Source organism: Pectobacterium sp. 1950-15, assembly GCF_037136835.1.
GTDB lineage: Bacteria > Pseudomonadota > Gammaproteobacteria > Enterobacterales > Enterobacteriaceae > Pectobacterium.
Window position 1 is genome coordinate 57,672 of record NZ_JBBBQR010000009.1, and the last position, 57,014, is coordinate 114,685.

Below are 57,014 nucleotides of genomic sequence, written 5' to 3' on the forward strand. Positions count from 1 at the left end.
ATACGAGCAGCCGCTGAACGTCTATGGCTACTCCAAATTCCTGTTCGATCAATACGTGCGTGAAATTCTCCCGGAAGCTGAATCGCAGATCTGCGGCTTCCGCTATTTCAACGTCTACGGACCGCGTGAAGGTCACAAAGGCAGCATGGCGAGCGTCGCATTTCATCTGAACAACCAGATTAATCAGGGTGAAAATCCGAAGCTGTTCTCCGGTAGCGAGAACTTCCAGCGTGACTTCATCTACGTCGGTGATGTCGCGGCCGTCAACCTGTGGTTCTGGCAAAACGGAGTTTCCGGCATCTTCAACTGCGGTACTGGTCGCGCCGAATCCTTCCAGGCTGTCGCCGACGCTACGCTTGCGTTCCACAAGAAAGGCAGCGTGGAATACATCGAGTTCCCCGAGAAGCTGAAAGGCCGCTATCAGGCTTATACACAAGCCGACCTCACCAATTTGCGTGCCGCAGGCTATGACAAGCCGTTCAAAACCGTCGCCGAAGGCGTGGCGGAATATATGGCCTGGCTGAACCGTACCGTTTAATCAAATAAGGATTCATAAGCGGTATGAAAATTTTGGTCATCGGCCCTTCCTGGGTCGGCGATATGATGATGTCGCACAGCCTTTATCGCACGTTGAAGGCTGAACACCCGGAAGCGGTTATTGACGTGATGGCGCCAGCCTGGTGCCGTCCGCTGCTGGCACGTATGCCGGAAGTCAATCAGGCGTTAGCCATGCCGCTCGGCCACGGCGCACTGGAGCTGGGCGAACGTCGCCGTCTTGGCGTATCGCTGCGCGATGCAGGCTACGATCGCGCTTACGTGCTGCCCAACTCCTTTAAATCCGCGCTGGTCCCGTTCTTTTCCAACATTCCGCAGCGTACAGGCTGGCGCGGCGAAATGCGCTACGGGCTGCTGAACGACTTACGCGTGCTGGATAAGGCGGCATTTCCGCTGATGGTTCAGCGTTACGCCGCATTAGCCTACGATCGTAGCCGTATTCGTCGCGCCGAGGATCTGCCGCAGCCGTTACTGTGGCCACAGTTGCAGGTCAATCAGGCCGAAATTGCGGACATGATGCAGGCCTTCGACCTCAGCGATGCACGCCCCATCATCGGCTTTTGCCCCGGAGCCGAATTCGGCCCCGCTAAACGGTGGCCGCATTATCACTATGCGGCGTTGGCACAATCACTGATCGAGCGCGGCTACCAGATCGCGCTGTTCGGTTCAGCCAATGACCGTTCAGCCTGTGACGATATCCTTCAGGGGTTGACGGAAGAGGCACGGCAGCATTGCACCAGTCTGGCAGGGAAAACCTCGCTGGAACAGGCAGTGGTGTTGATCGCCGCCTGCCACGCCATCGTCAGCAACGACTCCGGGCTCATGCACGTTGCGGCGGCACTTCATCGTCCGCTGGTCGCGCTTTATGGCCCAAGCAGCCCCGATTTTACCCCGCCGCTGTCCCATCAGGCCGAGGTGATTCGCCTGATTACCGGCTATCACCGGGTGCGCAAAGGCGATGCCGAACAGGGTTACCACCAGAGTTTGATCGACATTCAGCCCGAACGCGTACTCAGCGCACTGGATAAGTATCTCATTCCGGGAGCAGACGCATGAGAGTGCTGATCGTCAAAACATCGTCGATGGGCGATGTGCTGCATACGCTGCCCGCCTTAACCGATGCAATGCAGGCTATTCCCGGTATCCAGTTCGACTGGGTGGTTGAAGAAGGTTTCGCGCAGATTCCCAACTGGCACCCAGCGGTTTCCCGCGTGATTCCAGTCGCAATACGTCGCTGGCGCAAAAGCTGGTTCAGTGCCCCGGTGCGTCAGGAACGTGCGGAATTTAAACGCCAGCTACGCCAGCACCGCTATGATGCCGTGATTGATGCGCAAGGGCTGATTAAAAGCGCGCTGCTGGTGACGCGACTCGCCAACGGAAAGAAACACGGACTGGATTGCAAGAGCGCGCGTGAGCCGCTGGCAAGCTGGTTTTATAACTATCGCCACCCGATAAGCCGTCAACAGCATGCCGTCGAGCGCGTACGCGAGCTGTTTGCCGCCAGCCTAGGCTACCGGAAACCCGCCGAGCGCGGCGATTATGCGATTGCCTCGCGTTTCCTCTCCCAGCCGCCCGCGGACGCCAACCGCTATCTGGTGTTTCTCCACGCCACAACGCGTGATGAAAAACACTGGCCGGAAGCACACTGGCGTGAACTGATTGCCCTATTGGCACCGAGTGGACTACGCATCAAACTCCCTTGGGGAGCGGAGCATGAGCACCAGCGCGCCTTACGGCTGGCGGAAGGCTTTCCGCATGTCGAAGTCTTACCACGCCTCACGCTGCAACAGGTCGCCGAGGTATTAGCTGGCGCCAAAGTCGTCGTTTCCGTCGATACCGGGCTTAGCCACCTGACGGCAGCGCTGGATCGTCCAAATATCACCTTATATGGGCCAACCGACCCGGGGTTGATTGGCGGCTACGGAATGAATCAGGTGGTGGAAATGTCTGGTGACAATTCCATGGATACAATTTCACCTCAAGCAATCTTTCAACAATTACAATCTCTTATATAACCGACGAGTTTTGGTAATGCATATGCATTCGAAAGAAAAACGGCTAGCCAGAGAACGCATTAAGCGAATTCTCGTTATCAAACTACGGCATTTCGGTGACGTCTTGTTGACCACCCCGTTATTAGGGACGCTGAAACAGCATTACGAGAGTGCCCAGATTGATGTACTGGTTTATAGCGGTACAGAAGTCATGCTATCCGGCAATCCAGATGTTCACACCCGTTTAACCGTTGACAGGAATCTCAAACATGAAGGTATCCGTGCACAATGGCATGGAGAAAGTACGCTTTGGAAAGCGTTGAAAGCACAACAATACGACCTCATCATCAATCTTTCCGATCAATGGCGCGCTGCACTTTACTGTAAATTCCTCACCCCTGCGATTAGCATTGGCTTCCGTTGGCCAAAGAGGGACAACCTCTTATGGAAGTCTTGCCATGATATGTTGGTTGAGACGACGCAACACAACGAGCAACACACTGTTTTAAACAATCTTTCTATCCTCGCCCCCTTGGAATTTCCTGAGACGGATACCTCCGTGAAGATGTCCTGGCGACCGGAAGATGAAAAATATGTCAGCCAATTGCTCGAACAGCACAGCTTATCTGACTATGTCTTGATCCACCCAGGCGCTCGCTGGGCGTTCAAAACCTGGTCCGCGATCTCTTTCGCTGCATTAATTGATCATCTGACAAATCAGGGAAAACGCGTGGTTCTTGCTGGCGGGACATCAGCCGAAGAATTGCAGATAGCGACAAGCATCATCAACAACGTGGCAAACCCGGAGCAGATTGTAAATCTGACCGGACAACTGGAATTGCCTCAGCTCGCGATACTGATTGATAAAGCACAGTTATTTATCGGCGTGGATTCTGCACCGATGCACATGGCGGCAGCACGACAAACGCCGTCTGTTGCGCTATTTGGCCCGAGCAACCTGAAACAGTGGCATCCATGGCAGGCACCACACACATTATTATGGGCTGGCGACTATCGCCCACTCCCCAAGCCCGAGGAAATTGATACCAACACACAGGAGCGTTACCTTGATGCCATTCCGGTCTCTGACGTGATTGCTGCGACCAGCAAGTGGCTTTCCTAAACCCCTTAATATGTAAATAAAGAAGACGCCAACAAGTCGCTTTTTACACCTGTGAGATTGTATGAAACTTGATTTTTTGCCCACATACTTTACGGACGCCGATAAGAGAAATTTCCCCACGATTACCGCCTTCTTGCTTGGGCTTTCTCTGCCACTTTCTAATCAACTGTTGAAAGTCGCGTTGGTCCTGGCGCTCATCTGCGTCTTGAAATTCCGGGATATGAAGTATTGGCGTCAGATGATTATTCATCCGATGGTAATACTCCCCGCGTTGATGATCGGCTTATTAGCGCTATCCCTGCTCACTCATCATCATGAGGCAGGGCCGGAGATGGTCGAAAAATATAAGAAGCTGCTGTACATCCTGCCTCTTGCTTTATTCTTTGTGCTCCAATCAGCACAGAGCAAGGCGTTATTCAGCGGCTTTCTCTTGGGAAATGGTATTGTCCTTGCACTGAGTATCGCTGGTGGTTTGTTTCATCTATTTCCTGGGCATATCGACCCTGCGAACCCGACCGTTTTTAAGCTACAGATTACTCAAAACTTTTTTATGGCCATGGCCGTATTTCTCTGGCTTGAGCGAGCCAGAATCAGCCAGGGATCTGGACGAATCGGTTACCTGCTATTAGCACTAGTCGCTTGCTGCAACATACTGTTTATGGTGCAAGGTAGAATCGGATACATCGCCCTTATTGCAGGTATTGGCGCTTGGGCATTGCTCTCTCTGAAACCGCGTCAGGCCCTGCTCACACTAGGCTCTGGCATTGTCGTCATTGGCCTGTTGTTTACGATTCCTAACCGCGCAGCCGAACGCATTACACTTGGTGTCCACGAAATACAAAACTGTCTACAGCAAAAAACGGGCGATGCTTATTCTGCTTGTGATAGCTCAATGGGGCAACGCACCGCATTTATTTTACAGGCTGCGCAATTAATTGAGCAGGCTCCGCTGTTGGGCAACGGCGCAGGAAGTTTCTGGTATCACAACCCTGAAACAGGCTACAGCGTAAATAACCCACACAACCAGTATTTACTGGAAACGATACAGAATGGTGCCGTCGGCCTTGCCATATTCCTTTTATGGATGGCCAGTTTTGCTATCGCCGCATGGAACCAGCCACCTCGAGAGAAAAGCATTTTTGTTACGCTTCTGGTCATTTATTTAACTGGTAATCTCTTTAACTCATTCCTGTTGGACTCAACCGAAGGCCACCTGTTTGCGATTCTGACCGCACTCCTGCTGGCAAAGCATATTCCACTGCTGAAGCGCAATAAAAACGCAGCGCCACAGCACGGCGCAGCTTCATAATTACGTCAGAATAGCGTTACGTTAGCATCATGCTGCTCACTCAATGGCACTTAAAAACACCGGTGCCATTGGGTTTAACGCTTAGGCGGCAAGAGAACGCCTTTCTCTGCCTGTTCCATCATTTCCAGCATCATAGGGCATATAGTGAACACGCATAAACGTTTATCCGTTGTCATGATTACCAAAAATGAAACAGAGCTGATCGCCGATTGCCTCCAGTCTGTCTCGTGGGCAGATGAAATTATTGTTGTCGATTCAGGCAGCACAGATGACACAGTAGAAATAGCACATCAATACGGTGCCAAAGTCTATCAACACGACGACTGGCCTGGGTATGGCAAGCAGCGGCAGCGTGCGCAGAGTTATGCCAGCGGTGATTATATTTTCATGATTGACGCGGATGAACGAGTGACGCCTGAATTACGGCAATCAATCGAAGTCGTGCTTGCTGCCCCAGACGCTGGTGATAATACGGTTTACCACTGCTCACGACGCAATTTTTTCCTTGGTCGTTTTATGAAGCATAGCGGATGGTATCCCGATAACGTTATCCGCCTCTATGCGAATCAGCGCTACCGCTATAACGACAACAGCGTGCACGAATCTCTTGATTATGGCTCAGCCACATTGACGCATTTATCAGGTGATTTATTACATTTAACCTGCCGAGACTTCGCCGTTTTTCAACAAAAACAGCTACGCTATGCTTCAGCATGGGCGGAAGAACGACACCGTCAGGGGAAAAAATGCCGCTACCTGAGTATCCTTACGCACACGGCTTCAGCATTCTTAAAAACCTGGATATTACGTGCTGGTTTTTTGGATGGAAAACACGGTTTTCTACTCGCGATTATTAATGCGCAGTACACATTCAATAAATACGCTGGGTTATGGTCTCGTAATAATATAAAGTTGTAAGGAATGGGTGATACCACCAAACATAGCCTTATCCTCACTAACCCGATAAAATCACCCCAGCGATAACCGATAACAGTAAACCTTATGCTACAAACTCTCTACACCATTATCCTGTACCTCATCCAACCGTTGATTTGGCTTCGCCTGTGGCTTCGTGGTCGCAAAGCGCCCGCCTACCGTCGGCGATGGGGTGAACGCTACGGTTTTTGTGCAGAGAAGGTTAAGCCAGACGGTATCATGCTGCATTCAGTGTCAGTAGGTGAAACGCTCGCTGCCATTCCCCTAGTGAGAGCGCTGCGCCATCGTTACCCCAATCTACCGATCACAGTCACAACCATGACGCCAACCGGTTCCGAGCGTGTGCGCTCGGCTTTTGGTGACACGGTCTACCACGTTTACCTGCCTTATGATTTACCCTGTGCCCTGAAGCGCTTTTTTGACCAGGTTCGTCCGAAAATCGTCATTATTATGGAAACCGAGCTGTGGCCAAATCTGATCGCGGAACTGCACAAACGCGACATTCCGTTGGTTATTGCCAATGCCCGACTGTCCGAGCGCTCTGCTGCGGGTTATAAAAAGATCGGGACGCTAATGCGCCATATCTTGCGGCGCATTACCCTCGTCGCTGCGCAGAATCAGGAAGACGGGAATCGATTTATCGATCTTGGTCTGAAGCGCTCCAGCCTGAAAGTGACCGGCAGCCTCAAATTTGATATTTCCGTGACGCCGGAACTGGCGGCACGAGCCATTACATTACGCCGACAATGGGCGCCACACCGTCCAGTATGGATAGCCACCAGTACGCACGAAGGTGAAGAAGCGATCGTTCTGGCCGCTCACCGACAGCTGCTTGCCACCTACCCTGACTTACTCCTCATTCTTGTTCCTCGTCATCCGGAACGTTTCTCTACCACGCAGGCACTGACAGAAAATTTGGGATTCACCTACACGCTGCGCAGCAGTGGTGAACAGCCTTCTGCCAACACGCAGGTAGTCATTGGGGACACCATGGGCGAACTGATGCTGTTGTACGGCATCGCCGATCTGGCTTTTGTTGGTGGAAGTTTGGTTGAACGGGGCGGGCATAATCCGCTAGAAGCGGCAGCCCACGCTATTCCGGTCTTGATGGGGCCATACACGTTCAATTTCAAAGATATCTGCAATAAGCTAGATCAGGCTGACGGATTGATTACCGTGACCGATGCTGACTCACTTGGAAAAGAAGTAGGGAAACTGCTCGCTGACGAAGACTATCGCCTCTACTACGGTCGACACGCCGTGGAAGTGTTACACCAAAACCAGGGGGCACTACAGATGCTGCTTACGCTTCTGGAGCCTTATTTGCCCCAGCGCACACAGTGACTGAAACAGTGAATGAAGGGCTGACGTGATGACAACCAAAGCGATTTATCCTGGAACGTTCGATCCATTAACCAATGGTCATTTGGATCTACTGACGCGAGCATCACGGCTGTTCGACCATGTGGTGCTGGCCATCGCCGCCAGCCCGAGCAAGCATACACTTTTCACTCTGGATGAGCGCGTGGCGCTGGCAAAAGGCGCGACAGAGCATTTATCGAATGTCGACGTCATCGGCTTCAGCGATCTTATGGCGCACTTCGCACAGCAGCAAAACGCCAATATTCTCGTACGCGGTTTGCGAGCTGTTGCCGATTTCGAATATGAACTCCAGCTCGCAAAAATGAATCACCACCTGATGCCTACGCTCGAAAGCGTTTTTCTGATGCCGTCGGAAGAGTGGTCGTTTATTTCATCTTCTCTGGTCAAAGAAGTCGCTCGTCACGGCGGTGACGTATCACATTTCTTGCCCGATGCCATCGTGAGTGCCTTACAGGACAAACTATCAAAGAAGATGTAGGGGAATTATTTTTTCTTTGAATATAAATAAACCGTAAAATAAAAACGTAGGGAATACCAAAAATCATTAAATGTCCTCATTCCCTTGAATAAATTCCCGCCAATACCCGTAGCGATAAATTTTTTAGCTAGCTGTTGCCGGATAGCAGGCGATGATATCTTTTTACGCAAAAGCCCAAATAAATGGCGACTCTCTCGATTGGCATGACGAATTAACGCTTTATTTAAAGCAACGTTATCTTTGTTCTGAGCTGCGAGAGAAATCAGCCCCTGCATGATATCAATATAGCTGTTTGCTCTGCGGGCTATTTTCTCAATTGATGATGACTTTGTGATCGAATGCGTATTACCAACGCGATAGCCATAGCTCATTTTTTCACAGAAACCGACTCGCTTGGCTACCAGCGCTAAATTCGCCGTCCACAGAATATCTTCATGCATCATATCTTGAATAAAGCTTAAATTATTCAATGAGATAATATCGCGACGTATGAGCTGCAACCAGGCAAAGTGGCACCATTCTTTATGTTTTACACCCCGAATAATCCATTCATCGCCACTGATTACCTCACCCCATGGCTGCTGCGTCTGAATAGGTTTTTTTACTTCTTGCTCCGGATTTTCATTAAATTTGAAGCCATTACCTATCAAAAGATCGAGGCGTTGTTCCTTAGCTTTTTCGAGCCATGCTGATAGCGTATCTTTTTCCAACCAGTCATCACCATCAACAAATGCAATCCACTCTCCATTCGCGTGCCGAATCCCTGTATTTCTCGCTTCCGACAATCCTTTATTTTCCTGGCTTACAACAATCAAATTCGTAGCCGATTTGCCTATCTCATTCAATTGCACAAGGCTGCCATCGGTGGAACCATCATTGACTGCAATAATTTCAAAAGAGACATTATCCTGAGCAAGCAACGATGAAAAAAGAGGCTGAATAAACTCTTCGCAGTTATATATCGGAACAATGACGCTGATATCCACACGACTCATAATGCCCTCTGAAAATTTTTATATTTAGGCTATAACATTGAAAACAAAAAGTAAGATCACTTCTGGCAGCGGCGGCAGAAAAAGGTACTGCGCTGACCATGTTTCGCGGTTTCGATCGGTGTTCCACATGTCCGGCAAGGTTCACCATTGCGGCCATAGACTCGCAGTTCCTGCGCGAAATAGCCGGGTTTACCGTCTGATTGCAAAAAGTCGCGCAGCGTCGTACCGCCCTGCTCAATCGAAAGCTGTAGCACCTGTTTAATCACGCCAACCAATACGGCTGCGTCGTTTTCATTTAACGAGCCGGCCGCTCTGTCAGGGTGGATGCCAGCAGCAAACAGCGATTCACTCGCGTAGATATTGCCTACGCCAACGACCACTTTGTTATCCATAATCCACTGTTTGATTGCCGTCTTTTTACCGCGTGAGGCCTGATAGAGATAATCTGCAGAGAACTCTGCCTCTAACGGCTCCGGCCCCAAATGCGCCAAGACCGAGCAGGTTTCTGGATTATCTGTCCACAGCCACGCACCAAAGCGCCGGGGATCGGTGTAACGCAGCACCTTACCGCTGTCCATCACCAAATCAACATGATCGTGTTTCTCTGGCTCGCTATATTCCGGCAACACCCGCAGGCTACCAGACATGCCAAGATGCACAATAATCCAGCCGCGGGTGAGCTCAATCAGCAGGTATTTTGCCCGCCGACGCACACTGAGCACCGGCTCATCGCTCAGCGAGAGAATCTCAGCCGATACCGGCCAGCGCAGGCGTGAGTTCCTCACCTCAGCATACAGAATGGTGTGATCGACGAGATACGGTGAAATCCCCCGACGACTGGTTTCAACCTCAGGTAATTCAGGCATGTGCGTCTCCTGATAAAGGTGGCTACATAAGCAACAGGATACCCTCTGTGACAATCCGCAAGACAGGGGATACGACGGGAAACGGAGTCACTGCTGGCGTATTTTAATTTTACCCGCAGTATTTACCACATAACAGTTAAACCAAATCGACACGCTGGCTGGAATATGACGAAAAAAAACCCGACCAAGGCCGGGTTTTATCAAGAAGCAGAAATTACTTAATTTTAGCTTCTTTGTAGACAACGTGCTGACGGACAACTGGATCGAATTTCTTCAGTTCCAATTTTTCCGGTTTAGTACGTTTGTTCTTCGTAGTGGTATAGAAGTGACCAGTACCAGCAGAAGAAACCAGCTTGATCTTCTCGCGAACACCCTTAGCCATGATTCAGTTCCTTAATACTTTTCACCACGGGCACGCAGATCGGCCAGAACCGTCTCAATACCCTTCTTATCAATAACACGCATACCTTTAGCAGATACACGCAGTGTTACAAAGCGCTTCTCGCCTTCAACCCAGAAACGGTGTGAATGCAGGTTCGGCAGAAAACGGCGTTTGGTCGCATTCAGTGCGTGGGAACGGTTGTTCCCGGCCACCGGACGCTTGCCAGTAACTTGGCAGACTCGGGACATGTCTATTCTCCAAAAATCAAATCAGCTCGAGCTTCGTATAGGGTTTGGCCGCCTCGTCAGGCTTTAGAGCCCATCTCAGCAACTTCACTGAAAAGACTCTGTCATCAGGATAAACCTGCTGAGATAGGCTCTTAACGCCACACCCAAGATTCTCAAAGGTGGCGTAGTATACGCTCTGAAGCGTAAGTGCTCAAGTCCCGAACAGCTAAAGATCCCATTGGATCGCGGAAATATCTGTTAAATCCAGCCGCGTTCAGCAAAAGAAACGTATTCGCCATGCCCAATGACCAAATGATCGAGCACGCGGATCTCCATTAACAGACAGGCTTTAACAATCTGTTCGGTTATCGCACGGTCAGCCTGACTCGGCTCCGCTTTTCCCGACGGATGATTATGCGCCAGAATCAGCGCGGCGGCATTGGCCTTTAGCGCTTCACGCACAATTTCACGCGGGTGTACTTCCACGCTGTTAATCGTACCAACAAACATCTCCTGATGGCGAATAACGTGATGCTGATTGTCCAAAAACAGGACTAAAAACACCTCACGCTCACGTCGGGACAGCAATAATTGCAGATATTGACCTGTTGCCTGGGGATTCAGCATCGCATCCTCTTTCGCCAGACGAGAGAAAAATAGCCGACGCGACAGCTCCGCGATCGCCTTGATTTGCGTATATTTTGATATTCCCACTCCTTTGGCGGTACGAAATGCGGACTGATCGGCCGTCATCAGTTGGTATAACGATCCGAACTGCACCAGCAAATCCTCTGCCAGCTGCATCACATGTACGCCCGGCAGCCCAGTGCGTAAAAAAATCGCCAGCAATTCGACATCCGTCAGCGATTCAGCCCCTAAACGCACCAGCTTTTCACGCGGTGCCAATCCCTTTTCCCAGCCCATCGCACTCTCCCTACACGGCTTGATGGCATCATGTCACGCTCGTAAAAACAGGACGATAGCGGAGCTAAAAGGCTGCGAAGCGCTTCGCAATCTTCTTAGGGAAACCGCAGCGACAACCTTAAGATTCCTATCTGGCTGCAAGGTTATGGTAAAATGGCGCATCTTCTGACTTTCAATCGGACCATGATGATGACGGAATTTTCCAGCCTGAATGCCCTCTCCGGCAAACGAATCGTGCTAGGTATCAGCGGCGGCATCGCCGCGTACAAGTGCCCAGAAGTGGTGCGGCGCCTGCGCGACGCTGGAGCGGATGTACGGGTTGTCATGACATCTGCCGCTAAAGCTTTCATCACGCCGCTCACGCTGCAAGCCGTCTCCGGCTACCCGGTCTCAGACGACCTGCTTGACCCTGCGGCGGAAGCCTCAATGGGTCACATCGAGCTGGGGAAATGGGCTGATTTAGTCATTCTCGCCCCGGCTACCGCCGATTTGATCGCCCGCGTCGCTGCGGGCATGGCAAACGACCTGCTGACCACGATTTGTCTGGCGACATCCGCCCCTATCGCGGTTGTCCCTGCGATGAATCAACAGATGTATCGCGCGGAGCCCACGCAGGACAATCTGCGCACGCTGGCTGCTCGCGGTTTACCGATCTGGGGGCCGGATAGCGGCAGCCAGGCATGTGGCGACGTTGGACCGGGCCGCATGATCGACCCGTTGGAGATTGTCGGGTTCGCGCAGCGTCATTTTTCTGCCATCAACGATCTGCAACATCTGAACATTCTGGTCACCGCCGGGCCAACGAGAGAAGCGCTGGATCCGGTTCGCTTTATCTCCAATCATAGCTCCGGAAAAATGGGCTTTGCTATCGCGCAGGCCGCGGCTGCCCGTGGCGCGAATGTCACTCTGGTAAGCGGCCCGGTTTCGCTCGCCACGCCGCAGGGCGTCACACGTATTGACGTCGGTAGCGCGTTGGAGATGGAGCACGCGGTCATGGCACATGCGGCACAGCAGCACATTGTGATCGGCTGCGCTGCGGTTGCCGACTATCGCGCCAAACATATCGCCGATGAGAAGATCAAAAAACAGAGTCAGCAGGGCGATGAAATGACTCTCACTCTGGTCAAAAATCCAGATATTATCGCCGGTGTCGCTGCCATGACGAAAAATCGTCCTTATGTTGTCGGGTTTGCTGCCGAAACCCAGAATGTGGAAGAATACGCCCGGCAAAAACTGGCGCGTAAAAAGCTGGATCTGATTTGCGCGAACAACGTCTCTCTTTCCGGGCATGGTTTTAACAGTGAAACCAATGCGTTACACCTTTTTTGGCACGATGGAGACATACCGTTGCCGCAGTGCGACAAACGTCTTCTTGGCCAAAAATTAATCGACGAGATTATCAGCCGTTATGATGAAAAAAATCGACGTTAAGATTGTTGACCCACGTGTTGGGCAGCAATTCCCGTTACCAACCTATGCTACACCGGGTTCTGCCGGGCTCGATCTACGTGCCTGTCTGGATCAGGCGATTGAACTCAAAGCAGGGGAAACCACGCTTATCCCAACCGGGCTGGCGATTCACATTGCCGATACCGGGCTGGCGGCGGTCATCCTTCCTCGTTCCGGCTTAGGCCACAAGCACGGCGTAGTGCTGGGGAATCTGGTTGGGCTGATTGATTCGGACTATCAGGGGCAACTGATGGTTTCCGTCTGGAACCGTGGTCAACAAACGTTTACGGTTGAGCCGGGTGAGCGTATCGCACAGATGGTCTTTGTGCCCGTCGTTCAGGCCGAATTTAATCTGGTCGAAGATTTCGTCGGCAGCGAACGTGGAGAAGGCGGCTTCGGCCACTCCGGCCGTAGCTAACGCGCTCCAGCCACCCCATAGTGTAAAAAATTCATATAAGCCACAGCGTGCTATTGCGACTGTGGCGCTACCGGGTGCTTGTCAGTCAAATATTTAGCAAGGGTCTTTTCAGACATGGCAGAAAAAGAAAGTACGAAAAGGAATCGCCGCGAGGAAATTTTGCAGGCGCTGGCACAGATGCTGGAATCCAGCGACGGCAGCCAACGCATCACCACGGCAAAACTGGCGGCGAACGTTGGCGTGTCCGAAGCGGCGCTCTACCGGCATTTCCCCAGTAAAACGCGGATGTTTGATAGCCTGATTGAATTTATTGAGGATAGCCTGACCACCCGCATTAACCTGATTCTGCAAGACGAAAAAGAAACGTTTAATCGTCTGCGTCTGATTTTGCTGCTGATTTTAGGGTTTGCGGAACGCAATCCTGGTCTGACTCGCATCATGACCGGCCACGCGCTGATGTTTGAACAGGATCGCTTACAGGATCGCATCAACCAGCTGTTTGAGCGTATTGAATCACAGCTGCGTCAGGTGCTACGCGAGCATAAGCTACGCGATGGTAAAGGCTTCCAGCATGACGAAACGCTGCTGGCTAGCCAGCTGTTAGCGTTTTGCGAAGGGATGCTATCGCGCTTCATTCGTTCTGAATTCCGCTATCGTCCAACGCAAGAATTCGACACCCGCTGGCCGCTGTTGGCCGCACAGTTGAACTAAGTACCGCGATTAAAGCCCGCCAGACATCTCTGGCGGGCTCCTGACTCACAACGTTAAACCCCGAACTGCTCACGATAGGCTTTCACCGCATCCAGATGCGCCGCCATTTCTGGTTTTTCCGCCAGGTAGGCAATCAGCTCCTTCAGCGTAATAATCGAAATCACCTTGCACTGATAGTCGCGCTCCACTTCCTGAATAGCAGACAAATCAGCGCGACCGCGTTCCTGACGATCCAGCGCAATCATGACCCCCGCCAGCGTTGCCCCATGTGCGCTGATGATCGCCATCGATTCGCGAATCGCCGTCCCCGCCGTAATCACGTCGTCCACCAGCATCACGCGACCCTGTAATGGGCTGCCGACCAGACTGCCGCCCTCGCCGTGATCTTTGGCTTCTTTGCGGTTAAAGCAGTATGGCAGGTCGCGATCGTGGTGTTCTGCCAACGCTACCGCCGCAGTGGTAGCAATCGGAATGCCTTTGTAAGCTGGTCCGAACAGCAGGTCGAACTCTACACCGGAATCAACCAGCGCTTCCGCATAAAAACGCCCCAGTAAGGCCAGATCGCGCCCGGTATTAAACAGCCCGGCATTGAAGAAATAGGGGCTGATGCGCCCGGATTTCAGGGTAAATTCGCCGAACTTCAATACCTGCTTGCTGAGTGCAAACTCAATAAACTGGCGCTGGTAGGCTTTCATTACTGCATCTCCTCGTCTTACGGGTTAATCATGTTGTTGGTCAGAATTAAAAATTAATCAGACATAAAAAATTTCCAAGAGAAATTTTCAACGTCACTTGCGGCGGCCCGCAAGGGTGGCGGCCTGGGATTGCACGCCATAAAAAAAGCGACCAATTGGTCGCTTATAAAATCAATCGATTAAGGCGGCTTTCTGCGCCTGAACGATGGTATCGATTCCCCCTCGGGCTAACGCCAGCAGGGAGAGTAATTCTTCATGGCTGAACGGCTCGCCTTCGGCGGTTCCCTGCACTTCAATCATGCGGCCATCTTCGGTCATCACCACATTCATGTCGGTCTCAGCGGCGGAATCTTCCACATATTCCAGATCGCACAGCGCTTCGCCGTTCACGATGCCGACGGAAACCGCGGCGACCATGCCTTTCATCGGGTTCTTCTTCAGCTTGCCGTTGGCAACCATCTGGTTCAGCGCATCGGCCAGCGCCACGCAGGCACCGGTGATGGACGCCGTACGCGTACCGCCGTCCGCCTGCAATACATCGCAGTCGAGCGTAATGGTGTATTCGCCGAGCACTTTCAGGTCGATAGCCGCACGCAGAGAGCGCGCTATCAGGCGCTGAATCTCCAGCGTCCGTCCGCCCTGCTTGCCTTTGGCGGCTTCACGGGCGTTACGGCTGTGTGTCGCACGCGGCAACATGCCGTATTCGGCGGTGACCCATCCTTGCCCCTGGCCTTTCAGAAAGCGCGGAACACCCTCTTCTACCGTGGCATTGCATAACACTTTGGTGTCGCCAAATTCGACTAAAACGGAACCTTCGGCGTGTTTCGTGTAATGACGGGTCAATTTAAGGGGGCGTACTTGCTGTGCACTTCGGCCTGTTGGGCGCATGGCTCATCTCCGGCGGGTCAATGAAAACTGGCGCGCATTATACACTAAATAATTCGAGTTGCAGGAAGATGGCAACCGCACGAGTCCCCAGGAGCTTACAAAAGTAAGTGACTGGGGTGAGTAAGGGAAGCCAACGCACATGCAGCTTGAAGTATGACGGGTATATACGGTTTTCGCCGCGCGCTGCCTAATCTTACCCTGCGCCAGCCGCGATAAATTTGCAACAGAAGCGATTAATTCGTCACCAGCCATACCTTATTCTTATGCCATAACTTCAGGTTATACCCTACTCATAAACAAGTATTCGTCAGTGATGATGCATCATGAAATAGTCCGTTCATCCCCTGAGCGTTGATGAGAACAAATCATGATGCGGCATATGCAAATTGAAACCGTCAATCTGCCACTAGCCCGTCCTATGGCGGCTGAAAACGGTACGCGTCGCGCGGTTACCGTTATCCGCGTCGCGTTGGAAGAAAAAGGATTTATTGGGCAAGGCGAATGTACGCCGCTCGCCCATTATGGCGAGTCCGCCGACAGCGTATGTCACCAGCTCTCTGCGATCCGTGAGGCAATCGAACACGGCCTGACCATCGAACAACTCCAGAAAGACTTAGCGCCGGGCGCAGCCAGAAATGCATTGGACTGCGCGCTGTGGCGGCTCAATACCGCATTGGAAAAACAGACGCTGTGGCAGCGCCTCGACATTCATCCCCCCACGTCCGTGGTCTGTGCGCAAACGTTGGCGCTCGACAGCGTGGAGAAAATGGCCGCCGCCGCATCCAATGCTGTTTCCCACGGCGCGCTGCTGCTGAAAATTAAACTGGATCGCGAACTGATTCTGGAGAAAGTCGCCGCCATTCGTGCCGCCGCGCCCAATGCCAGATTGATTATCGACGCGAGAGCGAGCTGGAGCGGGCTGGATTTACATAGCCTGTCCACGGCGCTGCTGCCCTATCAGGTCGCCATGATTGAGCAACCACTGCCTGTCGGTAAAGACGAGGATTTACAGCGTTTTGCCCACCCGATTCCTATCTGCGCGGATGAAAGCTGCCGCCACAGCGCTGACATCGTCGGGCTGCGCCGTCGTTACGACATGATCAACATCAAGCTGGACAAGTGTGGCGGGCTGACCGAAGCGCTGGCGATGGTGCGTGAGGCTCACTTTAACGGCCTGCGCATTATGGTCGGCTGTACGCTGGGCTCATCGATGGCGATGGAAGCCGCCCTACCCGTCGCTGCCGATGCCGAGCATGTCGATCTCGATGGCCCAATCTGGCTGGCCGCCGACAGCTCGCCTTATCTGACCTATAACCTTGGCCGAATCTGGCTATGACGTCATCAACCGCAGTAACCCTACAACCCTCAACCGGAGTGACCATGACGGATATCATGCACGCGGGTGCCGCCACAGCACCCGGTAACGCCCCCAGACCTGTTCTGGAAATCGACGACCTGAGCGTCAGCTTTAGCGGCCGTTCCGGCACGCATCAGGCGCTAAAAGGCATTTCCTTTACCGTCAATAAAGGGGAAGTGGTCGCCGTGGTCGGCGAAAGCGGTTCAGGCAAGTCCGTGACGTCACTCACCGTGATGGGGCTGCTGGCGGACTCTGCCAACATCGAACGCGGCGCGCTCCGTTTTACCGCACGCGACGGTCAGCAGCATGACCTGTTGAGCATGAAAGCGGAAGCACGCCGCAAGCTGCGTGGTCGCGATCTCGCCATGATTTTCCAGGAGCCGATGACCTCGCTCAATCCGGTGCTGAAAGTCGGCGACCAGCTCACCGAAGCGCTGCTTGACCATAAGATCTGCGATGCCGCCAGCGCGGACAAAAAAGCCCGTGAACTGCTGCACAAGGTGCGTATTGCAGACGTCGATCGCGTGATGAAAAGCTACCCGCACTCGCTGTCCGGCGGAATGCGTCAGCGCGTGATGATCGCACAGGCGCTGGCCTGCGACCCACAACTGCTGATTGCCGATGAACCGACCACTGCGCTGGACGTCACCGTGCAGGCGCGCATTCTGCAAATCCTGCGCGACCTGCAACAGCAGAGCGACATGGCGGTGCTGTTTATTACGCACGATATGGGCGTGGTAGCGGAAATCGCCGATCGCGTGGTGGTGATGTACCGCGGCGAAATCGTGGAGCAAGGCACCGTCGAACAGATTTTTGCCGCACCACAGCACCCGTATACCCAGTCGCTGCTGGCAGCCGTACCGAAACTGGGCGACATGCGCGACAGCCTCTGGCCGAAACGTTTCCCACTGCTAGGGCAGGCTGCCGACCCGGAGAATAGTGAACAGGTCACCGCACGCTATGACGCCGAGCCGCTGTTAGATATTCGCGGGCTGCGGGTTTATTACCCGATGCGTAGCGGGATTTTGTCCACCGTAACCCACCACGTTCACGCGGTAGAACAGATCGATTTTAACGTCTGGCCGGGAGAAACGCTGGCTATCGTTGGGGAAAGCGGCTGTGGCAAATCCACCACCGGACGCGCCCTGCTGCGTCTGGTACAGAGCGAAGCCGAGAGCATCCATTTTCAGGGCAACGAAATTTCCCAGATGAAAGAGCGTGATTTCCAGCCGCTGCGTCGGGAAATGCAGATGGTGTTTCAAGACCCGTATGCCTCACTCAACCCGCGCCTGACGGTCGGCTTTACTATCGCCGAACCGCTGCTGCTCCACGGATTGGTGAAATCACTGGAAGAAGCGACACCGCAGGTGCAAGCGCTGCTGAAAAGCGTCGGCCTGCTGCCTGAACACGCGCGCCGTTATCCGCACGAATTTTCCGGCGGGCAGCGTCAGCGTATCGCGATTGCCCGTGCGATGGCGCTACAGCCGCAGGTCATTATTGCTGACGAAGCCGTTTCGGCGCTCGATGTGTCGATTCAGGCGCAGGTTGTCAACCTGATGATGGATCTCCAGAAGAAAACCGGCGTGTCGTGGATTTTCATCTCGCACGATATGGCCGTCGTCGAGCGCATCGCCAACCGCGTCGCGGTGATGTACCTCGGCCAGATTGTGGAAATCGGCCCGCGCCAGTCGGTGTTTAACGATCCACAGCATCCGTATACCCGCCACCTGTTGGCTTCGGTTCCGATTGCCGATCCAACGCGTCGCGGTACACGCCAGTTTGACGACAGTGAAATCCCCTCTCCTTTGCGTAAAGCAGGCGAGGCCGTCGCCAAAACGCGCTACCGAGAAGTCGCGCCGCAGCACTGGGTTGCCGACAACGAATCGGCCGCCTGAAACACGATGTCATGACAAGAAAATAGCCACAAAACACAACATATTTATAAAACACAACACACGTTCAATGCTGACCAGGAGAGAAACCATGAAGCCATTCGTTCGCCGCTCTGCCGTTGCCCTCGGGCTCTCACTGTGTCTGGCGGCTGTTGCCCAGGCGCAAGACCTTCGCATTTCCATCTATGCCGATATCACCGGGCTCGACCCGCACGATACCTCGGACACGCTGAGCTACTCTATTCAGAGCGGCATCTTCGAGCGCCTGTTCCAGTTCGATAATAAAATGAAGCTGGTGCCACGTCTGGCGACGGGCTATACCAGTAATGACACCGCCACCGAGTTCGTCGTGACGCTGCGTGAAGGCATCACCTTCCAGGACGGCGCACCGTTCAACGCCGACGCCGTTAAAGCCAACCTTGACCGTCTGGCCGATCAAAGCAAAGGCCTGAAGCGCAACAGCTTGTTTAACATGGTGCAAAGCGTCACCGTGCTGTCGCCGACGCAGGTCAAAATCGAGCTGAACAAATCCTTCGGTGCCTTTGTGAACACGCTGGCGCACCCGTCTGCCGTCATGCACAGCCCGGAAGCCCTGAAGAAATACCCGGATGAAGCACAGTTGCGCGTACATCCGGTCGGTACCGGTCCATTCAAGTTCACCGAATGGCAGCAGGGTAAAGACGTGAAGCTGGTGAAATTCGACAACTATTGGCAGAAAGGCTGGCCGAAAGTCGACAGCGTGACCTTCTACCCGACGCCGGAAGACTCCACCCGCGTGGCGTCACTGAAATCCGGTCAGGTTGATGCCGTGTATCCGCTGCCTTCCGATCTGATCGCCACCGTACAAAGCGACAGCAAGCTGGCGATTCAACGCGACCCGAGCATCTATCAATTCTGGCTGGCGATGAATAACCTGCGTCCGCCGCTGAACGATATCCGCGTGCGTCAGGCGCTCAACTACGCCATCAACCGCGACATCTGGCTGAAGGTCGGCTTTGCCGGCATGGGTGTTCCTGCTTCCTCTGCAATGGCGCCGGATGTGCAGTTCTTCGCACGCCAAAGCTCGCCGAACTACACCTATAACCCGGAGAAAGCCAAGGCACTGCTGAAAGAAGCGGGCTACGCCAATGGCCTGAGCCTGAAACTGTGGACGACGAACCGCACCGACTACATCCGCAGCGCGCAGTTCTTCAAACAACAGTTAGAGCAGGTTGGCGTCAAAGTTACCGTCACACCGATGGATTCCGGGATGCGTAATGCCAAACTGTTTGGCGTGAAAGATCCGAAAGATGCCGAATTTGACCTGTTCTACAACGGCTGGTCTCCATCCACCGGTGATGCCGACTGGGCGCTGCGTCCGCTGTTCGCCACCGAATCTTGGGTGCCGGTCGCGTACAACGTCTCCTACTACAGCAACCCGGTAGCGGATAAAGCGATTACGGCCGGTCTGGCCACCGCCGATGCTGACAAACGTGCCGCCGCTTACGCTGACGCACAGCGCCAGATTTGGCAGGACGCGCCTGTAGTCTTCCTGGGTACGCCGGACAACATTGTCGGTAAAACCAAGAATCTCGACGGCGTGTACATGCTGGCAGACGGCTCGCTGATCTTCGATCAGGCTGAATTTAAGTAATCGGTCAGGGAGAACGCCATGTTTGCTTATATCGTCCGACGTTTGCTGGAAATGATCCCGGTTCTGCTGGTGGTCTCCCTGTTAGTGTTCGGTTTTATCAAGCTGTTGCCGGGTGATCCGGCACGTATTTACGCGGGTGCTGATGCGACGATTGAGGCGGTGGAAGCCGCTCGTCAGCAGTTAGGCTTGAATGACCCACTGCCGCAGCAGTATGTCCACTGGCTCGGCGGCCTGTTCAGCGGCGATCTGGGTGTGACGTACCGCACCCAGCAGCCGGTCATCGACGTCATCAGTAAGAGCTTTATGCCTACCATGTGGCTGGCGCTGGCGGGCTTCGTCTGGTCGGTGCTGCTCGGCCTGCTGATTGGCGTGGTGTCCGCGCTCAAGCGGGGAAAATGGCAGGACTGGACGCTGATGAGCTTCGCGGTTGGCGGAATTTCCATGCCACCGTTCTGGCTCGGCCTGCTGCTGATTCAGTTTGTGGCCATGCCGTTCGGCGTCTTTTCCGTCAGCGGTTTTAATCAGCCCAGCGACATCATTCTGCCCGCGCTAACGCTCGGAGCCTCGGTAGCCGCCGTCATGGCACGCTTTACCCGCTCCGCGTTTCTGGAAGTCGCACAGGAAGACTACGTGCGCACCGCGCGATCCAAAGGGCTGCGCAATCGGCTGGTCACCTGGAAGCACGTGATGCGTAACGCGCTGATTCCGGTCATCACCATGCTGGGGCTGCAATTCGGTTTCCTGCTCGGTGGCTCCATCGTGGTCGAAAGCGTATTTAGCTGGCCAGGATTGGGCTGGCTGCTGATTGAATCGATCAAGACGCAGGATCAGCCGGTCATTCAGGCGCTGGTCATGCTGTTCGTGTTTGAATTTATTGTCATTAACCTGTTGGTGGACCTGCTGTACGCGGTGGTCAATCCGGCGATTCGCCTACGTTAGGAGACACGATGAACCTGCCTTCCGAACCCGTCGTGGCCGCAGCCACGCTTGATGAAGAGACGATACGTTCGCCGTGGCGCGATTTCGTTCAGGTCTTTATCCGTAACCCGATGGCGCTGGTGTCCAGCGGCTTTGTCCTGCTGCTGGTACTGGTTGCGATTTTCGCGCCCTGGCTGGCACCGTGGAACCCGATGGAACCTGACTGGACGGCGCTGGCTTCACCGCCTTCAGCGGCGCACTGGATGGGCACCGACGATCTTGGACGCGATGTGATGAGCCGCATCATCTACGGCGCACGCATCTCGTTATATATCGGTATCTTTTCCGTCACGCTGGGCATGCTGGTCGGCATCGTGCTCGGCCTGCTAGCAGGCTACTACGGCCGCTGGGTGGATACGCTGATCATGCGCGGTTCCGACGTGCTGTTCGCCTTCCCCGGCATGCTGCTGGCGATTGCGGTCGTCGCCATCCTTGGACCTGGCCTGAATAACGTAATTATCGCTGTCGCCGTCTTCAGCGTACCGGTCTTCGCGCGAATCGTGCGAGCCTCTACGCTGTCGCTGAAACAGGCAGCCTATGTAGAAGCAGTACGCTGCGCTGGTGCACCGGATCGCATCATACTGATGCGCCACATCCTGCCCGGCACGCTGCCTAACGTGATCGTCTATTTCACCATGCGTATCGGCACCAGCATCCTGACGGCGGCAGGGCTGAGCTTCATCGGCCTTGGCCCAGAGCCGGACGTACCGGAATGGGGCAATATTCTGGCGATGAGCCGCAGCCTGATGATGGCGGGCGCCTGGCACGTCAGCGTGTTCCCCGGTCTGGCGATTTTCTTTACCGTGCTGGCGTTTAACCTGCTCGGGGATGCGCTGCGTGATACGCTCGATCCCAAACTGAAAAGCTGAGGAAGGCGATGCACGGCGATCACCAGATAAACGACTATCACCAGCAACAGCAGGCGCTGTTGCTACAACGCTGGAAAACGACGCGGCAGTTGGGTACGCCGCGCTCGGCTAGCGGACCACAGAACAGTATCAGTGATGTGGCAGGCGTGCGCGTCGGCCACTGCACGCTGGCGGCTGGGGAAGTGCAAACCGGCGTCACGGCGATTGTGCCGCCCGGCGAGAACCTGTTCACCCAGCCTCTGTCCTGCGGCGCGGCAGTGCTGAACGGCTTCGCCAAGCCCGTCGGACTGGTACAGATTGAGGAACTGGGACAGTTGCAAACGCCCATCCTGCTCAGCAACACGCTGGCAACCGGCACGCTGTTTACCACGCTGGTGCGCGACGCCATTGCCCGTAATCCTGAACTGGGTCGCACGCTGCCGACGGTGAACCCGCTGGCGTTGGAGTGCAACGACGGCTGGCTGAACGACATTCAGGCGCTGGCGGTGACAGAGCACATGGCACGACAGGCGCTGGACAGTGCAGCAGAGAGTTTCGCACGCGGCAGCGTCGGTGCAGGACGCGGAATGAGCTGCTTTAGCCTGAAAGGCGGCATCGGCACCACATCACGCCTGATCCCCGAATTGAACGCCACGCTCGGCGTACTGGTGCTGGCAAACTTCGGTACGCTTTCCTCACTGACGCTGGACGGCGTGCAGATGGGAAGCGCTATCGCGCCCATCCTGCCGGAGCTTGCGCCACAGCAGGATGCCGGATCGATCATCATTATCATGGCGACGGATGCCCCGCTCGATGCCCGTCAGCTCAAGCGCATCGCCAAACGCGCTGGCGCAGGGCTTGGTCGACTCGGCAGTTACTGGGGACACGGTTCCGGTGATATCGCCGTCGCGTTCTCTACCTGCCCACAGCCACAGCCGCCGGAGGATGCGCAGCTTGAACCGCTGTTAAGCGCCGCCGCCGACGCCACCGAACACGCGGTACTCGACGCCATGCTTCAGGCTGACGCCGTGACCGGTTTTCGCGGCCATCATCGCCCGACGCTGCCACAGGCGTTGGATCGGCTGGCCGCAGCGCTTTATCCATAAGCCCATTCTTCCGTAGGAAACTGATTATGAAAGTGTTTATTTCTGCTGATATCGAAGGGATCGCGGGCGTCATGCGCCCTGAGCAGTGCAGCCCCGGCACCGCGGAATACCAGCTGGCACGCGGCCTGATGGAGCAGGAAGTGAATGCCGCGATTGACGGCGCGTTCGCGGGTGGCGCAACAGAGGTGGTGGTCGCCGACAGCCATGCGGCAATGGTCAATCTGCGCGCGGAGAACATCGACGCTCGCGCCCGACTGGTACAGGGCAAACCGCGCGGCTATTCGATGGTAGAAGGGCTGGAGCAGCAGCAGTTCGATGGCCTGATGTTCATCGGCTACCACAGCGCGGCAGGCGAGTTTGGCGTGCTGTCGCATACCATCAACGGTCGTGCGTTCTACCGCGTGCGCATCAACGGTGAAATCATGGGCGAGAGCGACATCTACGCTGCCGCCGGCGTGGAACAGAAGACGCCGCTCTGGCTGGTCAGCGGTGACGACACGCTCCAGAACTGGATCGCCCGCTACTACCCCGCCACCGACTACGCCTGCGTCAAACGCGCCATCTCGCAGCACGCGGCTGAATCCCTCAGCACCGAACAGGCGCGTCAGGTGATTCGTGACGCGGCAAAAGCAGCGGTAGAAAAAGCCCACCAGACGCTGAATTCGCGGATTCAGGCACCTTACCGCCTCGAACTGATGGTGGCAAAACCGGTACTGGCCGATCTATTCTGTCTGCTGCCGAGCGTTGAACGTTTGGATGCCATAACCGTAGGTTATACGGCGCAGAGCATGCGGGAAATCACCAGTCTGCTGGGTGCATTTTCCTATCTGGCGACAACGCAAAACTGATTCCGGTCTATCCGCCTCTTTTAGAGAGGCGTAAACCGACTGAAAAGAGAATTTATCGCATGACGAAACCCGTGATTGTGATCCACGGTGGCGCTGGTGCGCTGACCCGCTCGGCCATGAGCCCTGAAAAAGAACAGCGCTATCTGGCCGCGCTGTCCGAGATTGTCGCCAGCGGACAACGCATTCTGGCCGAAAACGGCAGTGCGCTGGATGCCGTGACAGAGGCCGTCCGTCTGCTGGAAGAGTGCCCGCTGTTCAACGCCGGACACGGCTCAGTCTTCACCCACGCGGAAACCCACGAACTGGACGCCAGCATCATGGACGGACGTTCGCTGGATGCTGGTGCGGTAAGCTGCGTCAGCCATATCCGTAACCCGATTCTGGCAGCCCGCACCGTTCTCGAAGCGAGTCCGCACGTGATGTTTACCGCTGACGGCGCGGAAGCCTTTGCAGAACAGCACGGTCTGGAAAAGGTTGACCCTGCATTTTTCTCCACCGACGAACGCCGTCAACAGTTGCATAACGCGCAAGCAGGCACAGGCCGCGTCATTCTCGACCATGACGGCCAGAGCGACCCTATCGATCCCGACCGTAAATTCGGTACCGTCGGCGCGGTCGCGCTCGACAGCGCAGGTAACCTTGCGGCAGCCACCTCAACGGGCGGCATGACCAACAAACAGGCCGGACGCGTGGGCGACAGCCCGATTATCGGTGCAGGCTGTTACGCCAATAACCAAACAGTGGCCGTTTCCTGCACCGGCACCGGCGAAGTCTTTATGCGTGCTGTCGCCGCTTATGATGTTTCGGCGCTGATGGAATACGCCGGACTCACGCTACAGCAGGCCAGCGATCGCGTCGTGATGGAGAAACTGGTGCGGATGGACGGCAGCGGTGGGCTAATTGCCGTCGATAAAGCGGGCAACATCGCCCTGCCATTTAACAGTGAAGGCATGTACCGCGGCTACGGTTACGTGGGAGAAGCCCCCGTCGCCGATATCTATCGTTAAGCTGTCAGCAGCTGAAACAGAACCAAATCGCCCAACAATGGTGCGACCGCACCATTGTTGGGCATCAAAATAGTGCACAAAGCGCTCTCATCGTCTATCTATCGACCATTCATCGCGGCCTTATACCCTAAATAATTCGAGTTTCAGGAAGGCGGCAAGAGAAGGAATCCCGATGAGCTTACTCAGGTAAGTGATTCGGGTGACTGAACGTAGCCAACGCACATGCAACTTGAAGTATGACGGGTATATAATCTGGCGTAATAATTGCAGAACTTTTGGTTATTACTCATACGATGCTCATCAGAAAGCGTCAGCCGGAGCCTGCAACCATGCGATTACGCCATATTGAAATCTTCCAGGCCATTGTTCAGGCAGGCACCATCAGCGGCGCCGCCCGTTTGCTCAACGTTTCACAGCCCAACGTCAGTCGGGTATTGAATCACGCGGAACAGCAGCTCGGTTTTTCCCTGTTTGAACGTCGAACCCAGGGGATGGTCGCCACCGAAGAAGGGCTGCGCCTCATCCCGAAAGTGCAGGAGCTTTTCAGCCATCTGCAAAGCATCAGTTCCCTTACCGAACAAATCAAAACCAGCAAGGCACACTCCGTACGGCTGGGTGCAGCACACGCGTTCGGGCAGATGATCGTGGCACCCACGCTGGTGGAATTTCATAAGCAGGCAGCCTCGGTTAACGTCGAACTCGTCACCGAACACTTCAGCACGCTGTGCCAGAACATCCTGCAAAACCAGCTCGATTTCGCACTGATCTTTGGTCAGCAGGTGCCGTCCGAGTTACTGGCTGAGCCACTGTTCCAATCCACGATGGTTGCCCTGCTGCCGAAAAACAGCCCGATAAACGGCCCGGTATCGCTGGAATGGCTGTGCAACAACAACCTGCTGATGATGCAGCATCAGGACCCGCTCGGTCAGGTGGTACACCGTGCGCTGCGCGACAAAGCACTACAGCCGGCGGCATCGCTCTATATCAAAACCTACTCGGTGATCGCCGACATGGTGCTGGCGGGCGGCGGTGCAGGCATCGTCGATCTCTTTACCGCCTGCCGCTATGCCGACCAGCTCAAAATCGTCCCTATCGACCAGCCGCTGCCTTTTGAAGTCACGCTGATCAGCCGTCGTGATAACCCGCAATCACAGGCGACGCTGCAACTGAAACAGATGATGAAAAACCGCTGTCGCGACATCGCCAGACAAAACGAAGCCCTGCTTAACGCTGCCTGATTCACGACAGACACCACGGACGGTTTTTTCTATCCCCTGCGGGAGCCCAACGCTATAATCCCCTCATCATTTGCTTAACAGGTATGCACCAATGATTCGCAGCATGACCGCTTACGCCCGCCGAGAAATCAAGGGCAACTGGGGAAGCGCAGCCTGGGAACTGCGTTCCGTTAACCAGCGCTATCTGGAAACCTATCTTCGTTTACCGGAACAATTCCGCAGCCTCGAACCTGTCGCGCGTGAGCGCATCCGCGCCCGTTTAACCCGTGGCAAAATTGAATGCAACCTGCGTTTTGAACTCGACCCGAGTGCGCAAAGTGCGCTGATCCTGAACGAAAAATTGGCGAAACAGCTGGTTAATGCCGCCAACTGGGTCAAAATGCAGAGCGACGAAGGGGAAATCAACCCGGTTGATATTCTGCGCTGGCCCGGCGTGATGTCGGCGGAAGAGCAGGATCTGGACGCCATCAGCGCCGAACTGCTGACCGCGCTGGAAGGCGCGCTGGATGACTTCATCGCCGCGCGTGAAAGCGAAGGCAACGCGCTGAAAGCGCTGATCGAACAGCGTCTGGCGGGTGTCAGCGCCGAAGTCGTCAAAGTCCGTGCCCAGATGCCAAACATCCTGCTCTGGCAACGCGAACGCCTGCAAAGCAAGCTGGAAGATGCACAGGTACAGCTGGAAAATAACCGTCTGGAACAGGAACTGGTGCTGATGGCGCAGCGCGTTGATGTCGCCGAAGAACTCGACCGCCTCGACGCTCACGTCAAAGAAACCTACAAAATCCTGAAAAAAGAAGAAGCCGTCGGCCGCCGCCTCGACTTCATGATGCAGGAATTCAACCGCGAATCGAACACGCTGGCCTCGAAATCCATCAACGCCGACGTCACCGCATCAGCCATCGAGTTGAAAGTGCTAATCGAGCAAATGCGGGAACAGATTCAGAATATTGAATAACGATTCACAAAGAATCACCTGCTATCAAAAACCTAAGAAGCCTGCGATATCGCGGGCTTTTCTGTTATAATCCATAAAAAAATCAAATGATTACAGTATACATCTTGATGTACCTTCAAGACGAATAAGAACCTGAGAAGGTTGCCTTTTAATTATATAGAATTAAACTCTATAAGATTGAGATTCATCTGGTCCTTGCCACAAGTATCTAAATGATATTAAAGGGGATATAATGGAAGAGAACGTTAAGGATTATACTGTTACTTATGAAGATAGGTTCCTCTTTAAAGAAATAGGTTCAATTGCAACAAAACCAGATATTGCAATTACTGAAATTATTGCAAACTCACATGATGCTGGTGCAACGACTGTAAACATCACTATACCAGAGGGCGCTCAGCGACAACTTATCGTTGAGGATAACGGGATTGGTTTAACGAAAGAGCAATTCGAGTCCCGCTGGCTTAAACTTCGCTATGATAGAAATAAACACCAAGGCCCCTATGTAGAATGTCCTCTAAAAAATAATACAACAACAAAGAGGCTAGCATTTGGTCGTAACGGCGTAGGAAGACATGCAGGTTTATGCTTTGATGATATATATGAGGTATCTACATGGCGAGATTCTATTTTAAATACTTATAAAATAAAAGCCTCATCAGGACAATCACCAATAAAAATTGTCAGTCATGAAGTTAGTAAAAAAAACGGTCACGGGACAATAATAAAAGCAAATATATCTAGAAACAGTATTTCAGTAGACGAAATAAAAGATGTGATTTCTGCTCGTTTTTTATTTAATCCTGAATTTAAGGTTTTCATAAATGGCAAGCAAATAACATTATCTCAACACCCAGGAATAGTTAGAGAAAAAATCATAAATCCCGTAGGTAATATTGAAATAAAATTAACCTTAGTTGACTCATCATCCACAGCAAGGAACTCCAATCAACACGGCGTTGCTTTCTGGCTAGGAGGCCGCTTACTAGGGCAACCCTCTTGGTCTATTGGGAAACACCAAATCATTGATGGGAGAAAAGTATTTGCCAAAAGATATACATTGATTGCCGAATCAAGTAATTTATTTAATTTTGTCGAGCCTGATTGGTCAGGTTTTAAATCTGATTTTTCAGCATTAGATGCTATAGCGGAAGATATATCAAAAGTATTGCGTGGTTGGTATATAGAACTAGCCAATAAAGACGTACAGCAAACGAAACTACAGGTTATTGATACAAATAGAAATGACATTCAATCATTGCCAGCTTTAGCAAGAAAAGAACTGAATGAATTTCTTGATCAAATACTAAATGAAAACCCTGATATAAAAATAGAAATGCTTGAATTAGCATTCAGAGCTGCTATTAATTTAGAGAAGTCTCGATCTGGGTTCTCCTTATTAAAGAAACTATCTGATATATCCTCTGATGATGTGGACTCTTTAAATTCATTCCTGCAAGAATGGAATGTTACTGATGCGATGACAATACTTGCTGAAATCGATTCCAGAATAAAATTAATAGAAGCGATTGAGAGGTTAAGCAAAGACCATTCAGTCGATGAACTGCATACGTTACATCCACTCATAGAAAAGGCTAGATGGATATTTGGTCCTGAATTTGACACACCAGAATACTCTAGTAATCGAGGGTTAATAAAAACCATGGAGAGTGTTTTCAAGAAGAAATATAAAAAAGAAAACTTCATCAATGCATCCAAACGACCAGACATAGTTGTAGGTGAAAATTCATCTATAAGTATCTTAGGATTAGATGAGTTTGAAAATGATATAAAGAAAACAAAAAAAGTCTTATTAATAGAGTTAAAAAAAGGTGGTTTCGGTATCGGCAGGACCGAAATGGACCAAGCTAAATACTATGTGGAGGATATCTGGCATGCTGGTATTGGCTCTTCACATCCTTTTATAAAAGCTTTTGTTGTTGGTGACTTTATAGAGAAATTTACAGGTACGTATCAGGCTATTGGTGAGAATGAAACAAACCAATATGGTGAAATTAAAGCAATTACATATGGTGAAATGGTAAGAACCGCAGAAGCTAGGCTCTTTGCTTTAAGAGATAAAATTTCCACGCGATATGATGGGCTAGAAGACGACGTTTTACTTACCGAACTCTTATCTAAGCCAGAACAAAAGACTATAAAATATTAATGACATAAAAATCCATATTAGGGAAAATACAGCATAGCTAATTAGATAGTGTCCATATAAGATGGCATCACAAAATAAAAAACCATATTAATTACCTCAAAAAATTCAGAATATCGAGTGATTTCCACCCTATTTCACTGACTTCCACAACGCCCTGTTTTCAGGGCGTTTTTAATTCAATGACTACCAAATTAATAGCTACGAAACTCGTAGTATCTGAACTCATAAAAAGCATCGACAATTGGTGACACTGATTTTCAAGGAGGATCGCCAATGACCACGATAAACGCTGCCGTTACCGAAAGTTCCATCACTATTTTCCGAGACCTCATCGCTTCGCTACCCGTTGAGCACCTTAGTCGTGCTCAACATGACGATCTCAGTGCAATCGCCACAGAGTCAGTTGAAGGGTTGTGCCACGGTTTACAGTATGTAAGCGAATCGCTGGTTGAAGAAACTACCACGGAGCAGTTGCAACACCTCAGCGCCTATTTCAGCGCCTGTGCGCACCTGATCCCTGCAATGATGACAATCAGCGGAAAACCCATGCCATACGCAAGCCGTCGACAATCCACCCACAACGTTCTCGTTGAGTAATGCACAGCTAAAGCGTACATTTAAAATGTACACATCAGGAGAAACACGATGCGAACCTACACTTCTACTCAAGCCAGAGCCAACATTTCAGAAGTATTAGATGCTGCAACCCACGGTGAACCGGTCGAAATTACTCGTCGAGATGGGAGTTCCGCGGTGGTAATCAGCAAAGCGGAATTCGAGGCATACCAAAATGCCAAGTTGGACGCCGAGTTTGATCTCATTATGCAGCGCCACGGCCACACTATCGAAGCGCTGACTGACCGATGAACTGGGTTAGCGCACAAGAAGTGATCGCCTTTCATGATCGGATATTGCGACGTTTACCCGGCGTAGCGGGAATGCCCGATCCGGGGCGAGCAGAAGCGATAATCTACCGAGTGCAGAACCGCACGCATTATGAAGGGATCACGGACATCTTCGAGCTGGCCGCCACTTACTGGGTGGCTGTTGCACGTGGCCATATTTTTAATGATGGTAATAAGCGAACAGCATTCTTCGTCACGATGACGTTTTTATACCGTAACGGCGTGCTGGTTCGCGATAACGACAATACGTTGGAAAATCTGACGGTAGAGGCCGCAACGGGTGCAAAAAACGTTGACGAACTGGCACAGCAATTGAGAACACGGGTGCAACCTTTAGGCTGATTCCTGTAAACAGCACAGCTACAACAAAATAGGACTGTATTCCTACAATCCCATCAAAAATGGGAATATAGTCCCATCATCGCAGCGCAAATCGCTCCACCAAATCACCAGTACCATCTCAGGAACATCTCCACCCGCAACAAAACAGGGAAAAACAACCGCCATGCGTTGCCTCGTCCTCCCCGTCATTCTTCTTGCGTTAACCGGCTGTCAGGCGCTCACCACCTTCGATAAATACGCCACAATGCGCCTTTATGAAGTCTATGAAGCCGAGAATCTTTCTGCCTGTGATTACAAACCGCAGTTTCGTGACTGCACAGTGGATAAGCGCTCTTTTAACGTCAGGATTACTGACGATAAGAGCAAAATTGCGTTAGTGGTAGGGAAGCGTTATGCCTATTTCGGCTTCACGCGTGATGATTTTTCGCGCCAGACGCGGCCGCTGCGTGATTTCCTGATTTGGGCAGAAGATCCGAACGCGCAAGATAAACAGATCAAGCAATTACGCAAAGCCGGAAACGTTGGCGGAAGTCTGTTTTACAACACGGAGGTGGAATATCAGTTCGATTACCTGCACACGCGTGCCGATGTTCCGCTGCTCGTCGTTAAACCGCATGAAAACGCGGATTCTTACGGTCTGACCGTCGAAGAAGTGAAAAATCTGCTGTCGGTGATGGATGCCTGGTATGCCGGCACGTTTTCTGGGAAACAGCTCACCTAAACATAGTGAAGGCGGCCAGACAGATCGCGTCTGGCCGAGTAGCAGCATTAAAACTTATGCACTCTGGAATCAAATCCACCGCAGTTTTTCAGCATCAAATCTTTGACGGGGCGGCGGTCGTAGTAGCCTTTTTCCGTCTTGAACACTTCGTAGACTTCAATGCAGCGTGGCGAATAAGCATCAACAAATTTACCAGTAACATAATAGTAATTCCCCACCACGGGCTTAAAGGTCACGGTACTAAATCCGCCATTCGCAGCAATCATTCTGACTGCAATATTGTGTTGTGCGCTGACCCAAAATTCACGAATCATCGTTGGTGTTTCTGGAATAGCTGGGAAGCCGAGTTCTTTATTATTGAGTTTAGTTTGGAACCCAAATGCATTATTGGTATAGCCATTTTCTGGTGCATCAATATTAATACATCTGTCAGTCGTCGGATAAACGCGAATATAGTCGAGATTGCGATTATCGAACGTGATACCCACACGATCAGCACCCTGATAATCTTCCAGCTTATGGCTATAGGTTGCGACCGAACATCCGCTAAGTAATACCGCGCCCATTCCTATCAGCAGCATTTTCCCCAACATAACCATCCCTTACCTTTATAAAATCAGAACTTCCTGATTATTTTACGTCGTTTTTTATTCGAAAATTTATTCTGTATTACCTCACCTTAAACACTATTAATAAACGAGGCAACATGGCAATTTCGCTCTATTACACCGCGCGACGCAAAAAATCCCTGAGCCCACAAGAGATCTCTGTCGTGAAGGAGATTGTCCGACGCCATTCCGTTGACGAAAAAATTGAGAAATACCTGACGACCGGCGAGGGCTTGAATTGGGCATCCTTTGATTTCGCCCTCAACGTGAAAACCGGTAACGTATTCAGAAAAGGGATCGTGTTTTCTGGCTCAACCACACTTCCCGATAACGACGAGGAAGCCACCTGGGTTGGTGTTCAGCATTGGTGTCAGTGTTTATCCGAAATACGCGCCGCTCTGACGCACTGTGAATGGTACGTCGCGGTCGACGACCACAGCATACCGTGGGATGTCGAGGCAAAGGCGTATGACCCCACTCGTTGAAGTCTTAGCCTCTGACACTTGCTGAAGAGAGAACGAAAGACAAATTTGGCCTGTGGTTCTTGGTTAAAACCCCCGCAGGCGTGGTGTGGACACGCCCGAGGGGCAAGAGATTTGGACTTAGCGCAGGCGGCTTATTCAGCCTTCTTATTCTCCACGCTCTGAGGTTCTACAGCCCGCTCATCTGCCGTCTTGATCTCCGACGTTTGGTTCACCACGGCATCGGTCTCTTCGGGAGCGATCGTACTCGCGTACAGGCGGCCTTCCTCGATGAAATCTTCGTCGATACCTTCAATATTTTCCTGATTATCACGCCCGGACAGGATGTTCCAGCAGGCGATGAACAGCGCAGCAATCAGCGGGCCAATCACAAAACCGTTGATCCCGTAGATATCCATACCGCCCAGCGTGGCGATCAGAATCAGGTAATCCGGCATTTTGGTGTCTTTCCCCACCAGCAGCGGGCGCAAAATGTTATCCACCAGCCCAATCACCAGCACGAAGAACGCGACAATGAAGATCGCCTGCCAGAGCATATCCGTGGCGAACAGGAAGACGGCGGCAGGCACCCAGATAATCGCCGAGCCCACGGCAGGGATCAGCGACAGGAACGCCATCAGCGAGCCCCACAGCAGGCTACCTTCTATCCCTGCGATGGAGAACGCAATGCCGCCCAGCGTCCCCTGCACAATCGCCACAACGGCAGTCCCTTTTACCGTCGCCCGGGATACCGCGGCAAACTTCACCAGCAGGTGGTGCTTAACATGGGTGGAAAGCGGCAGCGACTCCAGAATCAGGTTTACCAGATAGGAACCGTCTTTCAGGAGGAAGAACAGCAGGTAGAGCATCACCCCGAAACCAACGAAGAAGGTGAAGGTGCCTTTACCGATCAACAACACGCTGCCCGCCAGATATTGCCCACCTTTCAGCGCAACCTGAGACAACTCTTGCTGTATTTTGGCGGCGTTATCCAGATTGTGCTCCGCCAGGAAATGCCGCGCCCACTTCGGCAGATGCTGAAGCAGCTCCGCCAGCACCACCGGGAATTGCGTATTGCTGTCCTGTAATCGGGTGTAAACCCCGTTAATCTCAACCACCAGCGAGGAAACAATGACCCCCAATGGAATGAAGACAATCAGGAAGATGATCAGGACAGTCAGCAGCGAGGCAACACCGTTGCGATCGTTCAATTTTTGCCGAATTTTGCTTTTCAGCGGATGGAAGATGACAGCCAACACCGCCGCCCACAAGATGGCGGAATAATAGGGCGCCAGGATGTCAAAAAACGCCAGCGTGACGACAAATAAGATAAGGATGAAGAATCCCTTCGTAAGCCCTTTAATGTTCACAACGATTTCCCCTTCGTTCAATCTACCCCCGAAATATAGAACGAAGTAGGGCGTTTGCAATATAGGAAAAAGCCGTCGTCCGGTGAAATACCATCAGAAAGCGCGGCGAGGAGACGGTAGTAAATGCCTCTCGCCGCATCATCCGTGCTTAAAGGCTGTCCTATCGCCGCTGAGTCGCCTGCACCAGCGAATCGGTGGTGATATCAGCAATCGACTTAGCACCCGTGAGCGTCATCGCCACGCGCATCTCTTTTTCGATCAGGTTCAGCAGGTTAACCACGCCCGCTTCGCCCGCCGCCGCTAACGCGTAGACAAACGCGCGCCCGAGCATGACGCTGTCCGCACCCAGCGCAATCATCCGTACTACGTCCAGACCGGTACGAATACCGGAATCTGCCAGAATGGTGATATCGCCTTTCACCGCATCGGCGATGGCTGGCAACGCGTGTGCCGTCGATAGCACGCCGTCCAGTTGACGACCGCCGTGGTTGGAAACCACGATGCCGTCCGCGCCGAACCTGACCGCTTCTTTGGCATCTTCTGGGTCGAGGATACCTTTGATGATCATCGGCCCTTTCCACATCTCGCGAATCCACGCCAAATCCTGCCACGAAATAGAGGAATCGAAATTCTCCGCCAGCCAGCCGATATAGTTTTCCAGCGTCGTCGGCGTGCCGCGATAGGCAGAAACGTTGCCTAGGTCGTGCGGTTTACCGTTCAGGCCAACATCCCATGCCCATTGTGGATGCACCATCGCCTGCAACACACGGCGTATCGCCGCATTCGGGCCGCTCATGCCGGAATGGGCATCGCGATAGCGCGCGCCCGGCGTCGGCATATCCACGGTAAATACCAACGTCTTGACCCCGGCGGCCTGCGCGCGTTCCAGCACATTGCGCATAAAGCCGCGATCTTTTAACACATAGAGCTGGAACCACAGCGGCCGATTAATGGCAGGAGCCACCTCCTCAATCGGGCAGACAGAGACGGTAGACAGCGTAAAGGGAATGCCCTTCTGCGCCGCCGCACGGGCAGCCTGCACCTCGCCGCGTCGGGCGTACATACCGGTCAGACCAACAGGTGCCAGCACCACCGGCATCGCCAGTTTTTCGCCAAACAGCTGTGTTTCCAGGCTAAGGTCGGAGACATTTTTCAGGATGCGCTGGCGCAGCGCGATATCAGCCAGATCGGCGGTATTACGTCTGAGCGTGTGCTCGCCATACGCACCGCCATCGGCGTAGTGAAAAAGAAACGGTGGCAGCTTACGCTGCGCCGCCGCCCGGTAGTCCGTTGAAGCAGAGATGATCATCGTCCTTTCCCATCCTTCTTCTTGTTGGTGTCATTCTTGCGGTCAGTAATGACCGTTACTGGAGCTACTTTTAGTGAAATTTATGCTGTTCACGTAAGCCCGTTTTTAGGGGAAACACAGGGGGAGGTTCCCGCGGGGACACCTCACCCCAACGGTCGCCCCGTGTATCTCGATGCTTAAACGATCGGCATTACCTTTGGTGAAATTGTCTGTTAGTGAAACTGCTTTTAGTGAAATTGAAGGTACGCGACATGCGTTTGCAGATATTCCTGCAAGCCGTGTTTGCCATCCGCCCCACCCACACCGGATTTACGCCAGCCCGCATGGAAGCCCTGCATCGCCTCGAAGTTCTCACGGTTGATGTAGGTTTCACCAAACTTCAGCCCTTTCAGCGCCTTCATCGCGGTGTTGATATTTTGAGTATAGATCGATGACGTCAGGCCATATTCGCTGTCGTTCGCCATCGTAATCGCCTCTTCCAGCGTGTCGAAGGTCGCGACGGGCAGCACCGGACCAAACACCTCTTCGTGCATGATCGGCATCTCCTGTTTCACGTCCACCAGCAGCGTGGGCGGGTAGAAATAGCCCGTACCACTTTCGCGCTTACCGCCGAGCAGCACTTTCGCACCCTGCGATACCGCTTTCGCGACTTTATCTTCCACACGCTGTAACGCCGCCGCGCTGATCAGTGGCCCCATATCCAGCGCTTTTTTCTCCGCCGTGTTGCCAAAGGTCACCTGCTCCATCGCGGCTTTAATACGGGAGATAAACTCGTCGTAAATGCCTTTCTGCACATAAACGCGCTCGGCGCAGTTACACACCTGCCCGCTGTTGATGACGCGGGAACTGACAATCGCTTTCACGGCCAGATCGAGATCGGCATCGTCCATCACGATAGCTGGGGCTTTGCCGCCCAGTTCCAGCGACACTTTGGTGACGTTCTGCGCCGCTGCCGTCATGGTCGCAATCCCCGCCGCCACGCTGCCAGTCAGGCTAACCATGCCGACTTTCGGGTTAGCGGCCAACTCTTGCCCGACCGTCGGGCCGTAGCCGGTCACGAAATTGATGACGCCTTTCGGCAAACCAATCTTGTGAATGATTTCGGCGAAAATCACCGCATTATTCGGTGTGATTTCGCTCGGTTTGATGACGATGGTATTACCGGTGATCAGCGCAGGCGCCGCTTTACGCGCAATCAGGAAGAAGGGGAAGTTCCACGGCAGAATACCGGTCGTGACGCCTATCGCTTTGCGGAAAACGAAGATGTTTTCGTTCGGTCGGTCGCTCTGAATAATTTCGCCTTCATAACGGCGCGCCCACTCCGCCATGTAGTCGAGGTAGTCAGCGGTGAACAGCACTTCCGTCTGCGCCAGACCGTGCGTTTTACCGCCTTCCGCAATGATGGTATCGGTCAGTTCGGCTTCGCGCTCGCGGATACCGTCGGCAATCTTGTGCAGCCAGACGCCGCGCTCAACCGCAGGCAGTGCTTCCCAGCCCGGCTGCGCGGATTCTGCCGCGTCTATCGCTCTCTTCGCATCATCAGCGGAGCCTTCCGGGATCTGCGAAATGACCTGCTCTGTGGCCGGATTCACCACATCAATCCACTTCCCGCTGCTGTTTTCAACAAACTCACCGTTGATGTACATACGTTTCTGGGTGGTACTCATGTCAGGCGCCTCCAAAATAGGGTAAGGGAATACAACGCATAAACGAGTTGTTAAAAAAACACGTTTTTTTTGTGAAGTTTTGCCATGCTGCGCGATTTGCGCGGCATTTACCTTTTCATGGCTGCCATCTCAGTCTAGCAAGTGGCAAAAAAGCCATGCTGAGCACGCCTGACGTAACACTTTTGCAAAGAATAGGGGATGAGGGCACCAAGTTTGCCAACGCTATTGGCAGGGCGCAGTTGAGGCGTGGGTAAGTCAGTTCAGAGAGCGGAAATAATGAAGGATTAATGAAAGATAAAATACCGAAAGCGGCAGGAGGAAAACTCCTGCCGCACACGACTTACCCTTTATTCATGCTAGTAATGTAGCGATTTCTGGCTTGATTTCGGTTGTTATACTCATCAACCAATCTGTTGAAACTATTGATCATATTATTATAATTTCTTTCGAGATCGGCGTTCTTCCCTTTCCCCAAATCGCGACGTAATGCTTTCACATTCGCCAGCAACGCAGAAGCGTTGGGTTCCAGATAAAACCAGAAGGGATCCGCTGCTGTTTTACCTTCAGACTTCGCCCGATTAGCTTCACCATAGGCTTTCGCTGTCTCTAACGCCTGTTGGTATGCCGTTTCAAGTGGCTGCAAATTCTCCACCGTCAAACGATCTTGCGTATTCAGTGCATCGATAGCATCGATGACACCACGGGCTTCCAACATGACATTTTCGGTATGCCACCAGATATCTTTCCCATTACGCTGTTCCATCGCAGTCAGGGCTTGTTTCTCTATTGCCAGATTACGCGAGGCGACAAGACTATGGATGCGGTCAGATTTTGCAAAAAACGTCTTGAACAGCGGCGCAATTTGAGCCTGAAGAGCCTTGCCCTTAGCCATTCCATCGTCTTTGTAATCGCCTTGGGAATAGTAGGTATCGACGCTCTGAACCAGAGGAATCAATTGTTGCAGCGCTTGCGCATATTCGGTACCGAGCGCGTCAAGTTCTGGGTCGCTTTGCCCATTCTTCACGCCCGCGTTCAATCCCTCAATACAACTCTTGGCAATGGCATACTGATCACCATGCTGGGCTAAGGTGAAACGAGTCTGCAAATTCCAGAAAGCGTTCCCTTTCGTGATCTGGTTTTCATACGCAGTCTGATAACGCGCATAAGCGCCTCGCCAGGCGCCATCGACACCATTAATACACGTCACAAACGGGGCCAGTTTCGCTACCATTGCTTCACTTTCTTTCGACAGCAAGGTCTCAACATTCTCTTCCGCTTTACCCCCGTTGCTGTCCATTAATGCGTTTAATGCCCCTGTTTTATAAAGAAACGCACCGCCAATTACGGCCACTGTGGCTAAAACACTGACTACCTTCTTCACCAAAACTCTCCTGTTAATAATAAAGAAATCTTCTCGCCTCAGGCTCCAATGCCCATAACTGCGAGTCAAAAAATAATAACATAAGTTATAATTTATGGAGTCATTACTTATCGTCGGTTTTCACGATCTCTTCCTTCTCCTTCCACTTGCCGCCTACCAGCTCGCGAGTGGTGGCCACCATCGCCTGTTTCTCTTCGGAGTAGGCTTCCGTGGTTTCGGCAATCAGGACGGGGTTATTGTTAGCGATCTGGTAGGTTGACCATTGGTGCCAACAGCAGCCGCTTTTGGTAAACGTGGTGATCGTCTTACTTTTTTCATCGATCTCAAACAGGCCGAGGTTGTAGCTGGCTAATTCGGTCAGCGGCGCATTCTGGGTGAACTGCTGCTTTTCCACATCGAACAGGAACACATCGTAAGATGGCCCGCCGTAAGCGCCGTTATTACCATTGCGCAGCATAATATCCGCGTGGTGATCGAAGTTAGCGTCATCAATCACCAGCCCACTGTTGTTATCACCATAAACCTCGACCAGATTCGCCGTCACTTCGCCTTTATTGTTCAGTTCGATGAACATATTTTCCATCGTGATACGCTGGAACAGGTCGCCGCGTCCTTTCTTAAAGATATCCAGCGTGCCGGGGCCTTCACAGGTTGAATAAGAAGTGTCGAGATCGCACGTCGCCACACTGAGCACAAAGTCCCACTGGTCTGATGCCTGCGTAATCAGGGAGATATTTTCACTGCCGGACAGCGCCTGAATACGGGAAACCATCTCATTCCCCAGACAAACGTCATCCTGACAGCGGTCACGTTCGGCCAACCAGGCGCGCTGCTCCTGACGCGCCTGCGCGTTGTCCGTTTGTTTCACGTAACCCTGATAGGCCTTGTTCAATACCGCATCAAGCTGCTGTAGGCGGCTGCTGGCGCAAATCATTTTCTCGCTGTCTGTACTGGCCTTGTTGCAATCCATCGCCCAGACGGACGAGGTGAAAAGACACAGCAGGGATGAAACGGCCAGAGATAAATAACGCATAACGTATCGCTCCTTGAAAAATAAAAAACCTAACTAGCTGATAAGATGGGTAATGGTTATTTTTCGCTGCCCTTTCCCATCTTTTTAAGAAAACGCTGCTGCTCAACCAAAATCGCCTTCAACGTAATGCATTGATAATCAATGCCGTAACGCGGGGCAACGTCCGCAATAATTTTGGATAGCGCGGGATAGTGCCGATGATTCCAGTTGGGGAAAATATGGTGGGTCAGGTGCATATTGAGCTGCCCTAACCAATAGCCAAGCCAGGTGGGACGGGTAGACCAATCCACCGTGGTAGAAAAGGTGTGCTGATAGCGACCATGCCGGAATAACCCATCTTCCGGTGCCTGATAGAACGTGCCTTTTGCCCAGTGCGACCCCAGAATCAGGACAACAAAAATCAGCGACGACAGCATCTGGCTCAGCAGATACACCAGCAGCAGCGAGCCGACGCTAATGATAGTCGGCGACAACAGCCAGTAAGGGATCGCCAGCGCCAGCAGGGCATGCAGTGCTTTTGAAAGCAGGAAAATGCCCCAGCCCTTCACGCCCTGAAGCGTCATATTGCGCGTTACCTGCGTTTTCCCCGCGCGATCGATCCAGTCAAAAAACCAGATGATGCAGGGGAAGGTCAGCGATGCTACCAGCGGCCAGTAATAGCGCTGGGCGCGCATAAAAAAGCGAAACCGATGGTAGGGCGATTGCCGCAAGACACCGTTCTCTTCGATATCGAGATCGTAGTGCTGCACATTCACGTGTGCATGATGGAAAATCACATGCCTCACTCGCCAGCAGTCGGAATCCATACCGAGCGGAATACTCACCACGATATTGAGCAGGCGATTCGCCCACGGCTGCCGGAAAAAGACGTTATGCGAGGCGTCATGCACCACGTTCACCGCCAGAAACATGGCGGTAAAAATAAAGCCAAAGTAGCAACCCGCAAAACCCCACAGCGTCGTCTGCCGGAGGCTGAAGCCATAAAACGTCAGACACAGCGCCACCAGAAACAGCATCTTGCCGATAAATCCGGCGTTGGCAAAACGGTGATCGCCCGTTTCTGCCAGATAGTCATTCGCCGCCTTCATCAGCGCCCGATGCAACGCCAGATCGCGACCTTGTTCATAGCGGAGCGGCTTTAGCGATGCGAGCGTCATTCTTCCTCCCTTCCCTCTTCCACGGCACGTTGCGCTGTGCGTTGATCGCGACCTTCCCCCATCGATTTTAAAAACCGACGCTGGCTTGCCAATAGCTCGCGGTAGGTAATGCAGCGATAGTCCATACCATGCTCGGCGGCAAGGCGCCGTAAAATAGCAGCGAGTGCAGGGTAATGACGATGGTGCCACCCCGGAAAAAGATGATGCGTCAGGTGTAAGTGCAGCCCTCCCGTCCAGTGCGCAAGCCAGCGCGGCGTCGGCAGCCAGTCGCAGGCGGTGGCAAAGTTGTGCTGATACCAACCCAGGGGCATGGCCTCCGTATCGGTCACGGCATAAAATTCCGTTTCCGCCCAGTGTGACCCCAGCAGTAAAAAGACCACCAGCAACGAGGCCAACATCTGGCCCAGCAAATAACTTAACAGTACGATGCTTGGGCTAATGCCCTGTGCAGCCCCCACCACGAGGGGAATCACCAATAGCAGCACGATATGACCGACTTTACTGCCGATAAACATCATCCACCCACGGTAGCCTGACTGCATGGAACGGGCGTTAACGGGGGTTTTGCCCAACCGATCGGCCCAGTCAAAAACCCAGGCGATATAGGGGAGCGACAGGGAGGCCACCAGCGGCCAGTAAAGGTGCTGATAGCGCATGTAGGCACGGTGGCGCTGGAAAGGCGTTTGACGAAAAATCCCATTCTCTTCCGTATCCAGATCGTAATGCTCCACATTCGGGTAAATATGGTGGAAGTCCACATGACGCAACCGCCAGTAGTCAGGATCGATGCCTAACGGCAGCGTCACGATCCGCCCGACGATGCGGTTGAGCGTTCGATTACGGAAAAACGTATTATGGGAAGCGTCATGATTCACGATGATATTCAATACCATCGACATCATGATGAAAGAAAAATAGCTCAGGAAGAATGCCCATGCCGTCTGCTGTATCAAGCTCAGGGAATAACAGGCGATGCAGCCTAAAAAGAGTAATCCGGCCTTCACGAACTGACCGCTATCGGCAAAGCGATGATCGTGATTAGCGCGCAGGTAGGCCGACGTTTCGCGCTGTAACGCCCGATGAAAAGCCTGTTCACCCTGTGCGGGATACGGCCTGGCGGGAAGCACATTAGCCATTTTCATGCTCTCCAGTCAGGGGATGTCGACCCCAGCCGAACGCCATCGCCAGCCCGTGCAGCGCCAGCATCAGCATCGCGATCTTCCAGTAAAGCGCTTCCCAGCCCAGATAGACAAGAAACACCGCAGGGAAGAGCAACACGACGAATAACCAAACGTAAATGCCCCAGCGCCGCCCTTCGGAAATCCCACCCAACGCAACCGCCCCGCTCACCAGCAGCAGGAAAAGTGCCACCTGCGGCAGATTAGCGGACTCATAACCGTAGCCATACAGGTAGACATAACCGACGACCAGCGCAAACAGCAGCATCGCACCGGTAAGCAACGCCATTGGCGTACAGTGAAACGTTGCACGACGCGTACGGCGCACCGACAGCTTCAGGTACTGCATAAAAGGCAGGTTACTGGCCCAAAACGGATTGTTCGATGGCCTGTCTTTGCCTGCGCCGTAGCGAAAAGGCGTGTCGGGCAACTGTGGGCAAAAGCTGCCGAACAGTTTGTCCCAAAAAATAAAGGTGCCGCCGAAGTTCTTGTCGGCATAAGCGCGATCGTTCACGTGGTGGACGCGATGGTGTGCTGGCGTCACCAGCACCTTTTCCAGCCAGCCCAGTTTGGGCGTCATGGCGTTATGGTTGAAGAGCTGAACGCTGTAATGCAGGATGGAGACGGTGATAAACACGTACAGCGGCACACCAAGCAGCGCCAGAATCAGGAAGAACGGAATCGAGGTCAGCGAGGAATACCAGGAATTACGCACGCCCAGCGACAGATTGAAATGTTCGCCCTGGTGGTGCACCACATGTACCGCCCACAGCACGCCAAAGGTATGGTGCAGGCGATGTAGCCAATAAAAGCCGAAATCCCAGGCGAGTAGCGCGAACAGCCACATCAGCACCGGCGGCCAGGTTTCCACCCAGCCCAAACTGAAATGCGCCGCGACATAGCCATAGCAAAAAATCTCCACGCTGCGAAAGAGCCACAGCATGATGTGCCCGGAATTCAGGTTGAACACCACGTCATGCCAGTTCACTTTCTCACGCTGCATCCACTGTAGAACCAGCGCTTCACCCATCACCACCACCAGCATGAAGACGATAGGTAATGCTAAATCAATCATGATTTCATTCCTGATGGCGCTTATCGTTAGGCAACGGCGCTCGCGGGGAAACCGCCGTCACCGCCTCCCGGCTACGCAGAAAAACCCATCCGGTCATGCCCGCCAGCATCGCCCCGGTCACCAGATCGATGAACAGATGCCGACGTAATTGCAGGATGGAAAAGGCAATCGCCATCCCCCACAGCAGATACAAACCGGTTTTCACCTTCTGCTGGCCATCGCTCATCGCCCATACCGCCAGCACCGTTAGCGCAATATGCAGCGACGGCAAACAATTCTGCGGTGAGTCGATACGCTGCAAAAGCTGTAGCAAACGAGTGGAAAAATCGTCCCCGACAGCCTGAGGATAAACCATCGTGGTCGGGAAAATCAGGTACACCGCGCCCGCGATTAACGCAGTGAGCTGCGTTGCCCGGCGTAACCCCGCCAGACGTGCTATCGGGCAGGATAAATAAGACAGCGGCACGATGATGAAAAAGGAGAGATACAGCCAGATAGCCGAGGGGCTAAAGGGAATCCATTCATCAATGAATGACGTCGGCAGCACCGTTCCCTGCCCCTGAAACTGTGCGCTCAGTTGATACACCACGCCGACCGATCCCCAGCCGAAGAGCAGCGCTTTCAGCCGTAATCGCAGCGTGCTTTGAGGAAGTCGCATTATACGTCCTCCTTCAGGCGCGTAATCCGTCTGCGCTTTTGCGTCAATGCTGGCGCAATCTCACCGGCGATTAACTGCCACCGCAGCCGCGACGTCTCAATGCCCTGCAACGCAAACTGCTGCACCAGACTGTCCCGACAGGCCTCCAGCTCCGGCAGGCTGCACGCGGCGGACAAACGCAGCGTCGTTTCCCCCTGCTGCACCAGCCGATAGTCGGCATGCAGCGGCAGCGCATTGGCAATAATCCGGCTACAGAGATCCGCAAACACGGTCTGAGGCTCACCGTGACTATCCGGCAGTCGCAGGCAGTCATCGCTGCGCCCTTCGATGCGGGCAATCGCCATCGTCACCCGGCCACACGCACAGGGTGTTTTTTGCTTCACCAATACATCGTCCAGCCGATAGCGCACAATCGGCTGCGTGCTGCGGGTGAAATCGGTAATGATGGGCGTAAAGCGTTCGTCATCCAGCCACTGCGGCTCAATGTGCACAAATTCCTCGTTGAGATGCAGCGTACCGTGTTCACAGGTCGATGCCAGAAAGCCTTCCGTCGCCTGATACACTTCCCCCACCTGCCCGAAAACCTGCCGGAGCAATTGTTTATCCTGCGGTTCCAGCACCTCGGCCACGGAAATCACCTTTTTGACAGACAGGCACAGTTCACCGCGCTGCACCGCCAGCGCCAACTCGCGCAGCACCTGTGCAGGAGCAACGATAATCGACGGCGACCACGCTTCCAGCCGCGAAACATGTTCGGAAAACGGCGCAAACAGATCGTAAAACGACAGGCTGAGCCAGCGGTTATCCACACTGTGGTACAGATTGTTATCCGCCCGCAGGAACAGCGCTACCCGCTCACCAGCACGTAAGCCGTCCGGCAGCATTTTCGCCAACATGCCCCCCGCCCACACCTGCTGTTCGCGTGGGCTAACGACAAACAGCCCACGCTGCCCAGAGGTGCCGGACGACAGCCCGACGCTGAACCCGTTCACATTCGGCGTGAAATCACGATCCTCCTCACTGCGGCGCGCGCAGGCGAGCAGTTCATCCCGCTTAAGCCCCGCGGTGTTCATCCGATCGAATTCGGCCATCATCACGGCTTTATCCATCATCGGCCAGGAGGTAATCGGAAGCTGGCAGTACGGACGGAAATAGGGACTACGCGCCAGCACCCGCCGTGCAAAGCGAGCAAGCTGGCACTGTTGATGGTGTTCAAGCCCCTGACGAGTAGCAAAGGTGAGGCGTCTGGCACGGAAATAGTGCCAGAGGGTCATCAGCGGAATCATAGGTCGCCCTCATGGCACAGCCGAATCTCAACCTGTCCGTTCAGGTGCAACTGATGTAGCTGATCCAGCGTGTGGTAATAGGCTTGTGGATCGTCCATCACCAGATTCGCCAAACGCGACGGCCTGCGACCTTCGCGATAGCTGTGCGGCGACCAGGCGGCATCGCTTGCCAGCAGCACCCAGCCGTTTTCAGTCAGCACAAACGCACCGAGGTGTCCGGCGGCATGACCGGGCAGCGGCACCAGCACGATCTCTTTATCGCTACCCGGCAGCGCATAGCCTTGTGTAAACGGTGCCAGCTCGGCTGGCAGATCGGTAAGCGGGAAGTTTTCGACAAACTGAAGTTCTTGCTCGAAATGCTCAGGGATCAAGGCAGGCACAAACGCCCGTTTCAGAGCGGCGAAACCGCGCAGATTCCGCGTCTGCTGCCATCCCAGCCCCGAGCAGATAAACGGCACGTCGGGGAAATCCCGCAGCCCTGCAATATGGTCGCCATGAAAATGGGAAATAATCAGGCCGTCGATGTCCGCAGGCTGAATCCCCTGCCCATGTAGCTGGTGAATCAGTGCGTCTTTCGTCTCAAAATGCACTGGCGTCATCCTGCGGTACAGCTGGAACAGGCCGGATCGCGTGGCATCGGTAAAATGCTGGGCATAGCCGGTGTCCCACAGCCAGCGCTTGCCCTGACTCTCCAGCATCCAGACGCGTGCCGGAAAACGACACACTTTCCATCCTGCGCCACGCAGCGCCATACAACCCGGATGCAGGCAGTACCCGACTTCAAACGTTGAAATCTTAGCCATGTCGGTCCGTGCTCCGCTGTGCAAGATGCGCCCTGAACCAGTCGCCGGTCAGCTCAATGCCCTGCTGAAGGGAGAAACGTGGCTGATACCCCAGTTCTTGTTTGGTTTTCTCCGCGCTGAGCGTCATATCAAAATTCACCGCTCCCGCACTGTAGCGCGTTAGCAGCGGCTCCTTCCGGCTAAACCACGAGAACAGCTCCATACCACCTGCCACCGTGTGCAACAGCGGATACGGCACCGCGTTGACGCGATAATGCATCCCCAATTGCCCTGCCAACAGTTGCTCCAGCATATCGACAAGGCGTGCGGGCTCATGATTGGTGATGTTGTACACCGAACCAGACACTAACCCCGCTCGCTCGCTGGCAAGCGCCATCGCTTCCACAACGTTGCCGACAAACGTGAGATCCAGCAGCGCCTCACCACCGCGCGGGAGCCGCAGCACGCCGCCACCCACCGCGATCTGCTCCAGCACTCGCGGCAGAATCACGCGGTCATGCGGGCCAAACAGACCGCGCGGGCGCAGAATCACGTAGGTGGTTTGCGGGTAGCGCGACGTCAGCGCCTGAAGTCGCTCTTCCGCCAGAAATTTGGTCTGCGCATAGTGATTGGCAAAACGCGCCGCGCGGTAGCTTTCATCAATATTCAGGTGGTGCTGGTAATCGAAGTAAATCGCGGGCGTGGAGATGTGCACAAAACGCGGGATACCCAACTGCCCAGCGGCGTCGGCCAGGCGTGCCGTCACCTCGGTATTATTCTGATAAAAATCGCGATATTGCCCCCACGGTGATGATTTCGCAGCACAGTGCCAGACCACGTCACAGCCCGCCATCAGCGATCGAAACAGGTCTACCGAGGTTTCCACCAAATCGATACCGATGAACTGTGCGCCCTGAGCTTCAAGCTGTTGGCCTACCGTGCGATCGCGCCCGCACGCCAGCACCTGATGCCCAGCACGAAGCAGCCAGTCCACCGCGTTACGCCCCAGTCCGCTGGTTGCACCCGTGACGAAGACTCTCATGGGATCAGAACCATCCCGCCCAGCGTCAACCCGGCGGCCGTACCGACCAGCATCGCGGGTTCACCCTCAGGCAGGCGTTGCGTCACGATGGCATGATGCAGCGCCGTTGGAATTGAGGCTGCCACCTGATTACCGTGATAGCGGTAAATATCAATCAGTCTTTCCGTCGGGATCGCCAGCCGCTTACGCATGTGTTCCAGTGACAGGTGGCTGGCCTGATGCGGAACCACCGCCGCCATCTGCTCAAGCGTGAAACCACTCGCCTCCAGCAGCCGTTGCAGATAGCCCTCAATCAGCGCAGAAGCCTGCCTGAACAGCCGTTTTCCCTGCATATGGAACAGAAAATCATGCAGTTCCATCCCTGCACGCGGGTTACGCAAGGTGCCGCCTGCGCGGATCTGACACAGTTCATTGCCCTTCGGATACGTTTCCAGCAAACACGCCGCAATACCGCTGCGACCATCACCGCGTTCGACAATCGCGCACGCCGCGCCATCACCAAAAATCAGCGACGATTCTTCGTCATCCCAATCAATACCGCGCGACGCGAGTTCGGTAGACACAATGGCAATGCGTCGATAAGCGCCGGTATTTAACAGACCAGCCGCCACCTGAAGCGCGGAAATAAAGCTGACGCAGCTGCTGTTAATATCAAAACAGGCTGTCCCTTTCGGCAAAGACGACGCTTTTAATACATGGCTGGCGCTATAAGGCAGCGCCTGAATGGGAATCGCAGAAGCAAACAGCAGCAGGTCAATGGAAGCCGGAGAAATAACGCCACGCGTCAGCGCATCATTTAATGCCGCGACACCGAGCTCGGCCTGGCTGGCATGATTGTCCGCATGGTGGCGATAGAGAATACCGGAACGATTTTCGACATAACCAGCAGGTTTATTGAGCCGCACATCTAATTCAGCCGAGGTCACCCGCTGCGCAGGAAGCGCACTGCCGGTAGAAATAATCTTTAGCGGAACCAATCCCTTAGTGAATGCGTGGCGTTGCATCTTCAATATCAATCCTTTCCAGATTTATTATCGTTTTACCTGCGTACGATAAGGCTATCGTGCGTAGTATTTATTCATTCTGCTGCTAAGAATAACGAAATCACCGCGAATTGAAATCTTAAGCTGTGCGGTAGTACTGTTCCATCCCGATACTTTTTCGCTATTCTCTGTGCATTCACGATGCTTAATTAAGCCAGAAGTTATACTTATGTCATTGTTTATCAAATCGGTTATTGGCGCGTTGATCGTATTGCTCATCAGCGTACTGGCGAAAAGTCGAAACTATTATATTGCCGGGTTGGTGCCGCTATTTCCCACATTCGCGCTGATTGCCCATTATATCGTTGGCACCGAGCGCGGGCTGGAGGCGCTACGCGCCACCATCCTGTTTGGCATCTGGTCCGTTATTCCTTATCTGGTTTATCTCATCTCACTTTATTACTTTACCGCGTGGATGAAATTGCCACAGGCGCTGCTCGCGGCAGTCGTGTGTTGGAGTGTATCAGCGGCACTGCTGGTCAAAATCTGGACGTGGTATCAGGGGAATTAAGTGTAACAACAGCGAGCAGGCAAAGAAGGGCCGGCATCAGGCGATAAGCGAAAACAGCCTGATGGCCGGACAGCTATATGAAACGGCTTCCTGTGGTAGCTGAGTGGTTCCTGAACTGAGCAGCTCAAGACTCCAGGTCTGTATCTTGCCTATCGGCTGACTGTCGTAGTGTCACAATGCAGACTACGGCAGTCAGGATCGAGAGTACGGCCAGCACGCCAAAGATGCTTTGGAAAGCTGATGTGTAGGCGCGATGAGCCAGTTCAATGACAGCCCCGTCCATCGCGCCGCCGCTACCGATAGAAGTACCGTGCCCGCCGCTGGCTCCGATCTGGCTGGCGATCGCGGTAGCACCTTCCGGCAGCGACATCGCCCCTACCTCTGCTGCCGTACGCAAATTCTCCGCCGTTAAACCAACCAATACGGCACCGATGGCCGCAATGGCGATGGCTTCTCCTGCTACGCGCATAGTGGTGAAGATGCCGGCGGCCATCCCTGCGCGCGCCTTGGGAACCACGCTCACCGATAAAGCATCCATTAACCCCCACGGCAGGCCATTGCCGATGCCGACCAGCAGCATGGGAATCGCCATTGACCACAGGCTTCCATCAGGCGACAAGCGCATCAACAGCCAAGCACCGAGCGCGGAGAGAAGGAAGCCGATCCCCGACAGTAGGCCGGGCGAGACGCGTTGGGCCATCCGTCCAGCCAGCAACGGCACCACCAGCATCGGCGCGGTTAGCGGTAGGATCGCCAGGCCAGCCGTGAACGCATCACGCCCCTGGATGGCGATGAACCAGATCGGCACATAAACGATCAGGGCGATGAAGCTGAAACCCGTTGCCACTGGCAGCAGTTGCACCCCAATGAAGCGCGGATAGCGGAAAAGGGACAGGTCCAGCATGGGATGCGGACGCCGCAGTTCCACGGTGACGAAGACACCCAGCAGCAGGACAGCACTACCCAGCAGCAACAACACGCGCAGGCTCACCCAGCCATCTTGCGGCCCCCGCACGATGCCAAACGTCAACGACACCAGCGCGGCCGTGAACAGTACGGTGCCCAGCCAGTCAATACCTTGCGCCTCCGGGTCACGGGACTCCCTGATCCGCCGTGTACCCAAAAGCAGGATCAAGACCGCAATCAACGCGATGGCGAAGTAGAGCGAACGCCAGCCCAAATGCTCGATCAGGAATCCCGAGGCCATTGGCCCGAACGCAAGACCGACGCCAAATGCGGTGCCAAGAAAGCTGAAAGCCTGCGTACGTTCTGCGCCCTCGAACTCCTGTGCCAGCAACGAGGTGGCCGAAGTCAGCACCAGAGCACCGCCGACGCCTTCGGCGGCGCGCAGCAGGTTGAGCAGCAGCAAGTTAGGGGTCAGGCCGATCAGTAACGACGTGATGACGAAGATCCAGAGTCCCACGACGAAGCATCGCTTGCGGCCGATCTGGTCGCCGATGGCACCCGCTGCCATGACGCAACCGCCGAATGCGATAGCGTAGGCGTTGACGATCCAGCTCAAGGTGGACTGGTCGCCACCCAGATCGCGCCCGACCGCTGGCGTAGAAATCGCCGGGCCAGTGAAGACCAAAGGGATGATGATCGCGGAGACGCAGATCGCCGCAAGTACCTTGTATCGGTCGTCAACCGCGACCGCCGAACGTGTCTTCTCCATAACAACTCCGATGCGCCCTCCGTCCGCGCCGGATGCGCATAAAGCCGAGGGCTTGACGATTGTTCTATAGGTTAATTAATTCACTAAGAATTAATAATATGGCTTTATCGAAAATGAATGATGCAAATAATGCAGAGATGAACGGCACCGAATTCGAACAGATCACGGCTTTCCTGGCCGCCGTCGAACATGGCGGATTCACCGCCGCGGGTCAGGCGTTAGGACGCGATGGATCCATTCTCTCACGGCGCGTCACGGCACTGGAAAAGCGTCTGGGAGTACGACTCATGGAGCGCACCACGCGGCGGCTGGCATTGACGGAAGCGGGTGAAGCCTTCCACCAGCGCATGCGTGGCGCCCTGCATGTTTTGCAGGAGATCGAGCAGGACACCACCGCTGCAGCGACCAGCGTGCGCGGCACGCTGCGCATCGCCTTGCCTGCAACTTTCGGCCGAATGTGGATCGCACCGATTCTTCCGGCGTTTCTGGCGGCCTATCCTAATCTGGTCGTGGAAACCGCTTTCGAGGATCGCTATGTCGACTTGGTGGCAGAGCATTTCGATGTGGCCATCCGCATCGGAACCTTGGCCGACAGCAGGCTGGTAGCACGTCGGCTCGCACCATCTCGGCGTCTGCTCTGCGCATCGCCCGCGTATTTGCAAGCACGCGGCATGCCTTCCCGGCCAGCCGATCTTGGCCAGCACGCTTGCCTGGGATTCTCTCGTCTGGCTTCGCATCCTCTTTGGCACCTGCGCGATGGTGACAAAACGGCAGCGATTCGGATCACGGGCCCGCTGGTCACGGACGATGCGCAAAGCCTCGTACAAGCCGCCGTTTCCGGTGTCGGCATTGCGATGGTGTCCGACTGGCTGGCTGGCCCGGAACTGTGCAGCGGTCGGCTGGTGCCAGTGCTGCCCGACCATCCCGTGGAGAACAGCGAGACGATCTATCTGGTGCATCCATCCGCACGATTAGTTCCTGCTAAGACACGGGCGTTTGGCGATTGGATTGCATCGGAGCTTAACGCAACGCCATGGCTGAACCACAAATCAGCTGACTGAGGCTATCTGGCCCCCCAAACACACCACCCGCACGCAGCGGCAAGGCGGCCCGATTTGTCCAGTTCCAGCTATTCAGCCTGCTACCGGGCTGGAGTCACACTGAAGCAAAAAATTTCCGATATGCGCTATCACTCGCGCAATAAAGAAAGAACCCGGCGCATCCGGGTTCAATGTGCTGACATTGTTATCGTCTCAGGCCCATCGCGCTCAAAATTAGCGGCATACTTGCGCCATATCGATAGTGTAGTTACAGCCCGGATTGGCTTTTTCCTGCCAGTGGTGCTTATCCATTTTTGCGGTACATCCTGCATCTTCTAATAATGCCTGACGACCATCTGCGCTACACACCAATATCAGTGAGTGCCCTTCTACAGACTTTGCCTTCATTTTATAGTCCTTAAAAGGAGCCAGAAGCGCAGGATCATGAGCCGTTGCAGCAACCAGAAGTGTGTTGTCCGTCGCGGAATCAGGATTGCCATAGCGTGTTTCTGCTTCAACGGATGCGCTTAATTTTGTTAGGGCAGATGACAGCGGATACATCGTTTCTTGTTGATTCGCCGAGCTAAAAGAGCAGCATCCAGCTAGAAATAAGGCGCTCATCAATGCGATATATTTCATGCAACCTCCTTCCAATAAATCAATTTACCCGTGTTCACATCTCGCCCCGTATCAAGGTTCCAATGGCCAAAGAATGACAATGCGTCTACATCAGACTTTTCAACTGATGCAGCAACTAAACGCCATGCTTCGACGACATGCGTTACCGCGAGATCAAAAACATCATCATAGTTTTTCGCGCCCTCCGGTGTGGCAATATTTACCAGGAACCGTTGATCCAATTTCGCGACAGCGGGATAGGTTAAACCAAGACCCACCGCAACATGACGCGCCAATGGCATCAATTTATTGCCTTCTTCAGCGATATTGTCGACCACAAACAAGAACTGATCGTTCCATTTATCAATATCAGGCTTATTTTTAGAAAACTCCTGAGCGTAAGTTTGCTGCAAAGCGGATTCCCATAGCCCCTTTATCGCTGCGTCGAGATGCCCATCCTGCGAACACCCTCGAATCCCAGAATTAAGATGTTCAGAAAGCCCCACTTCACCCAAATTCAGTCGGGGAAAAATATAAGCATCCTGATTCATCTCACAGACACGATGTGCACGTTTATTCTGGGCATAAGGACCAACAATCTTTTCCACAATGGGATGAATCGTCATGTCAGTCACCACATGGGCGACATAGCCCAACAGCCACGCTAGCACCTTTTGTTTCTCCGCCCCCTGTAGCCCCATAACACCTTTAGCAAGAGACTGAACCACATCTCCCGTCTTTTCATAGTGCATATTATCGGCCCATTTTGCGGCACCAGAATCGGTTATAGCCAAATAAGGGTAATCGGGACTAACGGAACCTAATTCACAGAAACGAAGATATTTTTTTACTGCGAGGATACCGCTCTGAGGTACTTTCTCTTCTTCCAACCGCCCTATTTCACTCGCAATATTAACAACGGCGAGATGTGCATATGCTCCAGCCATGAAGTTCACCTTTAGCGTAGTAATAACAGTATTATTAATAAGTCACTTACGAAAACATGAAGGAAATAAGCGTTGTGCCGTTGAACACAGTCGGCCTGACAAGTGATTCATGCAGGCTCAATAAAAAGCATGATAACAATTTGATAGATAATATTATTTCAAGACGTAGATCGCGTAACCATACTACCAGTAGAAATAAGTGCTTCTATTCTGTTTGGCGAAATCTGTGAACGATGCCAGATATAAAAATGGCACCGATAACATCAACATTACAGCATCAAACCTATCTGGTGACTTCTCTGGACGCGGCATCAGGGGGATGAGGTGTTGGCAGAAGGAATGCCCCCTTCTGCCATAGGCAGGGGATATCAGGCGAAGGCAAAGCCCTCATCTTCCCATCCCGTGATTCCCCCTATCATAATTTTTACCGGGCGACCGAGTTGTGCCAGCTTTAATGCCGCCTGATCTGCGCCATTGCAGTGTGGTCCTGCGCAATAGACGACAAACCGCGTGTCAGCGGGCCACTTAGCCATACGCTCAGGTGTAATTTCACGGTGCGGCAGATGAATCGCTCCCGGTATATGGCGCGCGCTAAAGTGCTTCGTCGACCCCACCACATGCAATAACACAAAGTCCTGCTGAGTGTCAGAGAGCGAGCCCGCCACATCCGCACAGTCTGTTTCAACGGACAGACGCCGTGAAAAATGGGATAGGGCGATATCAGAAGCAGCAAAGGGATAGTCAGTCACGTAACTCATCGATTTTTCTCACTGATTGGAATGAGACTCGACTATAAAACGGATACATAAAGGCTGGCAGATGGCATTATTGCCATATATCGTCAATATCATGACAAGTTATTGAGGTGAGGAAATCAATGTTCAATCCGCTTGTTGTCGTACTCGCTTATGATGGCTTGTGTACCTTCGAATTTGGTATCGCTGTTGAAGTCTTCGGCCTGCCTCGCCCCGAAATGGGGGAAAATTGGTATCAGTTTGCTGTCGCAGGCTTAGACAGCGGCGCGATGCGGGCAACGGGCGGCATCCACGTGGTTGCCGATGGTGGCCTTGAGCTGTTAACACAGGCAGGGACGATTATCATTCCCGGCTGGAAAGGCAGTGATGTGCCCGTCCCCACCCATCTGGTCGATGCATTACGCCAAGCACATCAGCAGGGTGCCAGGCTGCTCTCTATCTGCTCTGGTGTTTTTGTCCTTGCGGCGACAGGCCTGCTTTCCGGGCGACGCGCCACGACGCATTGGCGCTACAGCGACACGTTAAAAATGCAATATCCTGATATCGATATCGAGCCAGACGTTCTTTATATCGATGAGGGAACAATGCTTACGTCAGCCGGGAGTGCTGCGGGTATCGATCTTGGGCTGCATCTCATCCGTCGGGATTACGGCAGCAAAGCGGCCAATCAAGTCGCTCGCCGATTGGTAGTCGCACCGCATCGGGATGGTGGGCAAGCACAGTATATTGAAAAAGCGGTACCGATAGACTACGAACGCTCGCGCCTCGGGCCGCTTATCGATCATGTCCGAGCGAACCTCGCGGAAGAGTATTCCGTTACGAAACTGGCGGCAATTTCCTGTATGAGCCCACGCACGTTCCTTCGCCGTTTTTCTGCCGCTACGGGTACGACGCCAGCGCGGTGGCTACTGGCCGAACGGCTGAATACTGCACGCGATTTACTCGAAAACACGCACTTATCTATCGAGAAAATCGCCGAAACGGTAGGATTCGGTACCGCAGCCTCGTTACGCCATCATTTTCGCCAGCAGCTCCATCTCACGCCCTCAACTTATCGGTTGCGTTTCGGGCAGAGAGCCGATGATATCCCAGAGAACCTTGCCGCTAAGAGAGGATAAAATCATGACAAAAACGACGTACCCCGGCACAGTTTATCGCCCCACTCTCTCCGCGCAGGAAGCCGAACGCTTCACGCTCCCACACTATTTCACGCTACCTGGACACGATGACCAGACAGAAGCTGACATCTGGCAGCCCGCACCGATTGAGGTCGGCTCGGCGACGCCCTGGGTTGTCGGGCCGCACGTGGGGGTGGATGGTGCAACGCACGCCCATGTTCAACAGGCGGTGAACGCCGCGCTACGGGCACCGCAGGATCGGGCGCGGATTGAGATTAAACTGCTGCCGGGCACCTATACCGGCACGGTCTACATCCCTGCCGATGCCCCACCGCTCACGCTATGTGGGGCGGGAGAGAAACCGGATGACGTGGTGATTCAACTCGCGCTGGATTCGATGTTCTCACCGGCAACCTACCGAGAAACGGTAAATTCGCACGGTGAATATCAGCCCGGTGACCCCGTCTGGTATATGTACGATCTCTGTGCGTCAAAGCAGAACGCAACGATTGATACCACTTGTGCCGCCGTGGTCTGGTCGCAAAGCGACAATTTCCAGATGAAGAACCTGACGGTGGTGAATACCTTGCTGGATTCCGTAGATAATCGTGCACATCAGGCCGTGGCGCTACGCACCGACGGCGACAAGGTTCAGCTTGAAAAGGTCCGCCTCATCGGTCGTCAGGATACGTTTTTCATCAATACCAGCAACCTCCAGAATGAGTACGTCACGGACCGCTACAGCCGGGCCTACATTACAGACAGCTACATTGAGGGTGATGTCGATTACGTTTTTGGGCGCGCGACCGCGGTATTCGAGCATGTCCACTTTCATACGGTTTCCAGCCGTGGAGCGAAAGATATTCACGTCTTCGCACCTGACAGCATGCCGTGGGTGCAATACGGCTTTCTGGCAGTGACCTGTCGTTTCACGGGAGACGAAGGCTTCAGCGGAGAAAAAAAGGCCAAACTGGGGCGTGCCTGGGATCAGGGAGCAAGGCAGACGGGATATCAGCCGGGCAGGACGGCAAACGGTCAGTTAGTGATTCGCGACAGCACGATTGACGCCAGCTATGACAGAGAACAGCCGTGGGGAGCGGCCGCAACCACCGCGCGGCCTTTCGCAGGTAATGCGAATTCAGTCCGCAATCTGGACGATGTGCATTTCAATCGGCTGTGGGAATACAACAACATCGACGAGGCGTGAGGTGCCGCAAAAAAGAACGCAGCATAAAAGTGAGTGTTATTCGCGAGTGTATCGCCCTGATGGAATTAATGAACCAGGACATCTGGTAGGCCTGCTAAAAGACACAGGCCATAGAGGAGAAAAGATTATTTTTATTATACTATTGATAAATCTTGCTTAATTAGCATTCCCTGATGTTAGCCAATCATCACGCTTATCCTGAGCGGTGTTTATTTCTTTTGCTTTACGCCCTTAACATTATTGTAAGATTGTATGTTTTTTCATCTCAAAGAAAAGCTATACTAAGGTATAGGTAAACCTATCGGTATAGGTTCTTATAGATATACCTATAGGGATAGGTATATACTTTTTCTATTACAGGATGTTGAGTTTTCAGACTGAGGTCATGAGATGTCGCAATTATTCTCCAACAATGAAACTATAAGCAGGGTAATAAAAAATCAATTCGATACCGCATTAAGTCACTATGGCGACATCAAATATTCCTATATGGTCTTAAATAAGAAAAAACCTACAGAAATCCTTATCATTTCAAATCACCACGATGAGTGGAGAGAGATATATCGGGCCAACAACTATCAGCACATTGATCCTGTAGTCATTGCTGCTCTTAATAAAATCACACCTTTCCCTTGGGACGAAGATTTACTTGTCAGCACGCAACTGAAGATGTCCAAGATATTCAACTTGTCCAAAGAGCATAACATCACTAACGGCTATACTTTTGTACTTCATGACCACAGTAACAATCTGGTTATGTTATCTATCATGATTGATGAATCCAATGTGAGTAATATTGATGAGGTCATCGAGAATAATAAAGATAAGTTACAAATGACGTTGATGAATATTCATGCAGAAACCATCTCTCTTTACAGAGAGATGATTAGAAACAAAGAGGATGAAAGATCAAGTGATAAAGATATTTTTTCTCAACGAGAGAATGAAATTCTTTACTGGGCCAGTATGGGAAAAACCTATCAGGAAATCGCACTGATATTAGGCATTAAAACAGGCACCGTTAAATTCCACATCGGCAATGTTGTAAAAAAACTCGGAGTATTAAATGCCAAACATGCGATCAGACTTGGCATTGAGCTACAACTTATCCGACCGCTTCAGTCATAGATTCGAAAGACAGTGGCCATTCTCGTAACTTGCTTTCAACGAATTCTTGATTGCGATTTATACGACGAACCAGCACATCCTGGCTTTCTTTATCGACAGGTAAAAACAGTAGATACACCTTTTCCTGCTTTTCTGACAACCCTTGTTCAACAACAGAAATGTCCCAACCAGAACGCTTTAGTATCGTGAGCATAGGATGGCTAACAATCGTGTAAACACCATCATATCCTTTACTTCTTGAGTAATTCACCGTTGCCAAAAAGAACATAGTACTAACGGGATAAGTATTACCTAAAATAGTTTTCGACCGAGCCTTATCGACAAAAAAACGACTCGACTCAATATAGTTTCCTTCGGGAATATCTACTTTGTCAAAATAGGGAAAAAACGTGCCGGTAATCATATTAGGATATTTTGTTTCGATTAACCGAGAACTGCAAATGACCTGATTATCTTCTACGCCGAAAAGATAGGTCGCGTTATCATCATCATATTGATCGAACTCCATCCCATTAATACATTTTACGGCCCAATTAAGTCGATCTTTGAACGTTTCTTTTCTTAGCGTAAACAACTCTTCCGATTTTTTTTCCGACAAGTGTTTGTAACTTACATCGAATATTTCTAACATT

At 53.0% G+C, this 57,014-nt stretch carries 58 protein-coding genes (1 of these 58 only partly in view); 32 read left to right on the forward strand and 26 right to left on the reverse strand.

Going from position 1 to position 57,014, the window contains the following annotated elements:
* From rfaD to coaD, 8 genes are all read left to right on the forward strand, one after another.
* Positions 1-538: the 3' portion of an ADP-glyceromanno-heptose 6-epimerase gene (gene rfaD, locus WCT94_RS11875; RefSeq protein ID WP_225086193.1), read on the forward strand. The gene continues 395 nt to the left of window position 1, outside the view; the window shows 538 of its 933 coding nt (coding positions 396-933); its start codon lies off the left edge, out of view; its stop codon occupies positions 536-538.
* A 23-nt stretch (positions 539-561) separates the two neighbouring features.
* Complete coding sequence (gene rfaF, locus WCT94_RS11880; RefSeq protein WP_336869725.1) at positions 562-1,611, forward strand: ADP-heptose--LPS heptosyltransferase RfaF; 1,050 nt, start codon at positions 562-564, stop codon at positions 1,609-1,611.
* Complete coding sequence (rfaC, locus tag WCT94_RS11885; RefSeq protein WP_336869726.1) at positions 1,608-2,570, forward strand: lipopolysaccharide heptosyltransferase RfaC; 963 nt, start codon at positions 1,608-1,610, stop codon at positions 2,568-2,570. Before rfaF ends, rfaC begins: the two co-directional genes overlap by 4 nt.
* 22 nt (positions 2,571-2,592) lie before the next feature.
* A complete protein-coding gene (rfaQ, locus tag WCT94_RS11890) occupies positions 2,593-3,672 on the forward strand; it encodes a putative lipopolysaccharide heptosyltransferase III (RefSeq protein ID WP_442955486.1) in 1,080 nt (359 codons plus the stop codon).
* A 61-nt stretch (positions 3,673-3,733) separates the two neighbouring features.
* Positions 3,734-4,981 carry an O-antigen ligase family protein gene (locus WCT94_RS11895; RefSeq protein ID WP_336869728.1) on the forward strand — a complete coding sequence of 416 codons (1,248 nt, stop codon included), beginning with the start codon at positions 3,734-3,736 and terminating at the stop codon, positions 4,979-4,981.
* 144 nt (positions 4,982-5,125) lie between these two features.
* Positions 5,126-5,899, forward strand: coding sequence for a glycosyltransferase family 2 protein (locus tag WCT94_RS11900; RefSeq protein WP_336869729.1), 774 nt, complete (start codon positions 5,126-5,128; stop codon positions 5,897-5,899).
* 84 nt (positions 5,900-5,983) lie between these two features.
* Positions 5,984-7,261 (forward strand): lipid IV(A) 3-deoxy-D-manno-octulosonic acid transferase, encoded by a 1,278-nt coding sequence (waaA, locus tag WCT94_RS11905; protein WP_336869730.1) that lies wholly within the window; start codon positions 5,984-5,986, stop codon positions 7,259-7,261.
* A gap of 28 nt (positions 7,262-7,289) precedes the next feature.
* Positions 7,290-7,778: a pantetheine-phosphate adenylyltransferase gene (gene coaD, locus WCT94_RS11910; RefSeq protein ID WP_336869820.1), complete on the forward strand. Its 489-nt coding sequence runs from the start codon at positions 7,290-7,292 to the stop codon at positions 7,776-7,778.
* A 5-nt stretch (positions 7,779-7,783) separates the two neighbouring features.
* On the opposite strand, the gene WCT94_RS11915 is transcribed toward coaD, so the two are convergent.
* The 5 genes from WCT94_RS11915 to radC all read right to left on the reverse strand — a co-directional run bounded on the left by WCT94_RS11915 (position 7,784) and on the right by radC (position 11,172).
* A complete protein-coding gene (locus WCT94_RS11915) occupies positions 7,784-8,773 on the reverse strand; it encodes a glycosyltransferase (RefSeq protein ID WP_336869731.1) in 990 nt (329 codons plus the stop codon).
* 56 nt (positions 8,774-8,829) lie between these two features.
* On the reverse strand, positions 8,830-9,639 hold the full coding sequence (mutM, locus tag WCT94_RS11920; protein WP_336869732.1) for a bifunctional DNA-formamidopyrimidine glycosylase/DNA-(apurinic or apyrimidinic site) lyase: 810 nt from the start codon (positions 9,637-9,639) through the stop codon (positions 8,830-8,832).
* A gap of 214 nt (positions 9,640-9,853) precedes the next feature.
* Positions 9,854-10,021 (reverse strand): 50S ribosomal protein L33, encoded by a 168-nt coding sequence (gene rpmG, locus WCT94_RS11925; protein WP_002442576.1) that lies wholly within the window; start codon positions 10,019-10,021, stop codon positions 9,854-9,856.
* Between the two features lie 11 nt (positions 10,022-10,032).
* Entirely contained in the window at positions 10,033-10,269 is a 237-nt protein-coding gene (gene rpmB, locus WCT94_RS11930) for a 50S ribosomal protein L28 (RefSeq protein WP_005967968.1), read from the reverse strand.
* 237 nt (positions 10,270-10,506) lie between these two features.
* Positions 10,507-11,172, reverse strand: coding sequence for a RadC family protein (gene radC / locus WCT94_RS11935; RefSeq protein ID WP_015842189.1), 666 nt, complete (start codon positions 11,170-11,172; stop codon positions 10,507-10,509).
* Between the two features lie 153 nt (positions 11,173-11,325).
* Between radC and coaBC the strand changes: the two genes are divergently transcribed.
* The 3 genes from coaBC to slmA all read left to right on the forward strand — a co-directional run bounded on the left by coaBC (position 11,326) and on the right by slmA (position 13,750).
* Complete coding sequence (gene coaBC, locus WCT94_RS11940) at positions 11,326-12,603, forward strand: bifunctional phosphopantothenoylcysteine decarboxylase/phosphopantothenate--cysteine ligase CoaBC (protein WP_442955487.1); 1,278 nt, start codon at positions 11,326-11,328, stop codon at positions 12,601-12,603.
* On the forward strand, positions 12,581-13,039 hold the full coding sequence (gene dut / locus WCT94_RS11945) for a dUTP diphosphatase (protein ID WP_010285710.1): 459 nt from the start codon (positions 12,581-12,583) through the stop codon (positions 13,037-13,039). Before coaBC ends, dut begins: the two co-directional genes overlap by 23 nt.
* A gap of 114 nt (positions 13,040-13,153) precedes the next feature.
* Positions 13,154-13,750 carry a nucleoid occlusion factor SlmA gene (slmA, locus tag WCT94_RS11950; protein ID WP_015842192.1) on the forward strand — a complete coding sequence of 199 codons (597 nt, stop codon included), beginning with the start codon at positions 13,154-13,156 and terminating at the stop codon, positions 13,748-13,750.
* 53 nt (positions 13,751-13,803) lie between these two features.
* Here the strand turns inward: slmA and pyrE are convergent, their stop codons facing one another.
* Together pyrE and rph are read right to left on the reverse strand one after the other, a co-directional pair.
* Positions 13,804-14,445 carry an orotate phosphoribosyltransferase gene (gene pyrE, locus WCT94_RS11955; protein ID WP_015842194.1) on the reverse strand — a complete coding sequence of 214 codons (642 nt, stop codon included), beginning with the start codon at positions 14,443-14,445 and terminating at the stop codon, positions 13,804-13,806.
* Between the two features lie 171 nt (positions 14,446-14,616).
* Positions 14,617-15,333, reverse strand: a complete 717-nt coding sequence (rph, locus tag WCT94_RS11960) for a ribonuclease PH (protein WP_180742057.1) — start codon at positions 15,331-15,333, stop codon at positions 14,617-14,619.
* A gap of 370 nt (positions 15,334-15,703) precedes the next feature.
* On the opposite strand from rph, the gene ycjG reads away from it, so the two are divergent.
* The 15 genes from ycjG (at position 15,704) to WCT94_RS12035 (ending at position 31,333) form a co-directional block, all read left to right on the forward strand.
* Positions 15,704-16,669 carry an L-Ala-D/L-Glu epimerase gene (ycjG, locus tag WCT94_RS11965; protein WP_336869822.1) on the forward strand — a complete coding sequence of 322 codons (966 nt, stop codon included), beginning with the start codon at positions 15,704-15,706 and terminating at the stop codon, positions 16,667-16,669.
* Between the two features lie 44 nt (positions 16,670-16,713).
* The gene (locus tag WCT94_RS11970) at positions 16,714-18,585 is read left to right on the forward strand and encodes an ABC transporter ATP-binding protein (RefSeq protein WP_336869733.1); all 1,872 of its coding nucleotides are present in this window, start codon (positions 16,714-16,716) and stop codon (positions 18,583-18,585) included.
* An 88-nt stretch (positions 18,586-18,673) separates the two neighbouring features.
* Complete coding sequence (locus tag WCT94_RS11975) at positions 18,674-20,215, forward strand: glutathione ABC transporter substrate-binding protein (protein ID WP_336869734.1); 1,542 nt, start codon at positions 18,674-18,676, stop codon at positions 20,213-20,215.
* A gap of 18 nt (positions 20,216-20,233) precedes the next feature.
* On the forward strand, positions 20,234-21,154 hold the full coding sequence (locus WCT94_RS11980; protein ID WP_014913740.1) for an ABC transporter permease: 921 nt from the start codon (positions 20,234-20,236) through the stop codon (positions 21,152-21,154).
* 8 nt (positions 21,155-21,162) lie between these two features.
* Positions 21,163-22,062 (forward strand): ABC transporter permease subunit, encoded by a 900-nt coding sequence (locus WCT94_RS11985; RefSeq protein WP_015842199.1) that lies wholly within the window; start codon positions 21,163-21,165, stop codon positions 22,060-22,062.
* 8 nt (positions 22,063-22,070) lie between these two features.
* On the forward strand, positions 22,071-23,147 hold the full coding sequence (locus tag WCT94_RS11990; protein ID WP_442955488.1) for a DmpA family aminopeptidase: 1,077 nt from the start codon (positions 22,071-22,073) through the stop codon (positions 23,145-23,147).
* A gap of 26 nt (positions 23,148-23,173) precedes the next feature.
* Entirely contained in the window at positions 23,174-23,995 is an 822-nt protein-coding gene (locus WCT94_RS11995; protein WP_336869735.1) for a M55 family metallopeptidase, read from the forward strand.
* 59 nt (positions 23,996-24,054) lie between these two features.
* Complete coding sequence (locus WCT94_RS12000; RefSeq protein WP_336869736.1) at positions 24,055-25,002, forward strand: isoaspartyl peptidase/L-asparaginase family protein; 948 nt, start codon at positions 24,055-24,057, stop codon at positions 25,000-25,002.
* Positions 25,003-25,331: 329 nt separating this feature from the next.
* Positions 25,332-26,240: a LysR family transcriptional regulator gene (locus tag WCT94_RS12005; protein ID WP_015842203.1), complete on the forward strand. Its 909-nt coding sequence runs from the start codon at positions 25,332-25,334 to the stop codon at positions 26,238-26,240.
* Between the two features lie 91 nt (positions 26,241-26,331).
* Entirely contained in the window at positions 26,332-27,195 is an 864-nt protein-coding gene (locus WCT94_RS12010; protein ID WP_039278589.1) for a YicC/YloC family endoribonuclease, read from the forward strand.
* A gap of 232 nt (positions 27,196-27,427) precedes the next feature.
* Positions 27,428-29,365: an ATP-binding protein gene (locus WCT94_RS12015; RefSeq protein WP_336869737.1), complete on the forward strand. Its 1,938-nt coding sequence runs from the start codon at positions 27,428-27,430 to the stop codon at positions 29,363-29,365.
* A 273-nt stretch (positions 29,366-29,638) separates the two neighbouring features.
* A complete protein-coding gene (locus tag WCT94_RS12020) occupies positions 29,639-29,962 on the forward strand; it encodes a hypothetical protein (RefSeq protein WP_336869738.1) in 324 nt (107 codons plus the stop codon).
* 48 nt (positions 29,963-30,010) lie between these two features.
* Entirely contained in the window at positions 30,011-30,232 is a 222-nt protein-coding gene (locus WCT94_RS12025) for a type II toxin-antitoxin system Phd/YefM family antitoxin (RefSeq protein ID WP_010300679.1), read from the forward strand.
* On the forward strand, positions 30,229-30,612 hold the full coding sequence (locus tag WCT94_RS12030; RefSeq protein ID WP_015842212.1) for a type II toxin-antitoxin system death-on-curing family toxin: 384 nt from the start codon (positions 30,229-30,231) through the stop codon (positions 30,610-30,612). The genes WCT94_RS12025 and WCT94_RS12030 overlap by 4 nt, the downstream gene beginning before the upstream one ends.
* Positions 30,613-30,775: 163 nt before the next feature.
* Positions 30,776-31,333 carry a hypothetical protein gene (locus WCT94_RS12035; protein ID WP_336869739.1) on the forward strand — a complete coding sequence of 186 codons (558 nt, stop codon included), beginning with the start codon at positions 30,776-30,778 and terminating at the stop codon, positions 31,331-31,333.
* A 47-nt stretch (positions 31,334-31,380) separates the two neighbouring features.
* On the opposite strand, the gene WCT94_RS12040 is transcribed toward WCT94_RS12035, so the two are convergent.
* Positions 31,381-31,926: a hypothetical protein gene (locus WCT94_RS12040; RefSeq protein WP_336869740.1), complete on the reverse strand. Its 546-nt coding sequence runs from the start codon at positions 31,924-31,926 to the stop codon at positions 31,381-31,383.
* Between the two features lie 113 nt (positions 31,927-32,039).
* Between WCT94_RS12040 and WCT94_RS12045 the strand changes: the two genes are divergently transcribed.
* Positions 32,040-32,426 (forward strand): hypothetical protein, encoded by a 387-nt coding sequence (locus tag WCT94_RS12045; RefSeq protein ID WP_336869741.1) that lies wholly within the window; start codon positions 32,040-32,042, stop codon positions 32,424-32,426.
* A 131-nt stretch (positions 32,427-32,557) separates the two neighbouring features.
* Here the strand turns inward: WCT94_RS12045 and WCT94_RS12050 are convergent, their stop codons facing one another.
* From WCT94_RS12050 to WCT94_RS12110, 13 genes are all read right to left on the reverse strand, one after another.
* The gene (locus tag WCT94_RS12050; RefSeq protein WP_336869742.1) at positions 32,558-33,772 is read right to left on the reverse strand and encodes an AI-2E family transporter; all 1,215 of its coding nucleotides are present in this window, start codon (positions 33,770-33,772) and stop codon (positions 32,558-32,560) included.
* Between the two features lie 160 nt (positions 33,773-33,932).
* The gene (gene lldD, locus WCT94_RS12055; protein ID WP_336869743.1) at positions 33,933-35,081 is read right to left on the reverse strand and encodes an FMN-dependent L-lactate dehydrogenase LldD; all 1,149 of its coding nucleotides are present in this window, start codon (positions 35,079-35,081) and stop codon (positions 33,933-33,935) included.
* A 227-nt stretch (positions 35,082-35,308) separates the two neighbouring features.
* Positions 35,309-36,748 (reverse strand): aldehyde dehydrogenase, encoded by a 1,440-nt coding sequence (gene aldA, locus WCT94_RS12060; protein WP_336869744.1) that lies wholly within the window; start codon positions 36,746-36,748, stop codon positions 35,309-35,311.
* A 340-nt stretch (positions 36,749-37,088) separates the two neighbouring features.
* Complete coding sequence (locus tag WCT94_RS12065) at positions 37,089-38,129, reverse strand: DUF3829 domain-containing protein (RefSeq protein WP_336869745.1); 1,041 nt, start codon at positions 38,127-38,129, stop codon at positions 37,089-37,091.
* A gap of 103 nt (positions 38,130-38,232) precedes the next feature.
* Positions 38,233-39,162, reverse strand: coding sequence for a lysozyme inhibitor LprI family protein (locus WCT94_RS12070; protein ID WP_336869746.1), 930 nt, complete (start codon positions 39,160-39,162; stop codon positions 38,233-38,235).
* Between the two features lie 56 nt (positions 39,163-39,218).
* The gene (locus tag WCT94_RS12075) at positions 39,219-40,319 is read right to left on the reverse strand and encodes an acyl-CoA desaturase (protein ID WP_336869747.1); all 1,101 of its coding nucleotides are present in this window, start codon (positions 40,317-40,319) and stop codon (positions 39,219-39,221) included.
* A complete protein-coding gene (locus WCT94_RS12080; protein ID WP_336869748.1) occupies positions 40,316-41,455 on the reverse strand; it encodes an acyl-CoA desaturase in 1,140 nt (379 codons plus the stop codon). Before WCT94_RS12080 ends, WCT94_RS12075 begins: the two co-directional genes overlap by 4 nt.
* On the reverse strand, positions 41,448-42,572 hold the full coding sequence (locus WCT94_RS12085) for a sterol desaturase family protein (protein ID WP_336869749.1): 1,125 nt from the start codon (positions 42,570-42,572) through the stop codon (positions 41,448-41,450). Before WCT94_RS12085 ends, WCT94_RS12080 begins: the two co-directional genes overlap by 8 nt.
* Positions 42,573-42,576: 4 nt before the next feature.
* Complete coding sequence (locus WCT94_RS12090) at positions 42,577-43,230, reverse strand: phosphatase PAP2 family protein (protein ID WP_336869750.1); 654 nt, start codon at positions 43,228-43,230, stop codon at positions 42,577-42,579.
* A complete protein-coding gene (locus WCT94_RS12095; RefSeq protein WP_336869751.1) occupies positions 43,230-44,516 on the reverse strand; it encodes a F390 synthetase-related protein in 1,287 nt (428 codons plus the stop codon). The genes WCT94_RS12090 and WCT94_RS12095 overlap by 1 nt, the downstream gene beginning before the upstream one ends.
* A complete protein-coding gene (locus WCT94_RS12100; RefSeq protein ID WP_336869752.1) occupies positions 44,513-45,319 on the reverse strand; it encodes an MBL fold metallo-hydrolase in 807 nt (268 codons plus the stop codon). Before WCT94_RS12100 ends, WCT94_RS12095 begins: the two co-directional genes overlap by 4 nt.
* A complete protein-coding gene (locus WCT94_RS12105; RefSeq protein ID WP_336869753.1) occupies positions 45,312-46,340 on the reverse strand; it encodes an NAD-dependent epimerase/dehydratase family protein in 1,029 nt (342 codons plus the stop codon). Before WCT94_RS12105 ends, WCT94_RS12100 begins: the two co-directional genes overlap by 8 nt.
* Entirely contained in the window at positions 46,337-47,344 is a 1,008-nt protein-coding gene (locus WCT94_RS12110) for a 3-oxoacyl-[acyl-carrier-protein] synthase III C-terminal domain-containing protein (protein ID WP_336869754.1), read from the reverse strand. The genes WCT94_RS12105 and WCT94_RS12110 overlap by 4 nt, the downstream gene beginning before the upstream one ends.
* 208 nt (positions 47,345-47,552) lie before the next feature.
* Here WCT94_RS12110 and WCT94_RS12115 point away from each other — a divergent pair, with 208 nt between their 5' ends.
* Positions 47,553-47,894 carry a GlpM family protein gene (locus WCT94_RS12115; RefSeq protein ID WP_010284221.1) on the forward strand — a complete coding sequence of 114 codons (342 nt, stop codon included), beginning with the start codon at positions 47,553-47,555 and terminating at the stop codon, positions 47,892-47,894.
* Between the two features lie 124 nt (positions 47,895-48,018).
* On the opposite strand, the gene WCT94_RS12120 is transcribed toward WCT94_RS12115, so the two are convergent.
* Positions 48,019-49,569: an MFS transporter gene (locus tag WCT94_RS12120; RefSeq protein ID WP_336869755.1), complete on the reverse strand. Its 1,551-nt coding sequence runs from the start codon at positions 49,567-49,569 to the stop codon at positions 48,019-48,021.
* Positions 49,570-49,628: 59 nt separating this feature from the next.
* Here WCT94_RS12120 and WCT94_RS12125 point away from each other — a divergent pair, with 59 nt between their 5' ends.
* Positions 49,629-50,630, forward strand: a complete 1,002-nt coding sequence (locus WCT94_RS12125) for a LysR family transcriptional regulator (protein ID WP_336869756.1) — start codon at positions 49,629-49,631, stop codon at positions 50,628-50,630.
* A gap of 213 nt (positions 50,631-50,843) precedes the next feature.
* Here the strand turns inward: WCT94_RS12125 and WCT94_RS12130 are convergent, their stop codons facing one another.
* The 3 genes from WCT94_RS12130 to WCT94_RS12140 all read right to left on the reverse strand — a co-directional run bounded on the left by WCT94_RS12130 (position 50,844) and on the right by WCT94_RS12140 (position 52,932).
* Positions 50,844-51,248: a hypothetical protein gene (locus WCT94_RS12130; protein WP_039556020.1), complete on the reverse strand. Its 405-nt coding sequence runs from the start codon at positions 51,246-51,248 to the stop codon at positions 50,844-50,846.
* A complete protein-coding gene (locus WCT94_RS12135) occupies positions 51,245-52,174 on the reverse strand; it encodes a zinc dependent phospholipase C family protein (protein WP_336869757.1) in 930 nt (309 codons plus the stop codon). The genes WCT94_RS12130 and WCT94_RS12135 overlap by 4 nt, the downstream gene beginning before the upstream one ends.
* A gap of 368 nt (positions 52,175-52,542) precedes the next feature.
* Positions 52,543-52,932, reverse strand: coding sequence for a rhodanese-like domain-containing protein (locus WCT94_RS12140; protein ID WP_336869758.1), 390 nt, complete (start codon positions 52,930-52,932; stop codon positions 52,543-52,545).
* 119 nt (positions 52,933-53,051) lie between these two features.
* On the opposite strand from WCT94_RS12140, the gene ftrA reads away from it, so the two are divergent.
* From ftrA to WCT94_RS12155, 3 genes are all read left to right on the forward strand, one after another.
* On the forward strand, positions 53,052-54,047 hold the full coding sequence (gene ftrA / locus WCT94_RS12145; protein ID WP_336869759.1) for a transcriptional regulator FtrA: 996 nt from the start codon (positions 53,052-53,054) through the stop codon (positions 54,045-54,047).
* Positions 54,048-54,051: 4 nt separating this feature from the next.
* A complete protein-coding gene (pemB, locus tag WCT94_RS12150) occupies positions 54,052-55,254 on the forward strand; it encodes a pectinesterase PemB (RefSeq protein WP_336869760.1) in 1,203 nt (400 codons plus the stop codon).
* A gap of 390 nt (positions 55,255-55,644) precedes the next feature.
* Positions 55,645-56,382: a LuxR family transcriptional regulator gene (locus WCT94_RS12155; protein ID WP_336869761.1), complete on the forward strand. Its 738-nt coding sequence runs from the start codon at positions 55,645-55,647 to the stop codon at positions 56,380-56,382.
* Here WCT94_RS12155 and WCT94_RS12160 read toward each other — a convergent pair.
* Positions 56,360-57,013: an acyl-homoserine-lactone synthase gene (locus WCT94_RS12160; RefSeq protein WP_336869762.1), complete on the reverse strand. Its 654-nt coding sequence runs from the start codon at positions 57,011-57,013 to the stop codon at positions 56,360-56,362. The two genes, WCT94_RS12155 and WCT94_RS12160, sit on opposite strands and share 23 nt — an antisense overlap.
* Position 57,014: the final 1 nt, after the last annotated feature.

Bases quoted from the DNA above. Each gene is read 5' to 3' on its own strand.
- rfaF (WP_336869725.1), top strand. From the start codon at position 562: ATGAAAATTTTGGTCATCGGCCCTTCCTGGGTCGGCGATATGATGATG.
- rfaC (WP_336869726.1), top strand. From the start codon at position 1,608: ATGAGAGTGCTGATCGTCAAAACATCGTCGATGGGCGATGTGCTGCAT.
- rfaQ (WP_442955486.1), top strand. From the start codon at position 2,593: ATGCATTCGAAAGAAAAACGGCTAGCCAGAGAACGCATTAAGCGAATT.
- WCT94_RS11895 (WP_336869728.1), top strand. From the start codon at position 3,734: ATGAAACTTGATTTTTTGCCCACATACTTTACGGACGCCGATAAGAGA.
- waaA (WP_336869730.1), top strand. From the start codon at position 5,984: ATGCTACAAACTCTCTACACCATTATCCTGTACCTCATCCAACCGTTG.
- coaD (WP_336869820.1), top strand. From the start codon at position 7,290: ATGACAACCAAAGCGATTTATCCTGGAACGTTCGATCCATTAACCAAT.
- WCT94_RS11915 (WP_336869731.1), bottom strand. From the start codon at position 8,773: ATGAGTCGTGTGGATATCAGCGTCATTGTTCCGATATATAACTGCGAA.
- mutM (WP_336869732.1), bottom strand. From the start codon at position 9,639: ATGCCTGAATTACCTGAGGTTGAAACCAGTCGTCGGGGGATTTCACCG.
- rpmG (WP_002442576.1), bottom strand. From the start codon at position 10,021: ATGGCTAAGGGTGTTCGCGAGAAGATCAAGCTGGTTTCTTCTGCTGGT.
- rpmB (WP_005967968.1), bottom strand. From the start codon at position 10,269: ATGTCCCGAGTCTGCCAAGTTACTGGCAAGCGTCCGGTGGCCGGGAAC.
- radC (WP_015842189.1), bottom strand. From the start codon at position 11,172: ATGGGCTGGGAAAAGGGATTGGCACCGCGTGAAAAGCTGGTGCGTTTA.
- coaBC (WP_442955487.1), top strand. From the start codon at position 11,326: ATGGCGCATCTTCTGACTTTCAATCGGACCATGATGATGACGGAATTT.
- dut (WP_010285710.1), top strand. From the start codon at position 12,581: ATGATGAAAAAAATCGACGTTAAGATTGTTGACCCACGTGTTGGGCAG.
- slmA (WP_015842192.1), top strand. From the start codon at position 13,154: ATGGCAGAAAAAGAAAGTACGAAAAGGAATCGCCGCGAGGAAATTTTG.
- pyrE (WP_015842194.1), bottom strand. From the start codon at position 14,445: ATGAAAGCCTACCAGCGCCAGTTTATTGAGTTTGCACTCAGCAAGCAG.
- rph (WP_180742057.1), bottom strand. From the start codon at position 15,333: ATGCGCCCAACAGGCCGAAGTGCACAGCAAGTACGCCCCCTTAAATTG.
- ycjG (WP_336869822.1), top strand. From the start codon at position 15,704: ATGCGGCATATGCAAATTGAAACCGTCAATCTGCCACTAGCCCGTCCT.
- WCT94_RS11970 (WP_336869733.1), top strand. From the start codon at position 16,714: ATGACGGATATCATGCACGCGGGTGCCGCCACAGCACCCGGTAACGCC.
- WCT94_RS11975 (WP_336869734.1), top strand. From the start codon at position 18,674: ATGAAGCCATTCGTTCGCCGCTCTGCCGTTGCCCTCGGGCTCTCACTG.
- WCT94_RS11980 (WP_014913740.1), top strand. From the start codon at position 20,234: ATGTTTGCTTATATCGTCCGACGTTTGCTGGAAATGATCCCGGTTCTG.
- WCT94_RS11985 (WP_015842199.1), top strand. From the start codon at position 21,163: ATGAACCTGCCTTCCGAACCCGTCGTGGCCGCAGCCACGCTTGATGAA.
- WCT94_RS11990 (WP_442955488.1), top strand. From the start codon at position 22,071: ATGCACGGCGATCACCAGATAAACGACTATCACCAGCAACAGCAGGCG.
- WCT94_RS11995 (WP_336869735.1), top strand. From the start codon at position 23,174: ATGAAAGTGTTTATTTCTGCTGATATCGAAGGGATCGCGGGCGTCATG.
- WCT94_RS12000 (WP_336869736.1), top strand. From the start codon at position 24,055: ATGACGAAACCCGTGATTGTGATCCACGGTGGCGCTGGTGCGCTGACC.
- WCT94_RS12005 (WP_015842203.1), top strand. From the start codon at position 25,332: ATGCGATTACGCCATATTGAAATCTTCCAGGCCATTGTTCAGGCAGGC.
- WCT94_RS12010 (WP_039278589.1), top strand. From the start codon at position 26,332: ATGATTCGCAGCATGACCGCTTACGCCCGCCGAGAAATCAAGGGCAAC.
- WCT94_RS12015 (WP_336869737.1), top strand. From the start codon at position 27,428: ATGGAAGAGAACGTTAAGGATTATACTGTTACTTATGAAGATAGGTTC.
- WCT94_RS12020 (WP_336869738.1), top strand. From the start codon at position 29,639: ATGACCACGATAAACGCTGCCGTTACCGAAAGTTCCATCACTATTTTC.
- WCT94_RS12025 (WP_010300679.1), top strand. From the start codon at position 30,011: ATGCGAACCTACACTTCTACTCAAGCCAGAGCCAACATTTCAGAAGTA.
- WCT94_RS12030 (WP_015842212.1), top strand. From the start codon at position 30,229: ATGAACTGGGTTAGCGCACAAGAAGTGATCGCCTTTCATGATCGGATA.
- WCT94_RS12035 (WP_336869739.1), top strand. From the start codon at position 30,776: ATGCGTTGCCTCGTCCTCCCCGTCATTCTTCTTGCGTTAACCGGCTGT.
- WCT94_RS12040 (WP_336869740.1), bottom strand. From the start codon at position 31,926: ATGTTGGGGAAAATGCTGCTGATAGGAATGGGCGCGGTATTACTTAGC.
- WCT94_RS12045 (WP_336869741.1), top strand. From the start codon at position 32,040: ATGGCAATTTCGCTCTATTACACCGCGCGACGCAAAAAATCCCTGAGC.
- lldD (WP_336869743.1), bottom strand. From the start codon at position 35,081: ATGATCATCTCTGCTTCAACGGACTACCGGGCGGCGGCGCAGCGTAAG.
- aldA (WP_336869744.1), bottom strand. From the start codon at position 36,748: ATGAGTACCACCCAGAAACGTATGTACATCAACGGTGAGTTTGTTGAA.
- WCT94_RS12070 (WP_336869746.1), bottom strand. From the start codon at position 39,162: ATGCGTTATTTATCTCTGGCCGTTTCATCCCTGCTGTGTCTTTTCACC.
- WCT94_RS12075 (WP_336869747.1), bottom strand. From the start codon at position 40,319: ATGACGCTCGCATCGCTAAAGCCGCTCCGCTATGAACAAGGTCGCGAT.
- WCT94_RS12080 (WP_336869748.1), bottom strand. From the start codon at position 41,455: ATGGCTAATGTGCTTCCCGCCAGGCCGTATCCCGCACAGGGTGAACAG.
- WCT94_RS12085 (WP_336869749.1), bottom strand. From the start codon at position 42,572: ATGATTGATTTAGCATTACCTATCGTCTTCATGCTGGTGGTGGTGATG.
- WCT94_RS12090 (WP_336869750.1), bottom strand. From the start codon at position 43,230: ATGCGACTTCCTCAAAGCACGCTGCGATTACGGCTGAAAGCGCTGCTC.
- WCT94_RS12095 (WP_336869751.1), bottom strand. From the start codon at position 44,516: ATGATTCCGCTGATGACCCTCTGGCACTATTTCCGTGCCAGACGCCTC.
- WCT94_RS12100 (WP_336869752.1), bottom strand. From the start codon at position 45,319: ATGGCTAAGATTTCAACGTTTGAAGTCGGGTACTGCCTGCATCCGGGT.
- WCT94_RS12105 (WP_336869753.1), bottom strand. From the start codon at position 46,340: ATGAGAGTCTTCGTCACGGGTGCAACCAGCGGACTGGGGCGTAACGCG.
- WCT94_RS12110 (WP_336869754.1), bottom strand. From the start codon at position 47,344: ATGCAACGCCACGCATTCACTAAGGGATTGGTTCCGCTAAAGATTATT.
- WCT94_RS12115 (WP_010284221.1), top strand. From the start codon at position 47,553: ATGTCATTGTTTATCAAATCGGTTATTGGCGCGTTGATCGTATTGCTC.
- WCT94_RS12120 (WP_336869755.1), bottom strand. From the start codon at position 49,569: ATGGAGAAGACACGTTCGGCGGTCGCGGTTGACGACCGATACAAGGTA.
- WCT94_RS12130 (WP_039556020.1), bottom strand. From the start codon at position 51,248: ATGAAATATATCGCATTGATGAGCGCCTTATTTCTAGCTGGATGCTGC.
- WCT94_RS12135 (WP_336869757.1), bottom strand. From the start codon at position 52,174: ATGGCTGGAGCATATGCACATCTCGCCGTTGTTAATATTGCGAGTGAA.
- WCT94_RS12140 (WP_336869758.1), bottom strand. From the start codon at position 52,932: ATGAGTTACGTGACTGACTATCCCTTTGCTGCTTCTGATATCGCCCTA.
- ftrA (WP_336869759.1), top strand. From the start codon at position 53,052: ATGTTCAATCCGCTTGTTGTCGTACTCGCTTATGATGGCTTGTGTACC.
- pemB (WP_336869760.1), top strand. From the start codon at position 54,052: ATGACAAAAACGACGTACCCCGGCACAGTTTATCGCCCCACTCTCTCC.
- WCT94_RS12155 (WP_336869761.1), top strand. From the start codon at position 55,645: ATGTCGCAATTATTCTCCAACAATGAAACTATAAGCAGGGTAATAAAA.
- WCT94_RS12160 (WP_336869762.1), bottom strand. From the start codon at position 57,013: ATGTTAGAAATATTCGATGTAAGTTACAAACACTTGTCGGAAAAAAAA.